Genomic DNA, 57,671 nt, shown 5'->3' with positions numbered 1-57,671 from the left:
CGGCCAGCGGGGTGCCGGTGCGCGCCCCGGCCAGCGCGGCCGGACGGCCGGCCACCGTGGAGACCGACGACGCGGCCGGCATGGAGGCGGGGACCGCGGCGGTAGCCGGAGGTGGGGCCGTGCCCAACACGGTGACGGTGGTCGCCGCGACACCGAGCAGCGCCCGCCCGGCGAACCGGTGCAGCGCCGTCGGGGAGCCCTGCCCAACCCTGGTCACATCGTCAGCCATTCATCACGGGACACCTGCTGCACGGAGATTACCGGTTCTCCCCGCCGACACGGCACGTTCCGGCACACCCGGATCACGGTGGCGGCAGATGGGCCAGTTGCACGAGGCGTACGCCCTCGCGTCGGGTGACCAGCCGGCCACGCCCCGCCGGCAACGGACCCGGCCGGACCGCGCCCACCAACTGCCCCTCGTCGGGGCTGCCGCTCATCACCAGCCCGGCGGTGGACAACTCGCGCAGGCGCTGCACGATCGGCTCGTACTGGGACCGGCCGGCGCCACCGCAGCGGCGGGCCAGCACCAGGTGCAGGCCGACGTCACGGGCCTGGGGCAGATGCTCCTCCAACGCCCGGAGCGGGTTCGCCGGACCGCTGGCCACCAGGTCGTAGTCGTCGACCAGGATGAACAGCTCCGGGCCGGACCACCAGGAACGGTCCCGCAACTGCGCCGGGGTGACCTCCGGGCCGGGCAGTCGACCCTGCATGTAACCGGCGACCGACTCGATCAACTCAGCGGTGTGCGCCGCCGCCGTCCCGTATCCGATCAGGTGGTCGGTCTCGACGGTGCCGAGCAGGCTGCGCCGGTAGTCGACCAGGATCACCCGGGCCTGCTCCGGGGTGAACCGGTCGATGATCGAGGTGGCCAGCGCCCGCAGGAACGACGACTTGCCGCACTCGGCGTCGCCGAAGACCACGAAGTGCGGCTCGGTGGCGAAGTCGAGCAGCACCGGGCGCAGATCCGCCTCGGCGATCCCGACCGGGAACGCCAGGCCGGTGCCGGCACCCGTGTCCAACTCGGCGTACGGCAGCACCGGGGGAAGCAACCGCACCCGGGGGGCGACCGGGCCCGACCAGGCACCGGCGACCGCCTTCACCAGATCCCCGGTGTCCCCGCCGGTGAGCTGCGGCAGGGCCGTGAGCAGGTGCAGGCTCTGCGCGGTGATCCCCCGGCCCGCCTGCTCCGGCACGCCGGCCGCCGCCGCCCGCTTCACCACCGAGTCCGACGGGTCGCCCAGACGCAGCTCCACCCGGGAACCGAACAGGTCCCGGATGCCGGGCCGGAAGTCCAGCCAACGCACGGCGCTCGCCACCACGTGCACCCCGTAGGACAGACCCCGGGTGGCCAGGTCGGTGATCAGGGGTTCCAGGTCGTCGTACTCGCCGCGCAGGGTGGCCCAGCCGTCCACGACGAGGAACACGTCACCGAACGGGTCGACGGTGGGCTGACCGGCGGCGGTGAGTGCCCGGCGGCGGGCACGCCACGCCGCCATCGACTCCACCCCGAGCTCGGCGAAGCGGCGTTCCCGCTCGGCGAGCAGGGTGGCGATCTCTCCGACGGTACGCCGGACCACCGTCGGGTCGGCCCGGCCGGCCACCCCGCCCACGTGCGGTAGCTCCCGCAGCGCGGTCAACCCGCCGCCACCGAAGTCCAGGCAGTAGACCTGCACCTCGGTCGGCGTGTGGGTGAGCGCCAGCGCGCAGATCAACGTCCGCACCGCGTGCGACTTGCCGCTCTGCGGTGCCCCGACCACGGCCACGTGCCCGGCCGGCCCGCCCAGTGCCAACCACAGCAGGTCACGTCGCTGCTCGTACGGCTTGTCGACGATCGCCACCGGCACCTGGAGGCCACCGTGCAGCTCCGGGTTGGCGAAGCCCAGGCCACGCTGCGGGTCGACGGTGGGCGGACCGAGCAACTCGTCCAGGGTGGGCGCGTGCTCCAGCGGCGGCAGCCACACCTGGTGGGCCGGCGGACCCTGCCCGGCCAACCGGCCGACCAGCGTGTCGAGCAGGGTCTCGGCGGCCTCCCCGACGGCCGGCAGGGCCACCGGGGCGACCGGTTCCGGCACCGGGACGAGGTGGGTGGAGAAGGCGAGCAGCCGGGCCGCCCCGCCCGCCCCGCCGCCGCCCGCCCCGCTGCGCCGCCGGACCGGCCCGGAGACGTAAGCGGCCCGGAACCGGACCAGCGGGTCGGTGCCGGCGCGCAGGTAGCCGTGCCCGGGGGAGCGGGGCAGCTCGTGGGCGTCCGGCACCCCGAGCACCGTGCGGGACTCCAACGCCGAGAAGGTCCGCAACCCGATCCGGTACGACAGGTGGGTGTCCAACCCGCGTAGCCGCCCCTCCTCCAGCCGCTGGCTGGCCAGCAGCAGGTGCACGCCGAGTGACCGGCCGAGCCGGCCGATCTGCACGAACAGGTCGATGAAGTCGGGCTTGGCCGACAGCAGCTCGGAGAACTCGTCGCAGACCAGCAGCAGTGACGGCAGCGGGGCGAGCGGCGCACCGGCCGCCCGCGCCCGCTCGTAGTCGCGCAGGCTGGCGAAGTTGCCGGCCCGGCGCAGCAGCTCCTGGCGGCGCATCAGCTCGCCGTTGATGGCGTCCACCATCCGGTCGACCAGCGGCAACGCGTCGACCAGGTTGGTGATCACGGCGGCGGTGTGCGGCAGCCGGTCGAAGGAGGCGAAGGTGGCTCCGCCCTTGAAGTCGACAAGCACGAAGTTGAGCTGCTCCGAGCTGTGCGTGGCGGCCAACGCCAACACCAGGGTACGCAGCAGCTCCGACTTGCCGGAGCCGGTCGCGCCGATCAGCAACCCGTGCGGGCCCATCCCGTCCTGCGCGGACTCCTTGAGGTCCAGCTCGACCGCGCCGCCGTCCACGCCGACGCCGATCGGCACCCGCAGCCGGTCGCGGGGTGAGCGGGGCAGCCAACCCTGGTCGGCGGTGAACCCCTCCGGATCGCCGAGCCCGAGCAGCTCGGGCAGGTCGAGTTCGGCACCGGGGGTGGCCTCGGTGCCCCGGCTGACGGCGGCGAGCCGCAGCGGGGCGAGCCGGCGGGCGACCGCCTCCGCGTCGGCGACGTCCAACCGGTCGGCGCGGCCCACCTCGGCGTGCCCCTCGGCCGACCAGGAGTGCAGCCGGCCGGCCCGGACCTCCAGCAGCAGGGCGAACCGGTCCAGCAGGCGCGGCGGCGGGGTGTCCAGGTCGAGCACGGTGACCGCGTCGATGCCGCCGTCGCCGGTCAGTTCGGTGGCGTCGGTCAGGTCGCCGCCGTCGAGGAGCACCACCACGTGCGGGCCGTCGGTGGCCGGCCCGGCCGGGCTGAACCGGGACCGGCTGGCCAGCACCTCGCCGAGGAGCCGTTCCAGCTCGACGGCGGAGCTGGCGACCAGCCGGACCGGGCCCAGCGCGTCGACCCTGCTCGGGTGGTGGGCGTGCGGCAGCCACTTGACCCACTCCCAGTGCCGCCGCCGTTCCGGGCCGGCGCAGACCGCGACGAGCAACTCGTCGGGGGCGTGGAAGACGGCGAGCTGGGTGAGCATCGCGCGGGCCAGCGCCTGCGCGTCGGGCGACCCCGTGCCGCCGCTCTCCGCCGCCCCGCCGGTGCCGTCGGACCGCCCACCCCGGACGAAGACCCGGGCGAAGCTGCGTAGCGACAGCGCCACCGGCAGGTCCGGCACCACCGAGTACGCGTCGAGGAAGCGCCGCAGCGCCCCGGCGGTCATCGGCTCCAACTCCTCCAGGGGGCGGGTGACCGGCGGGACCAGCGGGGTGGCCAGCGTCTGCGGCCCGACGGCGATCCGGACCACACCGAAGTCCGGGTCGGCGGGGCGGCGTTCCCAGACCCGGTGGCTGTCCACCGTCGACCAGAGCCGACCCGGGTCCGGGTGCCGGTAGTACAGCCCGGCCCGCTGCTGCCGGGCGGTCTGCCGGACCCGTCGCCGCAGCCCGGTCAGGTGCCGCAGGTACTCCCGGCGGGCGGCCATCATCTCCGACTTCCTCGGCGTGCCGGAGGCACTGCCCCAGGAGGTCATCAGCATCGCCACCGAGGAGAGCCCGAACATGCCGCCCACCACGTACGAGTAGGCGCCGCCACCGCGACCGAACATCATCGCCATCGCCACCGTGCCACCCAGCATCGGCAGCACCATCAGCGCCTGCTGCCAGCGTCCGCCGGTGACCACGGGGATCTCCGGCGGGCCCTCCACGGGCAGCTCGCCGACCGGGATCTCCGGCGCGGGCCGGCGCGGTGGCCGCTTGATGACGACAGTGGACAAAAGGCACCTCCCTGTGGCGCTCGGTAACCCGAACCTGGCTCATCGTAGGTAAAGTGCGCGTCGTCCGTCAGCCACCGCTCCCGATCGATATGGAGTCCAGTCGATGACAACCGGGCTGGCCAGGGTCACCATCAGCGCCCCCGGGCGCCGCGTCGACGTGGCCCTGCCGGAGCAGGTGCCCCTGGCCGAACTGCTCCCCGAGGTGCTGCGGCACGCCGGCGAGGGGTTGGCCGACGACGGCGAGCGGCACGGCGGCTGGGTGCTGCGACGCACCGACGGCGCGGTGCTGGTGACCGCGCAGCCGCTGCTGCCGCAGGGGGTGCGCGACGGCGAGGTGCTGCACCTGGTGCCCGCCCACGACCAGTGGCCCGAGCTGGAGTACGACGACGTGGTCGAGGCCATCGCCGACGGCGCCCGCCGCCGGGGGGCCGCCTGGTCGGCGGCGACCACCCGGGCCGCCGTACTGGCCGGGGCGGGGGTGCCGCTGGCCGTGGGGCTGCTCGCCGTCCTGGCCGCCGGGCCGGGGCAACCCGCCGGCTGGCCCGCCGCGGGCGCGGTGGCGCTGCTGCTCACCCTCGCCGCCACGATCGCCTCCCGGGCGTACGGCGACGGCCCGACCGGGGCCACCCTCGGCGGCTACGCCCTGCCGTACGCCGCGACGGCGGGTGCCCTCGCGGTCAGCTCCGGGGACCCGGTCGGGTCGGTGCAGCCGCTGCCCTGGCTCGGCGCACCCGAACTCCTCGCCGGTGCGGTGGCGCTGCTGCTGGCCGCCGTCCTGGGTCTGCTCGGCGTCGCCACCCGGCTGCGGGTCTTCGTGGCCGGCGCGACCGTCGGCGCGGTGGGTACGCTCGCCGGCCTGGGTGGGCTGCTGCTCACCTCGGCCGCCACCGCCGCCGTACTGCTCTGCGTGCTGGTCTTCGCCCTCGGGGTGCTGCCGTTGGCGGCGATCCGGCTGGGCAAGGTGCCGCTGCCGCCGATCACCCTGCCGGACGCCCCGACGGGCGGCCCGGACGGGGTGCGGGACCTGCCGGACCGGGGTCGGGTGTACGCGGCGGTGGCCCGCAGCGAGGAGATGCTGACCGGGATGCTGCTCGGGCACGCCACCCTGGTCGTCGCGACCGTGTCGGTGCTCGCCGTCACCGGCGGCGTCGCCGGGCGGGTGCTGGTGGCGGTCGGGGCGGCGGTGCTGCTGCTGCGGTCCCGGCTGTTCGTGGCGGTCCGGCACCGGGTGCCCCCGGTGGTCGCCGGGCTGGCCGGGTTCGTGGTGCTCGGCGCGGTGCTCGCCGGCCGTTCCGGTGCCCTCGGGCTGCTGGCGTTGAGCGGGGGAGGGCTGTTCGTCGCCCTGCTCGCCGTCGCCGCCGGTACGACGTACGCCCGGCGACCGGTCTCGCCGTACCTCGGTCGGGTGGCTGACCTGACGGACACCGCACTGGTGGTGTCGGTGGTGCCGGTGGCCTGCGCGGTGCTGGACCTCTACGACACCGCCCGGGGCCTGCTGGGCTGAGCCCGACCGCCCGCCCGGTCACGCCGCAGGCCCGGACCACCGGGGTCCGGGCCTGCGGTGGAGCTGGTGGGTCAGTGGGCGGTGCCGCCCTGCGCCTCGGCGTCGCGGGCCCGCTGGTAGGACGCCAGCACCTCGGCCTCGGCCTCGACCCGGCCGACCCAGGTGGCGCCCTCGACCGACTTGCCCGGTTCGAGGTCCTTGTAGACCTCGAAGAAGTGCTGGATCTCCAGCCGGTCGAACTCGCCCAGGTGGTGGATGTCGCGCAGGTGCTCCTGGCGGGGGTCCTCGTAGGGCACGCAGAGGACCTTGTCGTCGCCGCCCTTCTCGTCGGTCATCCGGAACATGCCGATGGTGCGGCAGCGGATCAGGCAGCCCGGGAAGGTCGGCTCGGGGACCAGCACCAGCGCGTCCAGCGGGTCGCCGTCCTCGCCGAGGGTGCCCTCGATGAAGCCGTAGTCGGCCGGGTACTGGGTCGACGTGAACAGGGTGCGGTCCAGCCGGATCCGGCCGGTCGCGTGGTCCACCTCGTACTTGTTTCGGTGACCCTTCGGGATCTCAACCGTGACGTCGAAATCCATCTCCCACGCTCCCTCGTCTGCCCACGCTGGCTGAACGGAACCACTGACGCCCCCGGTACGGATGAATGGCCACCCGTCGGCTCCGGACGCCGCATAGTCTTCGGACCGAAGTAGTGTCACCCAGGCGAGTTCGGCGGCGGGAGGAGGGGGTCGTGGGGAGGGAAGATTCACACTACCGCCCGGAGGGGGTTGACGGCCGGGGTTCGGGGCGACCCGTGACCGGCGGGGCCACCGGCCGGGTGTCGGTGCCCGACGCGAACGTCCCACGCCGCCCGGAGTCGACCCCCGAGTCACCGTCGGCCGCTGGTCGGGTCGCCGACCAGCCGCCCCCGCCGGCCTGGCGTCCACCGGCCACGGCCGCCGCCGGTCGCGCGTCCGTCGGCTCCGCCCCGGCAGCCCCGCCCTCCGGCTCCGCGCAGGTCCCGCCGCCGTCCGGCTCCGCCCCGGCAGCCCCGCACTCCGGCACCGCGCAGGTCGCGCCGCACGCGGGTAGCGCCCCGGTCGCGCCGCACGCCGGCAGTGCACCGGCCGCGCCGCACTCCGGGTCCGCGCAGGTCGCGCCGCATCGTGGTGCGGCGTCGGTCTCCCCCGGGGGCGGGATGCCGTCGCCGCCCGTCCATTCGTCGTCACCTGCCCAGCCGGGGTCGACTGGTCATCCCTCGCCTGCCCACCCGTCGTCGGCCGCCCAGCCGGGGCCGGCGTCGCGTCCCGTACCCCCCGGTTCCACGCCGGTCACCGGCCCACCGGGGGCGGCCGGTGGGCCGCCGCGTCGCCGTCGGCGGTGGGTGCCGGTGCTGCTGGTCCTCGTGCTGCTGGTCGGCCTCGCCGGGGCGGCGGCGGTGCTCCGGCCCGGTCCGGTCGCCGACTGGCTGGGCGCGGACCCCACCCCGTCGCCCTCCGCGCGTCCCCCCGAGCCCGACCCGTCCCCCGTGCTCGCCGGCCCCGACGCCGCCGCCCCGGTGCCGACCCCCGCCGGGGTACGCGCCGCGGTCGAGCCGCTGACCGGTGCCGCCGCCCTGGGTAGCCGGGTGAACGTGTCGGTGGCCGACGTGGTCAGCGGCGAATCGCTGTACGCCAGGGGCGGCGACGACGGCACCGTCCCCGCCTCGGTCACCAAGCTCGCGACCGGGGTGACCGTGTTGAAGGCGCGGGGCCCCGGCTACCGGATCGCGACCCGTGCGCTCGCCGGGGCGAACCCGGGCGAGGTGGTGCTGGTCGGTGGGGGCGACCCGACCCTGGCCGTCGACAAATCCGGCTTCTATCCCGGTGCCGCCCGGCTCGACACCCTCGCCGCCCAGGTCAAGCAGGCCCTCGGCGGCACCGCCCCGACCCGGGTGGTGGTCGACTCGACCCTCTTCCCCGGCCCGGTCCACGGTCCCGGCTGGGACGCGGACATCCCGACCGGCGGCTTCGGCGCGTCGATCACCGCGCTGATGACCGACGGCGCGCGCCAGGACCCGGCGGGGGCGCGGAAGAACTTCGCCGACAGCCACGGTGCGGCCACCCGGTACGCCGAGCCCGACCTGGCCGCCGGCCGCTCCTTCGCCCGGCTGCTCGGCCTGCCGGAGACCGGGGTGGTCCGGGGCACCGCCCCGGCGGCCGGCGGCGCGACTGAGGGTGGTGCAACCGCGCCCGGCACCGAACTGGGCAAGGTCGAGTCGCTGCCCATGATCCGGCTGGTCGACATCATGATCACCGACAGCGACAACGTGATCGCCGAGGCGCTGGCCCGCCAGGTCGCCCTGGTCCGCAACCAGCAGGCGTCCTTCGCCGGCGGCGCGGCGGCGATGGACGAGGTGATCGGCGAACTGGGCCTGCCGGCCGACGAGATCAGCCTCGCCGACGCCAGCGGACTGTCCCGGAACAACCGGATCAGCCCCTCGCTGCTCACCGACCTGATCGCGTTGGCCGGCAACGGCACCCATCCGGAGCTGACCGCCATCTTCGGCGGCCTCCCGGTGGCCGCCTGGTCAGGCACCCTCGGCACCCGGTACGAGTCGACGTCCACCGCCGCCGGGGCCGGCGTGGTCCGGGCCAAGACCGGCACCCTGACCGGGGTGCACGCCATCGCCGGCCTGGTGACCACCCGCGACGGCCGGCTGCTCACCTTCGCCGTGCTCACCGACCAGGCGCCGGGCGGCGACCCGGAGGTGACCCGGGCGGCACTGGACCGGATCGCCGGTGCACTGGCCGGCTGCGGCTGCCGCTGAGCAGCCCTGCCGTCCGTCGCCGGGTGGGCGGGGTCGCCCGCTGCCGTCCGGCGGGTCGCGCCCTGGTCGTGCCCGGTCGGCCGTGGGGCAGCCCGTCGTGCGGAACCGGCCGGGGTGTCGCGGCGCGGGTACGGTGGGTGGCATGGCGCAGTTCGTGGACTGGGATCTGGCCGCCGCCACCGCGGGGGCGCTGAGCAAGTCGGGCCCCCGCGTGTCGTACGCGGAGGCCACCGAGGTGGTCGGCGATCTACGCCGGCTCACCGACGAGGCGGCCGGGCACGTCGCCGACTACACGGGGCTGCGCCCGCAGGTGGGTCATCCGCCGGTGCGGGTGGTGGACCGGCGGGACTGGGCGGCGACCAACATCGCCGGCCTGCGGGAGGTGATCACCCCACTGGTCAGCCGGCTCTCCGGCGACAAGCCGCCAGGCGCACTCACCGAGGCAGTCGGCTCCCGGCTCACCGGGGTGCAGGCGGGCACCGTGCTGGCGTACCTCTCCGGCCGGGTGCTCGGCCAGTACGAGGTCTTCTCCGCCGACCCGGGGCAGCTGCTGCTGGTCGCGCCGAACATCGTCGAGGTGGAGCGCAAGCTCGGTGCCGACCCGCGCGACTTCCGGCTCTGGGTGTGCCTGCACGAGGTCACCCACCGCACCCAGTTCACCGCCGTGCCGTGGATGCGGGCGTACTTCCTCGGTGAGGTGCAGGCGTTCGTGGACGCCTCGCAGGGCACCGAACACCTGGTCGAGCGCCTGCGCCGGGGGGTGTCCACCCTTTCCGACGCGGTACGCGACCCGGACAGCCGCACCAGCGTGCTGGACATCGTGCAGACCCCGGCGCAGCGGGCGGTGCTGGACCGGCTGACCGCGCTGATGACCCTGCTGGAGGGGCACGCCGAGTTCGTGATGGACGGCGTCGGCCCGCAGGTCATCCCCAGCGTGGAGCGGATCCGGGCGGGGTTCAACCGCCGCCGGGAGGCGGGCAACCCGCTGGAGAAGGCGATCCGCCGGCTGCTCGGGGTGGACGTCAAGATGCGCCAGTACGCCGAGGGGCGCAAGTTCGTGCACGGCGTGGTCGAGCAGGTGGGCATGGCCGGCTTCAACAAGATCTTCGGTTCGCCGCTGACCCTGCCCCGGCTGGACGAGCTGGGTGACCCGGCCGCCTGGGTGGCCCGGGTACACGGCCCGGCCGGCGCCACCCCGACCGCCGGCTGACCCGGTGGCCGGTCGGCCCAGCTCCGTCGACCCGGTGGTCGGGGACAGCTCTGTCGGCCCGGTGGTCGGGCCCGGCTCTGTCGGCCCGGCCGTTGGTCCGGTGGTCGGGGGCAGCGCTGTCGGCTCGACCGTCGGACCGGTGGTCGGGCAGAGCGGTGCCGAGCCGGTGGGCGGAACCAGTTGCGTCGACCCGACCGTGGCCGGACGGCACGTTCGCGGTGCCCCACCCGGGGTGGCCCTCGCGCCGTCGGTGGCCACCCTGCGGGTCGCGGTGCGCCGTGCCCTGGCCGGGTTGCCCGCCGACGGGCCGGTGCTGGTGGCCTGCTCGGGCGGGCCGGACTCGCTCGCCCTCGCCGTCGCCACCGCCTTCGTGACGTCCCGGCTCGGGCGGCGGGCCGCTCTGGTGACCGTCGACCACGGGTTGCAGGCCGGGTCGGCCGAACGTGCCGCCGCCGTCGCCGACTGGGCTGCGAGCGTCGGGTTCGATCCGGTCGAGGCGGTGCCGGTGACGGTGGCCGGCCGGCCGGGGGGCCCCGAGGCGGCCGCCAGGCAGGCCCGCTACCAGGCGCTCTCGGACGCCGCCCGCCGGTACCGGGCCAGTGCCGTCCTGCTCGGACACACCCGCGACGACCAGGCCGAGACGGTGCTGCTGGCGCTCGCCCGGGGTGCCGGCCCGCGTGGGCTGGCCGGGATGCCCGCCCGGCGGGACCTGGCCGGGGTGCCGCTGCTGCGCCCACTGCTCGACGTCACCCGGGCACAGACCCGCGACGCGTGCGCGGCGTCGGGCCTGACCCCGTGGCAGGACCCGCACAACACCGATCCGTCGTACGCGCGGGCCCGGGTCCGCGCCGACGTGCTGCCGGCCCTGGTCACCGCCCTCGGCGAGGGGGTCCTGGACAACCTGGCCCGGACAGCACGACTGCTCGCCGCCGACACCGCCGCCCTGGACGACCTGGCCGCCGCCGCCCTCGCCACCCCGCCACCCCCATCCGACGGGGCGGCAGTCGACCGGCCTCCCCTGCGGGACGGTGGGGGCTTGTCCGTCGTGGCGCTGGCCGGGTTGCCGGGGGCGGTCCGCAGCCGGGTGCTGCACGCCTGGGCGCGGGAGTTGGGGGCCCCACCCGGTGCGCTCTCCCACCGGCACGTGGACGCGCTGGACGCGCTGGTCACCGCCTGGCGGGGGCAGGGTGCGACGGCGCTGCCCGGCGGGGTACGCGTCGGCCGTCGCGGCGGCCGGCTGCTGCCCGTCGGCTGAGCACATCCGATCGGGGTCCGTTGGCTGAGCACATCCGATCGGGGTCCGTCGGCTGAGCGTGCCCGAGTGGACGACCCGTCGGCTGGACGCCTCCCGAGTGGGACCCGTCGGCTGGGCGCGTCCCGAGTGGGGACCCGTTGGCTGGCTGAGTGCGCCTCAGGCAGGGTGGCCGGGGGCAGAGGAGTGATCAGATTGCGTTTTTGAGCATTCGGGCCGGCGTGTCGTCTCCATTTTCGCAATCTGATCATGATGTGCCGAGCGCCGAGTGCCGAGTGCCGAGCGCCGAGTGCCGAGTGCCGAGTGCCGAGGCGCCCGTGCAGCGGCGTGGCCGCGTACCCGTGGGGTGGGTTGGGGTGGTGCGGTAGACAGGGCTGATGGCGTACCCCCGCAGTGCCCTGTTCGCCCCGCACGGTGCCGTCTCGACCAGCCACCCGCTCGCGGCGGCGGCGGGTCTGGCCGTGCTGCGGCGCGGCGGCAACGCCGTCGACGCGGCGCTGGCCACCGCGATCACGTTGACCGTGGTGCAGCCGCCGTCCAACGACATCGGTGGTGACCTGTTCGCCATCGTCTGGGACGGCGACCGGCTGCACGGTCTCGCAGCCGTCGGGCGGTCACCGGCCGCGCTGACCCGGGAGGTGGTGCTGGCCGCCACCGGCGGGGCGGCGGCGGAACCGGTGGCGGCGCTCGGTGGCGCGCAGGCGGCCGGGCCGGCGATGCCCGCCCGGGGCTGGCTGCCGGTGACGGTGCCGGGTGCGCCGGCCGGCTGGCGGGACCTGCACGACCGGTTCGGTGTGCTGCCCTTCGCCGACCTGTTCACCGATGCGGTCGGGTACGCCGAGCATGGCCATCCGGTCTCCACCGGCACCGCCGCCACCTGGGCCCGGGCGCTGGCGCAGCCGGTGCCGACGGGTGCCGAGTTCACCGAGTTCGACCGGGTCTTCACGGTAGCGGGTCGGGCACCCCGGCCGGGTGAACGCTGGCGCAATCCGGCGGCGGCCCGGACGCTGCGGCTGATCGCCGCCACCGGCGCGGAGGACTTCTACCGGGGTGCGATCGCGGCGGCGCTGGACCGGCACGCCGCCCGTACCGGTGGCTTCCTCACCGCCGCCGACCTGGCCGCGCACACCTCGACCTGGGTCGACCCGGTCAGCGTCAGCTACCGGGGGCACGAGGTGTGGGAGCTGCCGCCGCCGGGGCAGGGGCTGGCGGCGCTGCTGGCGCTGGGCGTCCTGGACGGCCTCGACCCGGGCGTCGACCCGGTGGACCGGGTGCACCGGCAGGTGGAGGCGGTGAAGCTCGGCTTCGCCGACGCGCACGCGCACGTGGCCGACCCGGACCGGGCCGACGTGCCGACCGCCGGCCTGCTCGACCCGGGCTACCTGGCGGCGCGGCGGGCGCTGCTCACCGACCGGGCCGGCGACCCGGTGGCCGGCACGCCCGAGCGGGGCGGCACCGTCTACCTCTGCACGGCCGACGCCGACGGGCTGATGGTCAGCCTGATCCAGTCCACCTACCTGGGGTTCGGTTCCCGGGTGGTGTTGCCCGGCCACGGTTTCGTCCTGCAGAACCGGGGCACCGGTTTCCGGCTCGACCCGGGTCATCCCAACGTGGTGGGGCCGGCCAAGCGGCCCTTCCACACGATCATCCCGGGCTTCCTGACCCGCGACGGGGCACCGGTCGGGCCGTTCGGGGTGATGGGCGGGCACATGCAGCCGCAGGGGCACGTCCAACTGGTCGCCGCGACCGTCGACGCCGGCCTCGATCCGCAGGCCGCCCTGGACGCCCCCCGCTGGTACTGGCACGCCGGCCGGACCCTGCTCGTCGAGCCGGCCCTGGCGGCGGAACCCGGCCTGGTCGCGGGGTTGCGCGCCCGGGGCCACGAGGTCACCGTCGCCGACGAGCCGTCGGTCTTCGGGTACGGCCAGGCGCTGTGGCGTGACCCGGCCGGCGGCTGGGTGGTCGGCGCGGAGCCCCGGGTCGACGGCGCGGCGCTGGGCTACTGACCCCGGCGCTGCCCCCGGGGGCGGCGGCTCAGGCGGTGGGGACGCGGTCGCGGAAGGTGGTGCGGTAGCCCTGCGGGGTGGTGCCGACCCGGCGGGCGAAGTGGTGGCGCAGGGCGGCGGCGTCGGGGAACCCCGAGCGGGCGGCGACGCTCTCCACGCTGAGCCGGGTCTCCTCCAGCAGCTGGCGGGCCAGCAGCACCCGCTGGTTGGTGAGCCAGTCGTGCGGGGTGGTGCCGGTCTCGGCCCGGAACCGGCGGGCGAAGGTCCGCGGTGACATGCCGGCGCGGGCGGCCAGCTCGTCCACGGTGGTCGGCCGGTCCAGGTGCCCCACCAGCCAGCTCAGCACCGGTTCGAGGGTGGGGGCGTCGGGGGTGGCCGGGATCGGCGCCTCGACGTACTGGGACTGGCCGCCGTCGCGGTGCGGCGGGACCACCATCCGCCGGGCGAGCCGGGTGGCGGTGCCCGAACCGTGTTCCTGGCGTACCAGGTGCAGGCAGGCGTCGATGCCGGCGGCGGTGCCGGCGCTGGTCAGCACCGGCCCGTCGGCCACGTAGAGGCTGTCGCACCGGACCCGGGCCGAGGGGTGGCGGCGTTGCAGCTCGTCGACGTACTTCCAGTGGGTGGTGCACTCCCGGCCGTCGAGCAGGCCGGCCGCACCGAGCACGAACGCGGCGGAGCAGACGCTGAACACGTACGCCCCCCGGTCGGCGGCGCGGCGCAGCGCGGCCAGCACCGCCTCGGGCAGCTCACCGTCGCCGTGGGTGTACGCGGGCACCGCGACCAGGTCGGCGTCGTCGACCGGGGCGAGGTCGGCGTGCGGGGTGAGGCCGAAGCCGGAGGCGGTGCGCACCGGGTCGCCGTCGGCGGTGCAGACGGTGAACCGGTAGCCGGGGAAACCGTCGTCGGTGCGGTCGGTGCCGAAGACCTCGGTGAGCACGCCCAGCTCGAAGACGGCCACCTGGTCCAGTGCGATGACGGCCACCGATCGGATCATGTGACGAGGGTAACCGCAGGAGTGGCAGAAAATCGAGGGGGTATGGCATTGCTGCCACTGTCCGGGGCCGGGGTGGGGGCGGAAACTGGTAGTAGTCCGGTGCGCGCCGGCGGCGAAAACCACTCAAATCCCCGGAAAGTGAGCGCCGCCATGCAGTTCCTGTTGTTCCTGCTCTTCATCGTCGCGCTGGCCGTCGCCTCGGCGGTCGGCCTGACCGCCGACACCCGTGACTCCGCCGACTGGAAGCCCACCGAGGACGGTCGCCGCTGGCGGTCCCGCGCCTGCTGAGGTGGTTGCTCCCGGTGTGCCGGAAAAAACCGTGGCGGGGTCGCGCCGAAAGGTGCGGCCCCGCCGACGCGGGTCGGCCGGCGTACGGCAGGCTAGGAGCATGGCTGACGGCTCCTGGTACGACGCCGACATCGATCACGTGATCATCTCCGAGGCACAGATCCGCGAGAAAACGGCGGAGCTGGCCAAGCAGGTCTCGGCGGACTATGCCGGGGTCACCGACGGGCTCCTGCTCGTCTGCGTACTCAAGGGCGCGGTCATGTTCATGGCCGACTTCGCCAGGGCGTTGGGCCGCCAGGGTCCACCCGTGGAGCTGGACTTCATGGCCATCTCCTCGTACGGCCAGGGCACCACCTCCTCCGGCGTGGTGCGCATCCTCAAGGACCTGGACCGGGACATCGCCGGTCGGCACGTGGTGGTGGTCGAGGACATCGTCGACTCCGGCCTGACCCTGTCCTGGCTGCTGCGCTACCTGGAGTCCCGGTCGGCGGCCAGCGTCGAGGTGGTGGCCCTGTTCCGTAAACCGGAGGCGGTGAAGGTCACGGTCCCGGTGAAGTACGTCGGCTTCGACATCCCCACCGAGTTCGTGGTCGGCTACGGCCTGGACTTCGGTGAGCGCTACCGCGAGCTGCCGTACGTCGGTGTGCTCAAGCCCGAGGTCTACGCCCGGGCCTGAACTTCCGCTCGTATCGGTCGTCATCGAGCGGACGTTCAGCGGGCTCCCAGCCAATCCGACTACGGTAGGGACGGGTGGCGTGGGGGCAGCTCCGCGCCCGGCACCCCGACCCGCGTGACCGGGCGGTCGACGGAGCCGGTGCGCAGTTCCCCGCCACGTCGGCTGAGACCCCGGTTCGCCGTCCACGCGGGCGCCGGGCTCGCAGGCTCGCAACTCGGGGTCACGAATGTGCCCGACTGCGGGGCTCGCAAGCTCGCACCTGGCGCGCACGGTGTACCGTCGAATGACCGCGGTGCGGCAGTTCGCGCGCCCCGGGGTCGAGGCCGGCCCGCACGGCGGCTCGACGCCGCCTCCGGCGGCGACACCATTCAGACGGTCAGGACGTCGATCAGGAGGATGCGGGCGCCTCGGCGCTCGACAACAGCATGGAACGTACGCGTTTCTTCCGCCGACCGGTGGTCTGGATCATCCTGGTCATCCTCGGCGCCGTTGTGCTCAGTCAGCTGTTCACCGCTGGTCCCAGCTACCACCGGGTGGACACTTCCGTTGCGCTCGACCAACTGCACACCGCCAAGATCAATAAGGTCGTCTTCCAGGACAAGGAGCAGACGCTCCAGCTCAACCTGGCCGAGAAGACCAAGTTCGGCGACACCACGACCGACCGGATCGAGGCCCAGTTCCCCTACCAGGCCGGCGAGCAGGTCTGGAACGAGGTCCTCGAGGCCAAGGCGGCCAACCGGGTCACCGGCCCGGCGGACGCCAAGGTGTCGTCCGACAGCATCTGGGTGAGCCTGCTGGTCAACCTGCTGCCCATCGCGCTGCTCGTGCTCCTGCTGCTGTTCTTCATGTCGCAGATGCAGGGCGGCGGCTCCCGGGTGCTCAACTTCGGCAAGTCCAAGGCGAAGATGATCACCAAGGACACCCCGAAGACGACCTTCGCGGACGTGGCCGGGGCCGAGGAGGCGGTGGAGGAACTCCACGAGATCAAGGACTTCCTCCAGAACCCCGCGAAATACCAGGCCCTGGGCGCCAAGATCCCGAAGGGCGTGCTGCTCTTCGGCCCGCCCGGTACCGGTAAGACGCTGCTGGCCCGCGCCGTCGCCGGCGAGGCCGGGGTGCCGTTCTACTCGATCTCCGGCTCGGACTTCGTGGAGATGTTCGTCGGTGTCGGCGCCAGCCGGGTCCGCGACCTCTTCGAGCAGGCCAAGGCGAACGCCCCGGCGATCGTCTTCGTCGACGAGATCGACGCCGTGGGCCGGCACCGTGGCGCCGGCATGGGCGGCGGCCACGACGAGCGGGAACAGACCCTCAACCAGCTGCTCGTCGAGATGGACGGCTTCGACACCAAGGGCGGGGTCATCCTGATCGCCGCCACCAACCGACCGGACATCCTCGACCCGGCGCTGCTGCGTCCGGGCCGGTTCGACCGGCAGATCCCCGTCGACGCCCCCGACATGGAGGGCCGCAAGGCGATCCTGCGGGTGCACGCCAAGGGCAAGCCGTTCACCCCCGACGTCGACCTCGACGCGGTCGCCCGGCGTACCCCCGGCTTCTCCGGGGCCGACCTGGCCAACGTGATCAACGAGTCCGCGCTGCTCACCGCCCGCAAGGAACAGCGGGCGATCAGCAACGACTCGCTGGAGGAGTCGATCGACCGGGTGATCGCCGGGCCGCAGCGCCGGACCCGGGTGATGAGCGACCAGGAAAAGAAGATCACCGCGTACCACGAGGGTGGGCACGCGCTGGTCGCCTGGGCGCTGCCGCACGCCGCGCCGGTGCACAAGGTGACCATCCTGTCCCGGGGTCGTTCGCTGGGGCACACCCTGGTCCTGCCGACCGAGGACAAGTACACCCAGACCCGGGCCGAGATGATCGACACCCTGGCGTACGCGCTGGGCGGTCGGGCCGCCGAGGAACTCGTCTTCCACGAGCCCACCACCGGCGCCGGCAACGACATCGAGAAGGCCACCCAGTTGGCCCGCGCGATGATCACGCAGTACGGCATGAGCTCGAAGCTCGGCGCGATCAAGTACGGCACCAGCGGGGACGAGCCGTTCCTCGGCCGCAACATGGGCCACGAACGGGACTACTCCGACTCGGTCGCCGCCGAGATCGACGGCGAGATGCGGGCCCTGATCGAGCTGGCCCACGACGAGGCCTGGGAGATCCTGGTGGAATACCGGGACGTCCTGGACAACATGGTCCTGGAGCTGATGGAGAAGGAAACCCTCTCCACCGCCGACATGGCCCGGATCTGCTCCCGGGTGGTCAAGCGCCCGCCGATGGCCCCGTACAACGGCTTCGGCAAGCGCCTGCCCTCCACCGAGCCGCCGGTGCTCACCCCGGCCGAGAAGGAGAAGCTCAAGGCGCAAGCCACCGCGGACGGCATCTCCGTCGGCGGCTCCTCGAACAACTCGGACGGTCTGCACTGAACACCGACGCCGCGGCCAGCCCCGACAACGCGGGGCTGGCCGCCTCGTCCACCGAGCCCGGTGACGAGGCACTCGACCACGTCGCCGCCCGACTGATCAGCGGCAAGCTCAACGGTCGCCCGATCGAGGACACCATGGACCTCGGCCGGATCGAGAAGGCGGTCCGCGAGATCCTCATCGCCGTCGGCGAGGACCCGGACCGCGACGGCCTCCAGCAGACCCCGGCCCGGGTCGCCCGGGCGTACGCCGAACTCTTCGCCGGCCTGCGGGTCGACCCGGCCCAGGTGCTCAGCACCACCTTCGAGGCCAACCACGAGGAGTTGGTACTCGTCCGGGACATCGACGTGATGAGCCTCTGTGAGCACCACCTGCTGCCGTTCCGGGGCAGCGCGCACATCGGCTACATCCCCGGCCCCGACGGCCGGATCACCGGCCTGTCCAAGCTGGCCCGACTGGTCGAGGTCTTCGCCCGCCGCCCGCAGGTGCAGGAGCGGCTCACCTCGCAGATCGCCGACCTGCTGATGAGCCGACTGCAACCGCGCGGCGTCATCGTGATACTCGAATGCGAGCACATGTGCATGGCCATGCGCGGCATCCAGAAGAGCGGCGCCAAGACCATCACCTCGGCCGTGCGCGGCGTGCTCCAGCACGACGCGAAGTCCCGCGCCGAGGCGATGTCACTGATCATCCCCCGCTGAGCCCTGAGCCCTGAGCCCTGAGCCCTGAGCCCTGAGCCCTGAGCCCTGAGCCGGGGTGCGGGCCGGGGCCGGGGGTCAGCCGGCCAGCAGGGCCAGCATGATCCCGGCGGTGGTCACCACCGCCGGCACCAGGCAGGTCAGCAGCCCCAGCCGGGGGGTACGCTCCCACCTCCCGTCCGGTCCCGGAGGGAACAGCCGGCTGATCCCGACCCAGCCGGCCGCGAACGCCGCCGCCGGCATCGGCAGACCCACCAGCAGCGCCGCCACGCTCACCGGGCCGGAGTCGACCGTCAGGAACAGCACCAACTGCACCACCGGCACGATCAGCGCCAGCGGACCGTACACCAGCAGGTTGCGCCACCGGGGTGGCCAGGCCGCCGGACGCGGCGCACCGCGCGCGGCCAACGCCGCGTCCGCGCCCTCCACCCAGCCCTGGGCCGTACGCAGTCCGGCCAGCACCGCCGCCGGACCGCCCAGCATCACCCTGGTGGCCTCGGTCAGCTCCGGCGGCGTCGGGGCCAACGAGATCGCCGGTACGCCCAACTCGCGCAGTCTCGCCTGCTGCGGCACCAACCGGGCGCGTACCTCGGCCAACTCCGCACGGGCCGCCTCCACGGCGCGGGACTGCGCCGCGGCAGCCGTCGCCGCACCCCGGCGTACCCCGTCGAGCTGGCGGGCGGCGGCCAGATACTCGGTCCAGGCTGCGGTCATCGACGGGGCCGGCTCACCGGCGGGCCGCTGCCGGACCGGCGCCACCGTCACCGCGTCATCGATGCTCACGCCCGACGCTCCGCACGACAGGTCACGGCCAGGTCCCCCTCGCGGTCGGTCACCTCAGGTCCCCCTCGCGGTCGCACAGCTGCGGCCCCCGTGGCGGTCGGTTCCTCGCGGTCAGGCCGTATCCGTTCCCCGCGCGGTCGGTCACGAGGTTTCCTCCTCGTCGGCGAACGGCACCAGGACGGTGCCCCGGTCGTCGGCACCGTCCCAGAGGACCACCCGGGCCGGTCGGGGACGCCACTGCACCGGATGGCCGAAAAGCGGAGCGAGCTGCGCACCAGGCACGTCGACGGTGGCGACCGCAGCCAGCTTGCCCACCTCGTCGTCCGGCTCCACCAACCCGGCGAACGGCGGAACCGTCCGCCACCAGCCCAACAGGTGCCGACCCGCCGGTGGGCCCTCCCGCAGCAGTGTGCGCAGCCGCTCCGGCGGCAGCTCCTCCGCGGTGGGTACGTCCACCCCGAACACCACGAAATAGGTCGGGCCGGTGCCGGTGGAAGCGGTCAGCAGGCCCGGCCCGTCCACCGTCGACACGCGGTGACACCCACCCAACTCGGCGGCGAGCGCGGCGGCCAGCGGGGCGGACCCCTCGGCCAGCGCGGCGACCACGAACTCCGCGCCGCCCGGCGGGTGGTGCGCGGCGACGCTCCGGGCGGCCGTCGCCAGCAGCGCCGCCGCCGCCAGGCCCGGCCCGAGCACCGCCAGGTTGCGCCCGGCCACCGGACCCAGCGGCACCGCCACGGTCGTCCGTGCCACGTCGACCGCCCGACCCAGCAGCGCCGCCGGGGCACCGGACCGCCCGGCGACGGCGGCCCGCATCCGTGGGTCGTTACCGAGCAACGGCCGGGCCCACCCGGCGAACACCACCGGCGGTACGGCACCCTCCGGCCGCGCCGCGAACAGGCGACGCCGCAGCCCTTCGACCACCTCCGGGGCGTCGTGCGGATCGGGGAACCGGACCAACCGCTCGTGCCCCCGGGTCGCGCCGCGTGGACCACCCAGCCCACCGGCGGTGTTCACCACCGCGCTGCCCACCGCCAGACCGGCGGCGGCATCGTTGGTCGGCATCAGCACCGCACTGCCCCCGGCGAGCGCCACCCGCACCGGGAACTGCCCCAGCACCGAGTCCCGGGGGGCCGACCCCGCACCGACACCCAGGTCACCCGCCCCGGCCAGGACAAGGTGGACGCCGTACCCCCGCCCCGAGCGGGCCAGCCCGTCCAACCGGGCCAGCACCTCGGCAGCCACCGGATCCCGATCCGACAACAACAGCGGAAAATTGTCGAGGACACAGACGATGCGGGGCAGCACCTGATGGTCACGCAGCTCCGCGAACCGTTGACCACCGGCCCGCGCCGCCGCCTCCTCCCGTCGGTGGATCTCCGCCGCCAACTGGTCGAACAGGTCCCGGACGTACTCCGGGTCGGCAGCCATCCCCGCCGCGCGGACCTGCGGCAACCACGACCGGTCCCGTTCGGTCTGGAGGAACTCCACGAACGACTCGCCGTCGCCCAGGTCCACCAGGTACAGCGCCAGTTCGTCCGGGCCGTACCGGGCGGTCAGGCCGAGCAGGGCGGTGGTCAGGAACGCCGACCGACCCGCGTCCGACCGGCCACTGACCAACCAGTGCGGGGTCAACTCGGTGAAGCCCACGGTGACCGGCCGGCCGCCGGCATCCCCGACCGTGGTGGACAGTCCGTCGACCGACGTGGTCGTCCACAGCTGGGCGTCCCCGGGTGGCAACAACTCGGCCAGACCCAACCGGGAACCCGCCTCCACCTGGTCGGCCAGCCGACGACACACCGCCCCGATCAGCTCCGGACCGGGATCGTCATCGACGAGGACGGGACAGTTCAGCCCACCCGGTGACTCGGTGCCCGGTCCGCTGAACGGACTGCCCGGCGGATCACCCACCAGCGCGTACGAGGTGCGCAGCCGCACCGGAGTGGCCTGTGGCAACGGCGGCCGACCCAGTACCGGCCAACCAGCCACCACCAGGTGCAGACCGGCACCCCGGCCGCGCTCGGCCAGCGCCACGATCCGGTCCAGGTCGCTCGACCCGGTCGACTCGGGCAACCCGGCGATCACCAGCAACAGGGTCCGGTCGTGCCGACGGGGACGACCGGCACCCGGAGACACCCACTGCTCTGCCTCGGTCAGCACCGACCGGAGCCCGGCCACGTCCGCCGCCGGAGGCGGCAGCAGACCCGCGTCGACCAGCGCCGCGAACGGGGCGAAGACGCCGTCGCCCCCCGACCCGACACCGTCGCCCCGGCTACCGCCCGGGGCGACGCCCGCGCCGGGCCGGCTGGTGGTGCCGTCGACGCCGCGCACCAGCAGGCAACCTGCGGGGATGGCCGCCAGCACCCGCAGCAGTACGGCCCGCAGCAGGCCGCGCACCCGCAGGTCCCGGGCGTCCGCGTCGAGCGTCAGGTGCCCCGACCCGAACAACGGCACCAGGGCCGGGAAACGGGCATCCTCCAACGGTGCCGCCACCCCGATCCGCACGAAGGGCGGATTGTCCTCACCACACGGGGCGTCCGCCGACACGGTCTCCAGCGGGACACCGGCCCACCCCGGTGCGAGCAGGGCGGCGGCGCTGCGCAGCCGGTCCGCCAGTTCGTACTGGCGACGCTGGTCGGCGGGGGCGGGACGGATCTCGTCGAGGACGACGGTGGCCGCGGCGACGGTGGCGGCGGCCCGACGGTGCAGGGCTGCGGCGCGGTTCGTACGAGCCTTCGGACCGGCCACCGCGTCCACCCCTCTTTCCGAGGCGTGTCCACCCCTCCTTCGAGGTTGGATACCCCCGACTGCAGACCGTATCCCAGCCCGGGCCGCTCCCCCGGGATGCACGACGGCGATGCGCCGGGCTTGTCGCGAATGGTGGAGAACTCTCACCTGTCGGGGTCGTCCTGTCACGATCTGCAGCTTCCGGGGCATTGGGTACGAGGCGGCCAGCCGATAGCCTCAGGGGGTGGAATCAGTGCAGCCCCCCGCCGGTTCCCAGGTGTCCCGCGTACCGGCGCAGCGGACCCCACCGGACCAGTCGGCACCCCCTGCGCCGCTGCCGGTGCCGCCGCGTCGGCCCCGCCGGCTCCGGACCGTCCTCACCGTCGTCGGCGGGGTGTTGGCGTTGCTCTGTGTGGGGGCCGGAGTGACCGGCTACGTGCTGTACGAGCGGGCCGCCACCCCCGACCGCAGCGCCCCGGACGTAGTGGTGGACAACTACCTTCGCGAGTTTCTGGTCAATGAGAACGACACCCGCGCAGAACTCCTTGCTTGCGAGGGGAACCCAGACGGCCTTGCCGAACTTCGAGCCCTACGTGACGACCTACGCGACAGGGAGCGCCGTTTCGCGACCACCCTCACGGTCAGTTGGGGTGCCCTCTTGATCAAACGAGAGGGCGAAAGTGCGCAAGTGGAGACCGACCTTATTCTCTCAGCCGCCGTCGACGGCATCTCCCAGACCGACCGGCAACGTTGGCGCTTTCAAACCCGACTCAAAGACCATTGGAGAGTCTGCGAAGCCACGAAGAGGTTTTAGTTCATTCGATCCACAGCAGGTGGACCGGAACCTCGAGGGTGGTGGGCGGCTGTCCGCGCCAGGCCCAGCGATACCACTCCAGTTCCGGAGTGACCCGCACGCAGATGTCGCCGTCGGCACCCGAGTACGACTCGGTCACCGCGCGAAGATCACGGCGTTCCGTAGCGTCCTCGACGTGCACCACCCGTCGTCCGTTGACCGCATCCGTCTCGAAGACCGGGGTGGGGGCGGGGTGTGTCGGTCCGTCCAGGGAGACCAGACGAATTCCCTGGCCACGAGCAGCATCAGTGGCCGATGGGCGGGCCCCGAGAGTCTCCACCCAGACCCGTTCCAGGGGGACGAGCGGGGCGAAAACTTCGACCTGGTCGGACTCTGCCCGGTACCACTCGTGTTCGGGAATGATCGGCACATAGGTGCGGCTACCCTGCACCACCCGTTCGTCGGCGCGTAGGTCTCCCCGCCACCCGAGGCCCGGAAGCCCGACGAGGACGCGGCGGCCACGAAGCTCGACCCGGCTGGTGGCGGGAACGATCTCTATCGGTCTCGGCGGTAGCGGCGCCCAGTCGGGCTGGCCGGCGAAGGGGTCCGGCAGCGGTCCGCTCATCGTCGCGTCGGTCTCATGCCGAGCCGTTCAGCGGTGCACCACGTTGCCGCATGAACGGCACCGGGTTGATCCCACCGGCGAAGCTGCGGTCACTGTCGACGTGCACCTCGAAGTGCAGGTGTGGGCCGGAGGAGTTGCCACTGCTACCCACCAGGCCGATCACCTCACCGGCCTTGACGAGCTGCCCTGGGGTCACCCGCGGCTTTTCGATCATGTGGCAGTAGCGGCTGACGAAGCCACCGGCGTGCAGGATGTCGACGAACCAGCCACACCCCCCCTTTCCGGGGAAGCCGTCGACATTACAGCTGAGATTGCCATCGTGGTCCGGATCGCAGCGGGCAACGAGCACCCGGCCGGTGGCAGCGGCATGGATCTCGGTTCGCTTGCGTGCGCCGATGTCTACGCCGTTGTGTCGCGGTCGACTCGCGGTACGGAAGCCGGAGCCGACCCCGCCCTCGATCGGTGCGGTCCATCCGGAAGCGGCGATGGTCCGCGCGGAGGCCCGGTCACACACCGGCCGGTCGGCGATCTGGACCGTCCGGGCGGCACCACCTGCCAGCGCGTTGACGATCTGACTGGCGACGTCCTCGTGCTTTGCGTACGCGTCGGGGTAGGCGCTGATCTGCACCTTCTGCGCGGCCCGGGTCAGGGGCATCCGCTCCCAACCGTCGAGCTTCAGCAGCTTCTCGTAGAACTTGCGGGCCGCGTAGTCGGGACTCATGCGTTGCGTGACGCTGCCCCAGCCGGCCCGCTGCTGGAACAGGCCGAGGGAGTCGTGGTCAGACCCGACACCCTCGTTCGGAATGCCGCGGGAACCGGCGACAGTGCTGTTGGACAGGTTGCGCAACGCCGATTCCTGCATCGCCGTGGCCACCGCGATCACCCAGCCCCGGGGCGGAACCTTCATCTCCTGACCGACCTTGATGATGACTGCGGCATTACGCATCTGAGTGGCCCCGTACACCGACATCCGGGGCATCTTGCCGGTGACACTGACCCGGTGCTCGTCATCGCACTGCTGCTCGTTCGACACCAGGGTCTCCTGGTCGCCACCGAGATTGGTCAGGAAGAACGCGGCGCTGCCGCCACCACAGCAGAGCAGCGCGAAAACGCCGGTCAGTGCGGCGGCGACGGCACCTACCCGGACCCGGCGGCGTGGGGCTCCGGTCGGTGACAGCTCGGCAGTCATTCCCGCTCCCAGTCCACGGCATCCACCAACCAACGGCCGTCGGGTGCAACCAGTTCCAGCCGCAGCCGTCCGCCCTCCAAGGGAACCAGAACCTCCGCGAAGACCGCTGTCCGGGGACGCAGCGTCGGAGCGCCGGCGATCTTGACAGCAGGCACCCCGGCCGGGTCGGCACCGGTCAACTTCTCGGTGAGTTCCGGCGTCGACATCGGCCGTAGAGCCGCCTGCCACTGCTCGGCAGTGGTGGTGGACCCGCCCAGCCAGGCAGTGGTGAACCGGGTGGCCGTCTGCTCGGGGGTCAACTCACCGGGTCGGGTACGCGGTGACTCCGGGGACGGCGTGGCGATGACCCCGTCGTCACCCTCTTCCGGATCGACGGTGGTGATGGGTTCCCGTGGGCGGCTGCTGAGTCCCGCTCTGAGGTCATCGGGACCGGCTACCAGGCGGGCCGTGCCGATCACCCCGAGCACCAGCACGGCGATCACGAGTGCGATGCCGAGCCGCGACCGGATGAGTCGCGTGAAGAGGAATTCGACTGCTCGCCGCATCGCGTCACCTGGCCTCGGAGCGTATACGGGGGCTGGGCTTCGCGGGTGTCGTTGCGGGTGCGGCCGAGTCGGGTCGGTAGACCACGAAGGACGGGGCCTCCTCCGGTACGTCCGGCTCGGTCCAGCTCGCCGGGGTGCGGCGCCGGGGGCGGGGTGCGGCCGTCGGCCGGCTGGTCTCCCGCGACGGTGGCTTCGCCTCGGTCTCGTCGGCGCGCTCGCGTCCATCCGGGCGTTCCCGCTGCGCCGGCGTGCTGACCGTGGAGTGGCTGGGGTCCTCGCGTCTGGCCTCAGGACGCAGGGTGACCGGTTCCAGCGCGGCCCCGCGCCGCCGGGTGAGCTTCGGCTCGGCCGTACCTCCCGGCTCGGCCACGTCGAGGCGGGCGGCGACGCTCATGTCCCGGAAGAACCGGCGGTGCCACGACCCGGCCGAGCCGACCGCCTCACTACTGTCCTTGCCGCCGAGCTGGGTGATCCTCCGGTAGGGCCGGAGCAACAACCAACCGACCACACCACAGAGCCAGACCAGCACCACCTGAAGCCAGCCCGGCAGGGTGGGGGTGCTCATGATCAGGTCGACGGCGAACAGGTAGATCGCCGCCCCGGTGCCGAAGATGGCGATGTTGAAGACGGCGGCGACGACGGCATTTGCGAGTCGCCGCAACCCGGCGCTGGCCGGACGGAGTAGGCCGATCGTGCCCAGGATCGGCGCGGCGATGACCGCCCACCGGAAGATCATGAATCCGAGCAGTACCAGCAAGGAGGCGGTGAGGTCGAACATGGCGAAGAGCAGAGAGGCGAGCACCGCGATGAACCCGGAACCGATCCGGTCCATGTCCCGGCTACCCTGGAGATACTCGTACGCCTCGGGATCCTCGGCCTTGATCTGCTCGGCGACCGTCATCCACTGCTGCTGCTTGGCCTTGATGGTGGCCTCACGGGTGGCGGGGTTCTGCCGGAGCTTTTCCGCCTCCTCCCAGGAGAGCGACTTGGCGTCGTAGAGGGCCGCCCCGTACTTCTGCGCGGTCTCACTGTCCGCCGAACCGAGGACCCCACGTAGCCAGTTGCGGTACAACATCGATTCGGTGGCGGTGTCGCTGGCACGGACGGCAGGAGGCCGTTTGTCCACGCATGCATCCGGGTTCGGTAGGACGCATCGGTCCGGTGGAATGTCACGGGTCGCAGGTCCGACGGCGTCGTGTACGACGCCGAGGGAGGTGATGAGGGTGCCGTCAGCTATGTTGGCGGACTTCACCGGCCAGGCCGCCAGCGCGGTCACCGCGACCATCACCAGCAGGGCCCAGCCAGCGGTGGTCATCGCGTTGCTCATGTCTGACTGACGGGAACGCCAGAGCAGGTAGAGGCCCACCACGCAGAGCGTCACGATACCGAAGACGCTGAACACCTTCTGGTAGACGGCCTTGGTCGCTTTCTCCACCAGTGGGTCCGCCCAGTTCCACATCGACCGTGGATCCCAGGCGCGCTCCCGGAGCGCGTTCGAGGCACCAACCACCGCAGTGGCCATCATCAGTTCGCCGTTGGCGACGGTCGTGGTGAACTTGTAGTCCGGATGCAGGACGGTGGAGGCGCAGCCACCATCGACGTCGTACGTGTTGAAGCTGTAGCCGCCGTAGCCGTAGTCGCTGTAGAGGCCCTTCGGCCCGGGGAGCTTCGACGCGTCGGGCCGGGAGGCGAACCAGCCGGCCAGCCCGGAGTCGGGGGCTGAGGGAACCGGTGGCTTGCGGCAGTCCACCTCGGTTTCGCTGACCTGCTTCAGTTTCTTCACGCAGGCGCGGAAGTCGGCCTGCCACTCTTTGGTGGTGCAGAGATCCGCTGCAGCCTGTGCCGTCACGGATGTCGCGGCGTACGCCGGTGTGGCCCCGATCACCGGCCAGGCGATCGTGGCACCGGCGAGTACGCCGAGTGCGAGGAGGAGCGCCGTGATCCGTGCCCGGGTCCTCGCCATTGTCACGCCTCCAGATCAGCCAGGACGGTCGGTAGTATCCCGGCGGCCTGAGCGGCTGCGGCGGGGGTGGTGTCGAGGTGGTCCAGCAGCCCCTCGACGTACGACACGTCCACCCGGACCTTCTGCACCCGGCCGTCGACGTCCCGCATGACGAACTCGCGGAAGCCGAGCCGGGTCGCGGAGGTGGTGTCGACGGCGGACAGGGAGGCCAGGGTGGCTTCGTAGCCGTCGTCGACCGGGACCCGGAGCAGCCGGAGCGCCTCGGAGGCGATCTCGGTGTCCTCGGCGATCCGGCCGACGAAGACGGTGGAGACGAGGTTCTGGACGTCGAGGCCGAGGATGTCCTTGGGGTTCTGTGAGGCGACCAGGGCGGCGAGGTTCCACTTGCGGGAGTCGCGGGCGAGGCGGACCAGGAAGGACCGGCCGGAGCGCCAGCCCTCCATGAAGTGCGCCTCGTCCAGGCCGACGAGCTTGCGGGAGGACATCGACCCGCCGTAGCAGCGGCGTACGGCGAGACGGTGCGCGGTGTGCAGCATCGGCAGCGCCAGCGCCTCCTCGGCCGACCAGTACTCGCGTTCGATCTTGAGGTCGGGCAGTCGGAGACCGGCCATGGTGATCACGGTGAGCGCCGCGTCGGCACCGAGCAGCCCCTCCGGCGGGCGGCCGAAGAAGAGCATGGCCAGCGGCATCTCGGCGGTGTCGAGCAGCAGGTGGGCCAGTTCCCGGCCGGCGTCGTCGTCGAGCCCCTGCAGGCAGGTGACCACGTCGTCCAGGGTGGAGGTCTCCTCGGCGGGCACCTGGCGTACCGCGTGCCGGAACAGGGTGGCGGTGGACGCCTCCCGGGCCACCTGCGGCGGCACCAGCATCATGCAGATGTCCTGCACCAGCATGCGCCGTTCGGCCCGGGCGTTGGAGATGGCGATCTCGAACTCCCGGTCGCCCGCCGCACCGGAGGTGAACTCGGTGCGCAGCGGGGTGGGGATGAGCGCGTACGGCGCCAGCGTCCCCGGCTCCGAACCGGTCAGGTTGAGCACCCGGGCGTACGGCTTGAGTTCGGGCATGGCGCAGAGCCGGGCCAACGGGCCGGACGGGTCGAGCAGGGTGACCTGGACCCCCCGCCGGGCTGCCAGGTAGCCGAGCGCGCCGAGCAGCGTCGACTTGCCACCACCGGGTTCGGCGACGAAGACGGCGAGGCCGGAGCGCTCGCGTACCTCCATCGGGAAGTGCAGGTCGAGGAAGACCGGCCGGCGGCAGGTCCCGGCGGTACGACCGATCAGGTCGCCCCGCCGGTCACCGACGGTGGACGCCGCCTGGGGGAGCGCGGCGGCCAGCAGCGGCACCGGCATCCGACGGACGTAGCCGGTGTTGGCGATCGGCTCGCCGGGGATGAACTCCCGGGCCAGCCAGTCCTGGTTCTTGGGGTGCTGCAGGGAGATACGCAGCTCGCGGGAGTAGAGCTGGATGAGCCGGCGGGCCCGTTCCATGCACTCCTCGCGGGTGCGGCCGCCGACGGCGATCCGGTGCCAGCCGTGGGCCCGGGCGGAGTCGACGGGCAGGCCGGTGGTCATCTCGTCGCCGATCACCAGCGCCCGCTTGGCGAGCCGTTCCAGCTCGGGTGGGGCGTCGATGCCGTGTTCGGCGTAGTCGAGCTGCTGCGAGCGGATCATCCGCAGCCGGTGTTCGAGGTTACGGAAGGAGTCGCCGGAGCCGAGGATGTCGACCCGGGTGGAGATCTCCATCGGCCAGGGCAGCCGTTCGTGGAAGTGCAGCCACGGCTCGTGCCGTTCGGGGATCTCCAACGGCTCCATCCGGCCGACCGCGAGCACGGCGACGTGCCGTTCCTCGCCGGTCATCCGGTTGACCAACTTGACCGTGGTGCCGTACGGGGTGCGGTACCGCTCGACCTGTTCGGTGAGGGCGAGCAGGTCACCGCGTTCCCACCGGCCGTTGGTCACCGGGGAGAGCGTGCCGGGCGGGGCCATGCACAGCGCTACGGAGCGGTAGAGCAACCATTCCAGCTCCTGTGCGGTGACCCGCCGGCCCCGCATGCCGAAGCTGCCCAGCACCTCGTCGAACTGCTCGACGGTGCGGCCCAGCTTGCGACGTTCACCGTCGGCGGTGCCCTTGCCGAAGGCCCGCAGCAGCCGTTCGGTGAGGGAGTCGCCGAGCGAGCGACGGGCGAAGGTGACCCCCAGGTAGGTCTGCCCCTCGGCGTGGTTGACCGACATCAGGTGCTGCTGGGCGGCGACCAGGTGGTCGGCCCAGCCGGGCGTGCCGGGGACGTCGGGCAGCGGTGACGCGGTGTGCGCGTCGATGGTGCGGGCCCACTCGTCGGCGGGGAACGGCCGGGTGGTGCGGCGCAGGTGCAGCCGGAAACCGGCCAGGCCGGCGTACTGCTCGGAGATCGCGGAGAGCAGCGCCTCGCGTTCGGCGTCCGGGCGGAACGCCCATCGGACCTCGGGGAGCCAGTACCAGGCGGTGACCGTGTTGGGGGTGAAGGTCAGGTGCCCGGCGATCTCGGTGATCGCCAGGTCGATCGAGGGGTCCCGGTCACCGAACTTGATCTTCGGGGGGCGTACCCGGACGGGCTTGGTCGCCTCGGTCCGGCGGCTCGCCGCACGTTGCCTCGGCGGGGCCAGTTCGCGGGGGCCGGGTTCGGTGGGGTCGGACTCGACGAGTGCACGCCGGGTCGGTTCGGCGGTCAGCGCGCCGGCCGGCGCGGTCACGGACTCGACGCGGACCGGTTCGGCCGGCTCCGGCCAGGCCGGGTCGGTGGTCTCCGGCCAGGCCGGCTCGACGTGGTCGGGCCAGGCCGTCGGCGGGGACTCCACCGGGGTGGGGCGGGGCCGAGCCGTCAGCGCTGCGGTCCTTCGGGCCTGTTCGTCGGCGTCCCGCCGGGCCGACTCGGCGGCCTCGCGCCGGCTGCGCTCGGCGGCCTCGATCCGGGCCGCGTCGGCCGCCGCTCGGCGGGCCGACTCGGCGGCTTCCCGCTGCGCCGTCTCGGCGGCCTCGTGTCGGGCCTGTTCGGCGGCTTCGCGCTGGGTCTGCGCGATCGCCTCCCGTCGGACTGCTTCGGCGCTCTCCCGGCGGGCCTGTTCGGCGGCTTCCCGCCGGGCCTGCTCGGCGGCTTCGCGGCGGGCGGTCTCGGCGGCTTCGCGGCGGCTGCGGTCGGCGGCTTCCCGGGCCCGTTCGGTGGCTTCCCGGCGGGCCCGTTCGGCCGCTTCGCGGGCGGTGAGCGGCTCGCCGGTGTCCCGGGGGAACAACTCGGCCGGGACGCGGCGCGGTGCCCGCTGCGGTGGTTCGGTCGGCCGGTCACCGGCGACCGCCGACCGGTCGCCCTGCTGGTGTGGAACCCGGGTACGGGCCGGTCGCTCGGTCGGCGGGGCCGCCTCGATGGCCGCCGGAGGTGCCTGCGCCTCGATCGCCGCCGGTGGCGTCGACGCGGCGGCCGTTCGGTGCGGGGCGGGCTGGGGCTGCCGGCCGGGGCCGCGTCGCGCGGCGGTGCCGGGGGGCGGCCCACCGGGTGCCGGGGGGGTGCCGGGGCGTGGACCGCCGCCGAAGAGGTCGAGGAAGGGGGAGTCGATGTCGGTGCCGTCACCCACCAGCATCGGCGCGGCGGAGACCGGCTCGACCGGGGGGGTGCCCCCGCCGGGGGTTGGGCGGGGTGCCTGGAAGACGCCGACCTTGCCCGGGCCGGTGAGCAGGGCCGGGTCGTACGGCTCGTCGTCCCGCAACTCCTCCTGGGGGTAGTCGAACGAGCGCGCACGGTTACCGTGTGGGGCGCTGTGTCGTCCGGCCGGGAAACCCGGCGTGGAAGAGCGACTCATTCGACCGCCTCACCCATGTGGTCCGACTGCCCGATGCGGGTACACCCGGTCATGCCAGTTCCTCCCGGATCCTGATCCGGCTGCCGACAAGGCGGGGGTCCCGCAGCTCGGCGGCCGGTTCCCGGGTGCGTCGCCAGTCGGTGAGCGCGGTGCGGATGACCATCCGCGCCGGTCGGTCCGGGTCGACGTACCGGAAGATGAACGAGGTGCTCACGATGGCGAGCGCGATCTCCCAGGCGGGAAACAGCTCGACCTGCAACGTGAACAGCCAGTGGATGAACATGTAGAGGGGTACGAGCAGCATGAACAGGCCGTACTGGGCGTAGGGCAGGTGGACCGGAAGGGTGTAGCCGGGCGGCCCGAGGTAGACCAGGCGGGCCCGGTAGATGTCGTCGTCGGTGCGCAGCCGCATGTCTCGCCCGCGCCTATTCGAAGATCAGATCGATCAGATAGTCACCGATGAAGAAGAGTGTGGCCGCGCCGGCGATGAAGGCCAGCCCGACGATCGCGATGGCCGAGCTGGTGAGCACCTTGGAGATCTCACCCCGGCTGGCCCGCCCGATGAAGATGACCCCGAGCACCGCGAGCAGGATGGGAGCGATCTTGCTGGCGAAGAAGGTGACGACACCGTTGGTGTCGATGCCCTTGGGGGCTGGTTCGGCGAGTGGCGCCGTCGCCAGGGTGTGCAGCACCTGCGCGACGCCGGACGACGTCGTCTCCATCAGCTCGAAGGCGATCACTGGAACCTCCCCATAACGCGGCCGACGGCGCCGCGGTGGTGCAGTAGGCAAGCCTGGCGGGAATGTGCTCACTGTGCACGGCGTCGTTGACGCGGTGCGGGTCTCCCACCACGGAGAGTGGCGAGATTTGGGGGGATTTTCCCGCTTCGGCCCTCCCTCCAGGCTTCGCCATCTCTTGATGCTGGGCAATTCCACAGCGTACGGGCCGCCCCCCTTTGCGACAAGCCGCGAAGAGTCGACCCGATTCGGCCCGGAAGACCGATAGTACACCTGTTCTAATCGGCACGTCAGCCCGGCCGTGGAGAGGGCCGGTGGGGGTTCCCGGGACGCCCCGGCGCGACCGGTACCGTCTAGTCGTGACCGATCTGGTACGGGCGCAGGCCCCGGTGGTGATGGGCGTCCTCAACGTCACGCCCGACTCCTTCTCCGACGGCGGCCGGTACGCGGATCTCGACGCCGCCGTCGCACACGGGGTGCGACTGCGCGACGAGGGTGCGCACCTGGTCGACGTCGGTGGCGAATCCACCCGACCGGGCGCCGACCGGGTCGACCCACGGACCGAGGCGGCCCGGGTGCTGCCGGTGATCCGGGAACTCGCCGCCGCCGGCGTGCCGGTCAGCATCGACACCACCCGGGCGCCGGTGGCCGAGGCGGCCGTCGCCGCCGGTGCCGCCGTGGTCAACGACGTCTCCGGCGGACTGGCCGACCCCGACATGGCCCGGGTGGTCCGCGACGCCGGCTGCCCCTGGGTGCTGATGCACTGGCGGGGACACTCGCGCGGAATGGCCGGACTGGCCGCGTACACCGACGTGGTCGCCGACGTCCGGGTCGAGCTGGCCCAGCGGGTCGACGACGCGCTGGCCGCCGGGGTGGCCGCCGACCGGCTCGTGATCGATCCCGGGCTCGGCTTCGCCAAGACCGCCGCGCACAACTGGGAACTCAGCGCCCGCCTGCCGGAACTGCTCGAACTCGGCCTCCCCCTGCTCTTCGGGGCCAGCCGCAAGTCCTACCTGGGGCGGCTGCTCGCCGCACCCGACGGCACCCCCCGCGACACCGACGGCCGGGCCGCCGCCACCGTCGCCACCAGCGTGCTCGCCGTGGCCGCCGGCGCCTGGGGGGTCCGCGTGCACGACGTCCTGGGCACCGTCGACGCGCTCGCCGTCTGGTCGGCCACCGGCCACCCCCGGCTCGCCACCACCCCCATCGCGAAGGACCCGGCCCACGCCGGCCGGGCAGAGGGAGGACGACGATGACCGACCGGATCGCCCTGACCGGCCTGCGGGCCCGGGGCCGACACGGCGTGTACGACTTCGAACGCGCCCAGGGGCAGGAGTTCGTGGTCGACGCCGTCCTCGAACTCGACCTCGCCCCGGCCGCCCGCTCCGACGAGGTGACCGACACCGTCCACTACGGCGAGCTGGCGCAGCGGCTGGTCGCGGTGCTCACCGGCGAGCCGGTCAACCTGATCGAGACGCTCGCCGACCGGCTGCTCGCGGTCTGCCTCGCCGAACCGTTGGTCACCGCCGCCACCGTCACCGTCCACAAACCCGAGGCCCCGATCCCGCACCCCTTCGCCGACGTGTCGGTCACCCTGCGGCGTACCCGGTGACCCGGGCGGTGCTGTCGATCGGCAGCAACCTGGGCGACCGGCTCGGCCACCTGCGGACCGCGGTGCACCGCCTCGGTGACACGGTGCTGGTGCTCTCCGGCGTCTACGAGACGCCCCCCTGGGGGGACGCCGACCAGCCGGCGTACCTCAACGCGGCGGTGATGGTCGCCGACCCGGCGGCGGCCCCGGGCGACTGGTTGGCCCGCGCGCAGGCCGCCGAACGGGCCGCCGGTCGGGTCCGCGACCCGGCCCGCCGGTTCGGCCCGCGCACCCTCGACGTGGACGTCGTCGCCGTCTGGGACGACAGCGGCCAGCCGGTGCTCAGCGACGACCCGGAGCTGACCCTGCCGCACCCCCGCGCCCACCAGCGTGCCTTCGTGCTCCGACCGTGGATCGACATCGACCCGCACGGGCGACTGGCCGGCCACGGCTGGCTCACCGACCTGCTCAACGCCGAACCGGTCGCCGGTGACGCCCTGGAACTGAACCCGCGCCCCGATCTGACGTTAGAGTCGGACTTATGAACCAGTGGAGCCGGCCGGCATGACAGCGCCCCGACCGCCCCGTGACCAGGAACCCGACGGGTCGAGGATGGGCCCCACCCGGTTCTCGACCCTGGTGGTCGCCGCGCTCGCCGCCGCGGCCCTGGCCTGGCTGCTGATCAGCAGCTTCTACTACAGCGGGATCCCCCGGTTGCCCTGGCTGCCGGTGGTCACCCTGGCCGCGCTGGCGGTGCTGGAGGCGTACGCGGCGGTCAACACCCGGGGCCGCATCGAGCGCAAGCCCGGCCGGGAACCGGTCAACCCGCTGCTGGTGGCCCGGTTCGTGGTGCTGGCCAAGGCGTCCGCGCTGGCCGGGGCGATCTTCCTCGGCTTCTACGTCGGGCTGACCGGTTGGCTCTTCGTCGAGCCGACCAACGCGGCGATCGAGGACCGGCCGGCCGCCGGGGCCGGCGCGCTCGCCTCCCTGGCACTGGTCGCCGCCGCGCTCTGGCTCGAACGCTCCTGCCGGGTCCCCGAGTCCGACGACGACGCCGACGACCGGCAGGACCGATCCGGCCGCTGACCGAGGGGTTACGCCCGGCCCTGCGCGCGGGTACGGTGCCTGGCGACCGGAGAACAGTCAGCCGTCACCGGGGACGGCCGGTCACCTGGGAGGCGCACCGCATGGTGTACGACGAACCGGGCCGGGCGGCGTCGGCAGAGGTGCCCGTGACCGCACTGGACACCGTCTTCGACGACCCGACGCACGGGGAGCCCGGCCGCGACCGGCTGGGCGTGCACGTGGTCTGGGAACTGGTGCTGCTGCTCGCCCTCGTCGCGTTGGCCTACCTGCTCTGGCGGGAGAACCCCGACGCGTTGCGCGGGGCGGGCCTGCGCCGGTTGCTGGTCGACGCGGTCGCGTTGGGTCTGCTCGTCGTCGCCGCCGGGCTGAGCCTGCGTACCGCAGCGGTGAACCTGGCGATCGGCCCGGTCGCGCTGGCCGCCGCGCTGCACTTCGCCGAGCAGGGCGACCGGGGGGTGTCCACGGCGGTCGTGCCGGCCCTGGTCGCCGCCGCGCTGGGTGGGCTGGCCCTGGCCTGGGCGGTGGTGGTGCTGCACGTGCCCGGCTGGGCGGCGAGCCTCGCGGCCGCCGCCGGGATGATCGTGTGGATCGAGCGGTGGACCCTGCCGGTGGCGGTGCAGGCCGACTACGACCCCCGGCGCAACGCCTACTACCTGTTCGCCGGCTTCGCCGCGGTGGCCGTCCTGCTCGGAGCGTTCGGCGCGATCCGGGCGGTACGTCGGCTGGTCGGCCGGTTCCGGCCGGTGGCCGATCCGGCCCTGCGTCGCGGGATGGCGGCCGCCCTGGTGACCGCCGCCGCGCTGACCGCCTCCACCGTGCTCGCCACGCTCGCCGGGGTGCTCGTCGCCGCCAACGCGACCGGCCCGGTGACGCCGGGGTCGGGGCTGGACTGGACGGTGCTCGCGGTGGGCGTGTCCATGCTCGGCGGTGCCAGCGCGTACGGCCGGCGGGGCGGGATCTTCGGTGCCCTCCTCGCGGTCGCCCTGGTGGTGACCTATCTGGCCTGGGCGACCGGGACCGGCGCTCCGACCGACCGGTGGGCCGTCGGTGGGGTGGCGCTCGCCGGTGGACTGGTGGTCACCCGGATGGTCGAGACGTGGGGCCGACCCCGGACGGCCCGGGGTGAGCCGGTGGAACTGCCGCCGGTGCGGGACGGGGCGATCAGCTCGGGGTGGTCGATGCCCCCGGCCGGCGAGGCGCGCAACTGGACCCCGGCGCTGCCGGAGCGGACGACCGACGCCGACACCCCGCCCGACCCCTGGGAGGCCCCCCGGTGGCAGAGCGGCCCGCCGCGCTGGGACGCCGACGAACGGTGACCCCGATCGGGCGGTGACCATCCCAGCGGGGCCCGGACCGGTGGCGACGGTACGGGCGGGCGTGGACGACGGGCCGGGAAGGATCTCGCCGGTTAGGCTCGCGGGCATGACCGAGACTCCTTCCGCCGGCACCGGCCACACCTTCGACCAGCTCGACGCCCTCTCCACGGAGGAGTTGCGGGAGCGGGCCTTCGCGCGGGCCCGGGAGCGGCGGGACGTCGGCTTCTTCTGGTCGGTGCTGCGGCACCTGCCGAACGCCGACGAGGCCGCCGCGCTCGACGGGGCGCCCAACTCGGTCGGGCCGACCATCGACGAGGCGGCGGCGCTGTGGCGGGAGCTGACCGGGCACGGCTACGAGGAGTCCGCGCCGCTGCTGCGGGCCGCGTTCATCGACTACCTGATGAAGCACTGAGCGGTCGCGTCGCCGGCTGGCGGGAGAGGTTTGCCGGTCGGGGCGGGTCGGGCACTTCCCGCCGCATGGCCCTCACCCAACGTCCCCGCACCGTGCGCGGGTACGGCACCGCCGCCGGCACCGGCACCCTCGCCGCGCTGATCCTCGTCGGCGTCTGCGGCAGCCCGTGGTATGTGAGCTGGGCCGAGGCGCACACCGACCCGAACTCCGCCGGTGGCTGGTATCTGCGGCTGCTCGCCTGGCCGGCCTGGCGGGTCGAGTCGGCGGACCCGGCGCACGGGGTGCTCGCCACCGACCTGCGGGCCATCCTGCTGCTGGTGTTCGCCGCCGCGCTGCTCTACCTGCTGCCGACCGGCCAGGTGGCCCGGGTGCCGGGTTCGGCCAGCCAGTTCTTCTCCGGCTGGGCCGCGTACACCCTGGCCGGGGCGGCGGCGACCCTGGTGGCGGCGCTACTCACCACGGACGGACCGCTGCAGGCCGCGTTCGAGACCACCGGCACCGGTGCCGGCTACGGCTTCTTCGCCGGCTGGATCATCGGACTGGCCAGCCTGGGCGGCCGGGCCTGACCCGCAGGCGGCCGGCCCGCCCCGCAACGACCCGCTGGACCGGTCCGGGTGGCACTTCCACGCCGGCTAGCTGCCGGGCTGCCCCAGATCGAGGACCCGGGCGCGGCTGAGCGTGCCGGCCGGCCGGCCGTCGGCGGTGACCAGGACCGCGTCGGTGCCGGCGGTGAGCATCGCGGCCAGGGCGTCGTACGCCGAGCGGCCAAGCGGCAGCTCCGGCAGGGCGGTGTCGGTGGCCTCCCCGTCGAGCACCTCCCGGGTGACCGGGGTGACCGCGAGCCGGCGGATGCCCCGGTCCGCGCCGACGAAGTCCCGGACGAACGGCGAGGCGGGCGTGCCGAGCAGGGCCGCCGGGGTGTCGTACTGCTCCAGCCGGCCGCCCTCGGACAGCACCGCGATCCGGTCGCCCAGCCGGACTGCCTCGTCGAGGTCGTGGGTGACCAGCACGATGGTCTTGCGGACCTCGGCCTGGAGCCGGAGGAACTCCTCCTGCAACCGGGTCCGCACGATCGGGTCGACGGCGGAGAACGGCTCGTCCATCAGCAGCACCACCGGGTCGGCGGCCAACGCGCGGGCCACCCCGACCCGTTGCCGCTGCCCGCCGGACAGCTCGTGCGGGTAGCGGCGTCCGAACTGGGCCGGGTCCAACCCGACCAGCTCCAGCAGCTCGCCACTGCGCTGCCGGATCCGCTCCTTCGACCAGCCGAGCAGCCGGGGTACGGTGCCGACGTTGGTGGTCACCGTCTGGTGCGGGAACAACCCCACGTTCTGGATGACGTAGCCGATCCGCCGCCGTAGCTTCACCGGGTCGACGCGGGTGATGTCCTCGTCGCCGAGCATGATCCGGCCGCCGGTCGGCTCGATCAGCCGGTTGATCATCCGCAGCACCGTCGACTTGCCGCAGCCGGACGGGCCGATCAGCACCACCAGTTCGCCGGCCGGCACCTCCAGGCTCAGCTCGCGGACGGCGTCGGTGCCGTCGGGGTACCGCTTGCGGATGCCGTCGAGCGTGATCGAGGCGGCAATGTGTCCTGCGTCGCCGGTGCCCCCGGGGGTAACGTCCACGTGTGTCCTTCCACCTGAGTTACCGGGCCGAGCCGGGTAATCCGTGGTTCTCCTGGCAGTACGTGCGGGACAACTCTGACACCATTCTCGCCGCGCTGCGCGAGCACGCCTCGCTGACCGGCCGGGCCGTGCTGCTCGCCGCGCTGGTGGCCCTGCCGCTGGCGGTGGTGGCCTACTGGTACCGCCGTCTCGCCGGGCCGATTCTCGCATTGACCGGCGTGCTGTACACGATCCCCTCCCTGGCCCTGTTCGCGTTCATCGCCCCCTATCTGGGCATCGGCGCGGTGACCGTGCTGACGGTGGTGGTGCTGTACGCGCTGCTGGTGATCGTCCGCAACGCGGTGGCCGGGCTGAACCAGGTGCCCCCGGAGGTGCGCGACGCCGCCGAGGGCATGGGGTACGGCCGGTGGGCCCGGCTGTTCCGCATCGACCTGCCGTTGGCCCTGCCCGGCATCCTCACCGGGGTACGCCTCGCCACCGTCTCCACCGTCGCGTTGGTCACCGTCGGGGTGGTGATCGGCCGGGGTGGCCTGGGGCAGTTGATCTTCGCCGGCTTCCAGAACAACTTCTACAAGGCGCAGATCATGACCGGCACGCTGCTCTGCGTCCTGCTGGCCCTGGTGCTGGACCTGATCCTGGCCGGCGTGGGCCGTCTGCTCACCCCCTGGCTGCGGAGCCGTTCCCGGTGAGCGCGAGGAGTGCAGCGCAGCGGAGCCCGGCAGTCACGAACGAAAGGTCTATCCGGTGAATCCGGTGCAGCAGGCGGTGGTCTGGCTCAACGACCCGCTCAACTGGACCAACCCCGGTGGGGTGCTGGACCGGGTCGGGGAGCACCTGAGCATGTCCGTCGCGGCGGTGCTGCTGGGCTGCCTGGTGGCCTGGCCGGTCGGTCTCTGGCTGGGGCACTCGGGGCGCGGCGGCGGAGCGGTCGTGTTGATCTCCAACCTGACCCTGTCCATCCCGACGCTGGCGCTGCTCACCATCCTCCCGCTGACCTTCCTCGGGTTCGGGCGGCCGGCGGTGGTGGTGGCGCTGGCCGTGTTCGCGGTGCCGCCGCTGCTGGCCAACGCGTACACCGGGGTGCGGCAGGCCGACCCGGAGGCCCGGGACGCGGCGCGCGGGATGGGGCTGTCCGGGTGGCAGGTGCTGCGGCGGGTGGAGTTGCCGCTGGCGGTGCCGTATCTGGCCGCCGGGTTCCGGACGGCCGCCGTGCAGGTGGTGGCGACGGCGGCCCTGGCCTCGTTCGTCAACGGTGGTGGGCTGGGCCAGATCATCCGGGCCGGCTTCGGGCTGGACATCGCGGCCGGTGGCGGGCAGATCATCGCCGGTGGGGTGCTGGTGGCCGGGCTGGCGTTGGCGGCGGAGGGGCTGCTGGCACTGGTCGAGCGGGTGGTGACGCCGCGACCGCTGCGGCGTACCCGGCGGGTGGCGAACCGGCGGGCGGCGGACGCCACGGCGGGGAACTGATCCCTTTCCGTGACGATCACGTTACGAAAGCGGTTCAGAGTTTGTCGGTCGGTCCGGAAGGATATTGGCTGAACCCGCGGGCGGCGGCCGTCGCCCGTCGGACACGCGGCCGGCCCTGCCCGGGCCGTGCCGGGACACGGAAGGCGGGCACGATGCGCGTACGGACACGGCTGGCGGTGGGTGCGGTGGGCGCCCTGACCATGGCGGGTCTGTTGACCGGGTGCGGAGACGCCGGCTCGTCCGGCACCGATGCTCCGGAGCAGGGCGCGAGCGGTGCGGGTTGCGCCCCGGTCGCCGGTGAGCAGCTGGTCGTCCTCGACGACGACAAGAAGCTCCAGAACACCGACAACATCATTCCGGCGGTCAACGCCAAGGTGGCGAACCCGCAGCTGCTCGCCGCACTGGACAAGGTCTCCGCCGCGCTGGACACCCCGAAGCTGATCGCCCTCAACAAGGCCGTCGACGTGGACCGCAAGACGCCGAAGGCGGCGGCCGAGGAGTTCGCCGTCGCCACGGGTCTGACCACCGGCATCGCCAAGGGGCCCGGTGGGCAGATCGTCGTCGGGGCGGGCAACTTCTCCGAGAGCCAGACCCTGGCCGAGCTGTACAACATCGCCCTCACGGCGGCCGGCTACCAGGTCAAGGTGCAGCAGATCGGCAACCGCGAGCTGTACGGGCCGAGCCTGGAGAAGGGCGAGATCCAGGTCGTCCCCGAGTACGCGGCGACCATGGCGGAGTTCCTCAACACCAAGGCCAACGGCAAGGACGCCACCCCGGTCTCCTCGCCGGAGCTGGACAAGACGGTCAGCGCGTTGAAGTCCGAGGGGGACAAGGCGGGCATCACGTTCGGCACCCCGTCCTCGGCGCAGGACCAGAACGCCTTCGCGGTGACCAAGGCGTTCGCCGACAAGTACTCCCTCAAGACCCTCTCCGACCTGGCGGCCAAGTGCTCCGGCAAGGACACCGTGCTGGCCGGCCCGCCGGAGTGCCCGCAGCGGCCGAAGTGCCAGGCCGGTCTGGTCGAGGTCTACGACTTCAAGGCCGGTTCGTTCAGCTCGCTGGACGCCGGTGGCCCGCAGACCAAGAACGCGCTGAAGACCGGCACCGCCAGCGTGGGCCTGGTCTTCTCGTCCGACGGCGCGCTCGCCACCAGCTGAGCGTTCCCGGTCGCGGTCGGCTCCCCCCGACCGCGACCGCGCCCGTCCTGAGTCGTTTCTCACCTTCCCCGTCGACGGGTGCGGCGACGACCTCGGTGCACGGGGCAGGTCAGCCGGGTCCGCTGCGCCGTACCGGCCGAGATCGGGGCATTTCTGCCCTGGGACCGTTCCCAGCCCGCGTACATCTCGGTAGGCTGCACAGCCATGCCCTCCCCGGTCGTCTCCGAGAAGCGCAGCCCGCAGCTTCTGACCGTCCTGTTCTGGATCGGGGTGGCGTTCGCGCCGATCGCCGCGCTGATCCTGTTGTTCGCCGACGGCAACGGTCCGCTGCGGTTCGCCGCGGTGCTGGCCATCACCGCCGTGGTGCTGATCGGCCTCTCCATCGCACTGCGGGCCGACGGCGGCACCCGGTCGTCGGATGCGGAGGTGCTCGACGAGCTGGCGCAGCTTCGGCGCGAGCTGCGTAGCGAGATCGTCGCCGCCGCCCAGCGAGGCAACCAGGCGTTGGACCAGTCCCAGCGGGCCGAGGAGCAGGTCACCGCGTTGCGTCGCCGGCTGGATGCGGTGACGGCCGATCTGGCGACGGCCGCAGGCGACCCGCCGGCCGTCGAGGATCGGGTCGTCGGTGCGGGCCGGGCCCGGGTCCCGGTCGTCGAACCGGCGCCGGAGGTCCCGGTCGGCCGTCGGCGGGCCGTCGCCGAGGAGAACCCGCCGGACTGGGGCGCGGCGGACGACGCCGAGCCGGTCGCGACGGGCCGGGGCCGGGTCGCCGCCGACCGGGAGACCCCCGCAGCGTCCGGCCGCCGGTACGCCCCGGACCGCCCGACCACCGGCCAGCCCGGCGGGTACGGGACGTCCGCTCGCGAACCACGTGGCCCGGTGCCCGGTGCCGAGTCGACGTCGCGTCCGCTCGGCGTGGTGCGGCACACCGAGACGGTGCACGTGACCACCCGGCACACCGTCGTCGACGGTCCCGATCCGGCCGGCGGCTACGGCGGTGGGTACGCCGGTCGTTGGACGCCCGGCGCGGAGCAGCCGTCCTGGGCCGGTGGGGAGCCGCAGCACCCCTGGTCGGGTCAGGCGGAGCCGCCCGGCCGGGACTGGTCCGCCCCGTCCGACGACCGGTCCCGGGCGTCCCGCCCGCCGTCCCGCGACGAGCGGGCCTGGCCGGCCGCGTCCGGCCCCTCGTGGGGTGCCCCGGCCGACGACCGTCCCGAGCAGCCCCGCCCCGAACCGGCCCGCGCGGAGTGGTCCCGTCCCGAGCAGCCCCGCCCCGAGTGGTCCCCGGTCGGTGGGGAGGGCGGCGTCAGGTCGTCCGGCGGCCGGTCCGGCTGGGCCGAGACCCGTGGCGAATCGTCCGCGCCCGAGGTGCCTTCCGGTGACCGGTGGGCCGAGAACCGGGCCGACCCGCCGGCCCGCGAGGTACGCGCCGGTGACCGCTGGGCCGAGGTGCGCGACGACGGGCGTGCCCGGGAGCTGCGGGTCGGGGAGCGCCGGGCGGAGGTGCACGCCGACGGGGCCGGTTACCACTACTCCGACCGGTGGGCCTCGGTCCGGCAGGAGGACCCGTACCGGCAGGAGGACGCCTACCGGGAGGAGCCGGCGCGGACCGGTGAGCGGTGGGGTGGCGGCCGGTCGACGCCGGAGGGCCGCCCGGCGTTGCCGGCGGGTGGTGTCCCGGTGCCGCAGCAGTGGCGGGAGCCAGCGCGCAGTCACCGGCCGGCCGAGCAGTGGTCGGCCGGGGCAGCCCAGCCGGTACAGGCGGCCCCGGACCGGCCGGCCCGGACCGCCCAGCCCGCGCCGTCCGCACCGGACTGGTCGGCGTCTGTTGCCCAGCCGGCCCAGGAGCGGCCGGGGCGGGCCGTCCCGCCGGGCGAGGAGTGGCCGGGCGGCGTACGACAGCCGTCGCCGGACTGGTCCACGCGCACCGGGCAGCCCGCTGCGGACCGGTCCGTTCCCGTGGACGACCAGCGGTGGGGCGGGCAACCGGCCGAGCAGTGGCGGGACCGGGAGCCGGTGGTGTCGTGGCGTACCCCCGACCCCGAACCACGCGGGCACCAGCAGTGGGACGGCGAGGAGCGGTACGGCTACCCCCCGCAGGACGACGTCCCGCGTGCCGGCGGCCACTGGCGCTGACCGTCCGGGTGCCGGGTCGGGCCCTCGTGCGGGGCAGGGCCGGATCAGGCCCCGCTGCCGGGCAGTGCCGGGTCAGGCCCCCGGTGCCGGGCCGGGTCGGGCCCGGGTGTGGTGTCGGCCCCGGTCTACTTGTCGATGTCGCCGACCACGAAGAACATCGAGCCGAGGATCGCGATCAGGTCGGGCACCAGGCAGCCGGGTAGCAGGGTGGCCAGCGCCTGCACGTTGGCGTACGACGCGGTGCGCAGCTTGAGTCGCCACGGCGTCTTCTCGCCCCGCGAGACCAGGTAGTAGCCGTTGATCCCGAGCGGGTTCTCCGTCCAGGCGTAGGTGTGCCCCTCGGGGGCCTTGACGACCTTGGGCAGCCGGGTGTTCACCGGCCCGGTGAGCCGGTCGACCCGGTCGAGGCACTGTTCGGCGAGGTCGAGTGAGGCGTACACCTGGTCGAGCAGCACCTCGAAGCGGGCGTGGCAGTCCCCGGCGGTGCGGGTGACCACCGGCACGTCGAGCTGGTCGTACGCCAGGTAGGGGTCGTCGCGGCGCAGGTCCAGGTCGAGCCCGGAGGCGCGGGCGACCGGCCCGGACGCCCCGAACGCGGCGGCGTCGGCGGCCGACAGCACCCCCACCCCGACGGTACGGGCCAGGAAGATCTCGTTGCGTCGGATCAGCCGGTCCAGGTCGGGCATCCGGCGGCGGACCTCGCCGATGGCGGCGCGGGCCCGTCCGGTCCAGCCGGCGGGAACCTCCTCCTTGAGCCCGCCGACCCGGTTGAACATGTAGTGGATCCGGCCGCCGGAGACCTCCTCCATGACCGCCTGGATGGTCTCCCGTTCCCGGAACGCGTAGAAGACCGGGGTGATCGCGCCGATCTCCAGCGGGTAGGAGCCGAGGAACATCAGGTGGTTGAGCACCCGGTTCAGCTCGGCCAGCGCCATCCGCAGCCAGGTGGCCCGCTCGGGCACCTCCATGCCCATGAGCCGTTCGACGGCGAGCACCACACCCAGCTCGTTGGAGAACGCCGACAGCCAGTCGTGCCGGTTGGCCAGCACGATGATCTGCCGGTAGTCGCGGACCTCGAACAGCTTCTCCGCGCCCCGGTGCATGTACCCGACGATCGGTTCGGCGGCGACCACCCGTTCCCCGTCGAGCACCAGCTTCAGCCGCAGCACGCCGTGCGTCGAGGGGTGCTGCGGGCCGATGTTGAGCACCATGTCGGTGCCGAGCTGTTCCCCGCCGGCCCCGGTGCCGACGGTCAGCTCGCGCAGTTCACCGGTGTCCGTGGTCATGCCGGTCATCGTGCCATGAGCGCATCGACGGCGACGCCGACCGGCTGGAGCAGCCAGTGGTGCCCGCCGAGTCCGGCCGGGTCGGTCAGCTCGGCCACCGCCGAGGCGGCGGCGAGGGCCCGCACGTACCCGGCGGGGTCGCTGCCGGCCAGGCTCAGCGCCGGTCGCCCACCGTCGGCCCCGAGCGCGAGCAGCGCCTCCCGCTGCGACACCAGCGTGTACGCACACCCGGCGACCTGTGCACCGGCGGCGGCGACGGAGTCCATGGCGACGTGTGCGGTGATGTCGCACGACCCGTCCGGCACCGGCGGCACCTGCCGTCCGTTCCGGTACCCGGTCAACGTCCCGTCCACCGGCCGCCGCTCGCGCAGGTGCCCGTAGTCCACGGCCAACGCCACCCCCCGCCGCAGCCGCCCGACGGCCCGCCCCCACGCCTCGTCCCGACTCCGCCCCACCTCAACCCGCCCCCCTCGCCCCTCTCGCTCCCCCCGCCCGGTGATCAAGAGGTTTGCGTCAGGTTCGGGCCCCTCCGTTGACGCAAACCTCTTGATCACCGGGGCGGTGGTGGGGGGTGCGGCCGGGGTTGGGGTGGGGTGCCAGGTGGTCAGCCAGGTGAGGTCTTCCGGGGTCAGCGGGGGGCCGGGGGTTTCCTCGCCGGTGCTCGGGTCCACCAGGTGGTAGCGCCAGCCGGTGCCGGTGGGGACGGCCACGTCCAGGGGGACGTTGTCCAGCCATTCGGTCGCGGTCAGCAGGCCGGTGATTCCCGCCGGGGGTTCGGTCGTCCAGGCGATGTCGGGCGGCAGGTCCGCCGGGCGGGGGGCCGGTTCCACGGCCGTGAGCCGCAGCCGGTGGGCCAGCGGCGTCGCAGCCGCGCCGGGCGTCGCCGACCCGTGGGCCAGGGCGGCCAGGGCGCGCAGCAGCTCACCCCGGCCCGCACCCACGTCCACCACGTCGAACGGGGTGGGGAAACCGAGGGCGGCGTCGAGGCGGGACACGAGCCGGAACACCGCCGCCGTGAACGCCGGAGAGGCGTGCACGCTGGTCCGGAAGTGGTCGGCCGGGCCGGACCCGGAGACGAAGAAGCCGCGCGGCCCGTAGAGGGCGGCGTCCATGGCGTACTGCCAGCGAATCGCGTTCATCCCGTGTTCAGCGTCCGTCACCGTGCCGACCCTACGGTCTGCGGGCATGAGACGAATCGTGATCTCCGCGCTGGCGGTCGTACCGCTGCTGGTGACGACCACCGGTGCCGCCGCCGCGCCCGCCCGCGACGACGTGCCGCGTGCGGTCCGGGCGGTGGCCGAGACACCCGCCCTGTTCGACGACGCCGCCGGTGGAGACGCCGACGCCGACGATCCGGCGATCTGGGTGCACCCGACCGACCGGGCCGGCAGCCTGGTGGTCGTCACCGCCAAGAACGGCGGCCTGCGGGTGTACGACCTGCGGGCCCGGGAGCGGCAGGCGATCGCCACCCCGCCGGCACCCGGCCCGGACGACGAGGCGGGCCGGTTCAACAACGTCGACCTGGTCAGCGGCTTCCGGCTGGCGGGCCGGCCGGTCGACCTGGCGGTGGTCACCGACCGGGGACGCGACCAGCTCCGGTTCTACCGGATCGATCCGGTGTCGCGGCGGCTGGTCGACGTGACCGCGCCGCAGCCGCCGTTCGCGTTCAGCCGGGACCAGGCAGAGGTGAACACCCAACGCACCGCGTACGGGTTGGGCACGTTCACCGACCGGGACGGGGCCGCGTACGCGGTGGTGAGCCGGCGCAGCACCCCGGAGGTGGGGGTGTTCCGGCTGGTGGAGCGGGCCGGGAAGGTCAGCTACCGGCCGGTGGGGCGGCTGGTGCTGCCGTCGACGTTCACCCTGCCGGACGGCTCCGCCTGGTCGCCGTGCACCGACCCGGGGGACGGCCCGCAGGTGGAGGGGACGGTGGTGGACCCGGCCACCGGCGTGGTGTACCTGGCGCAGGAGAAGGTCGGCCTGTGGCGGACCCGGCTGGTCGGTGGCCGGTTCGTGGGCGTACCCCGGTCGGTGGAGCGGGTCCGCGAGTACGGCGTCCCGGCGGTCTTTGACCCGGCGGCCGACGACTGCGTGGCCGACGACACCGCCGACCCGGGCTTCGGCGGGCGGATCGCCCAGGACGTGGAGGGCCTGACGATCCTGCCCACCGGCCGGTACGCGGGCACCCTCGTCGTGTCCAGCCAGGGCGACGACACGTTCTTCACCTACGACCGGGTCACCAACCGGCCGACCGGGCGGTTCGCGGTGGTCGACGGCGGGGTCGACGGCGTGCAGGAGTGCGACGGGGCGGCGGTGACGGCGACGCCGCTGCCGGGCTTCCCCGGCGGGCTGCTGGTGGTGCAGGACGGCCGCAACACCCCGACGACGCCCGACGGGGACGACGGGGTACGCCCGGACAGCAACGTCAAGTTCGTCGACGCCGGGTTCCTGGCCGGCCACCGGTGAGCCGCCACACCGGGTGAGCTGCCGCACCGGGTGGGTCGCCGCCATCGGGGCACCCGGTGCCCGGGGTCGGTGAAGGTTTTCACACATCCTTGTTCGGGTTCCCTGCCCCCGGCGCATACTTGCGATCGACCGGTACCCCCTTCGAGGACTGGATCGTTGCCATGAGCGCACCGCTGCGCCCGCGTCCGGCTGCCCCCGGCGTCGCCGTACCGCAGGGCCCTGCCGCACCCGGTGTCCCGTTCGTCCTTCCCGCCCAGCTCACCGTGGGTGTAATCGGTGCCGGCCGGGTGGGTGCGGTGCTCGGGGCGGCGCTGGTCGCCGCCGGGCACCGGGTGGTCGCCGCCTCCGGCGTCTCCGGGGCGACCCGGGCCCGGATCGCGTTGCTCCTACCGGACGCGGTGACCCGGTCGGCGACCTCGGTCGCCCGGGAGGCCACCGACCTGCTGCTGCTCGCCGTCCCCGACGACGCGCTGGCCGGTGTGGTCGCCGGTTTGGCCGACACCGGGGCGCTGCACCCCGGCCAGGTGGTCGCGCACACCTCCGGCGCGCACGGCCTGACCGTGCTGGCCCCGGCCGCCGCCGTCGGTGCCCGGCCGTTGGCCCTGCACCCCGCGATGACCTTCACCGGTACGCCGGACGACCTGTCCCGGCTGGCCGGCATCTCCTACGGGGTGACCGCACCGGTGGAGTTGCGGGCGGCGGCGGCCCGGCTCGTCGCCGACCTGGGCGGGGTGCCGGAGTGGGTGGGGGAGACCGACCGGGTCCTCTACCACGCGGCCCTGGCGCACGGCGCGAACCACCTGGTGACCCTGGTCAACGAGGCGGCCGACCGGCTGCGGGACGCCGGGGTGACCCAGCCGGAGAAGGTGCTGGCCCCGCTGCTGCGGGCGGCGTTGGAGAACGCCCTGCGGCTTGGCGACGACGCGCTCACTGGCCCGGTGTCGCGTGGCGACGCGGGCACCGTACGGCGGCACCTGGCCCGGCTGGCGCAGACCGCGCCGGAATCCGTGGCCCCCTACCTGGCGTTGGCCCGACGGAGCGCGGACCGGGCGATCGCGGCGGGCCGGTTGCGCCCGGTCGACGCCGAGTCTCTGCTCGACGTGCTCGCCGGCATCCACCGCGAGGTGGCGGCGTGAGCCGAACGGAAGGCGGGCTGGTGAGCGGGAGGAGTGAGCCGGTTTTGCGAGCCCCGCAGTCGCGAACGGAAGGCGGGCTGGTGAGCGGGAGGAGTGAGCCGGTTTTGCGAGCCCCGCAGTCGCGAACGGAAGGCGGTTCAGTGACGGAACTGGTGCACACCCGGGTGGAGCTGGCGAAGGCCCGGGCGGGGCTGGCCGGCACGGTCGGTGTGGTGATGACGATGGGTGCGCTGCACTCGGGGCACGAGGCGCTGATCCGGGCGGCCCGGGAGCGGGCCGACCACGTGCTGGTGACGATCTTCGTGAACCCGTTGCAGTTCGGCCCGAACGAGGACTTCGACAGGTATCCGCGCACCCTCGACACCGACCTGGAGGTGTGCCGGCGGGCCGGTGCGGACCTGGTGTTCGCCCCGGCCGTGACCGACATGTACCCGGACGGGCAGCCCACGGTCCGGATCGACCCGGGTCGGCCCGGTGAGGAGTTGGAGGGGCAGAGCCGGCCCGGTTTCTTCCACGGGGTGCTGACCGTGGTGTTGAAGCTGCTCCAGCTCACCCGGCCCGACGTGACCTTCTTCGGGGAGAAGGACTACCAGCAGCTCACCCTGGTCCGTCGGATGGCCCGGGACCTGGACGTGCCGGTCGAGGTGGTCGGCGTGCCGACCGTACGGGAGCCGGACGGGCTGGCCCGGTCCAGTCGTAACCGCTACCTGTCGGCGGACGAGCGGCAGGTCGCGTTGAGCCTCTCGGCCGCGCTGCGGGCCGGGGCGGACGCCGCCGGGCGGGGCGCGGACGCCGGTGACGTGCTGACCGCCGCGCACCGGGTGCTCGGCGTTGTGCCGGGTGTGCGACTGGACTATCTGGTGCTCACCGATCCGGATCTGGAGCCGGGGCCGGTCGCCGGCCCGGCCCGGCTGTTGATCGCGGCCTGGGTGGGCACCACCCGGTTGATCGACAACCTGGCGATCGACCTCGCCCCCCGCTCCTGACCACGCACACCACCTGTCGAGAGGCAAGCCGATGTTCCGGACCATGCTCAAGTCGAAGATCCACCGGGCGACGGTGACCCAGGCCGACCTGCACTACGTCGGCTCGGTGACGGTGGACCAGGATCTGCTCGACGCCGCCGACCTGCTCCCGGGCGAGCAGGTGGCGATCGTGGACGTGACCAACGGGGCCCGGCTGGAGACGTACGTGATCCCGGGGGAGCGGGGCAGCGGGGTGATCGGTATCAACGGCGCGGCGGCGCACCTGGTGCACCCGAACGACCTGGTGATCCTGATCTCGTACGGTCAGATGGACGACGCGGAGGCCCGGACGTACCGCCCCCGGGTGGTCCACGTGGACGCCGGCAACAGGGTGGTTGAGCTGGGCGGCGATCCGGCGGCTGCGGCCCCGGGGACGGCCGGGGACCCGGTGCCGAGTCCGCTCGCCGTCGTGGGCTGACCGGAATTCCGGTCTGTTACCGGAAGGTCATTTTTGGTTACCCTGGACTGACCGTCGGATTGACGGTCGTCGGCTGGGGGAGGCCGCGTTGCGTCGTCCGATGAGGGTCTTGATCGCCGCGTTGGCGGTGGGTGTGGTCCTGGCGGGCTGCGGTGCGCCGGGCGGCCTCGACGGCGATCTCACCGACGACTGGGCGGCCCTGCCGCCGGCCGGGCCGTTCACCCCCGAGGCGGGGGTTTGCCAGGTCGCCGACTTCACCGACACGGTCGCCCTGGCGGCGTACGCGCCGGTGGACTGCGCGGTGCCGCACCGGGTGGAGACGGTGCACGTGGGCGCGTTGCCGGGCGAGCGGGTCGTCGCGCCGGTCACCGGTTCGGCGGAGTTGCGGGGTGCGTTCGCCGAGTGCGACACCCGGGCCGCCGGTTACCTGGGCGACGACTGGCGGGCCGGCCGACTGCGGCTGGCGGTGGCGCTGCCGACCGCGCTCGGCTGGACGGCCGGGGCCCGTTGGTTCCGGTGCGACCTGAGCGAGGTGACCACCGTCGAGGCGGCGGCCACCGTGGTCACCCGTACGGGCAGCCTGCGGGATGCGTTGAAGGGCCCGTCGCCGCTGCGGTTGGGCTGTCAGCGGGCCAGGAGCGGCCGGGGTGCCGGGGTGCAGGTGCTGGTGCCGGTGGAGTGCTCGACCGTGCACGAGGCGGAGTTCGTGGGCGCCTGGAAGGCCCCCGACCGGCCCTATCCGGTCAAGGACGTCGACTGGCTGCCGCTGTACGCCGGCTGCCGCAGCCTGCTGGGTCGCTACGTGGGTGTGCCGGACGACGCCGACCTGCGTTTCCGCAGCGGCGTGGTGGTGCGTCCGCCGGGGCCGGGCCGGTGGCGGGTCGGCGACCGGGGGGTCCGTTGCTACCTGTGGTTGAGCGACCGGACGGTGACCGCCTCGCTGAAGGGCGGCGGACCGGCCGCCCTGCCGGTGCGGACGAAGTAGCGGACGGGGTAGTCGAAACCACTCGTCCCGCCCCCGCCGCCCGTCGCGAGGATCGTTCGGGTTGACTGTGGGTATGGAACTCCCGCCGACCGTCGACCTGCCGGCCCTGCCCAGACTGTTGGCTGCTCCCGCGCCCGGTTGGGTGGAGACCACCGATGTGATCGTGGTCGGCTCCGGGGTGGCGGGGTTGACCGCCGCGCTGCACCTGCGCGAGGCGGGCCTGCACGTCACCGTGGTCACCAAGGTCAACATCGACGACGGGTCGACCCGCTGGGCGCAGGGCGGCATCGCCGCCGTACTCGATCCGGCCGACTCGCCCGCGGCGCACGCCCGCGACACCGAGATCGCCGGGGTCGGACTCTGCGACCCGGCGGCCGTGCGGCTGCTGGTCGAGGAGGGGCCGCTGCGGCTGCGGGAGCTGATGCGCATCGGCGCGGAGTTCGACCGCAACCCGGACGGTTCGTTGATGCTCACCCGGGAGGGCGGGCACCGGGCCGACCGGATCGTGCATGCCGGTGGGGACGCCACCGGGGCGGAGGTGCAGCGGGCCCTGCACGCGGCGGTGCGCCGGGACCCGTGGATCCGCCTGGTCGAGCACGCCCTGGTGCTGGACCTGCTGCGCGCCCCCGGCGACGGCCCGGACTCTCCCGGCCCGGCCTGCGGCATCACCCTGCACGTGCTGGGTGAGGGCAGCGAGGACGGCGTCGGCGCGCTGCTGGCCCGTGCGGTGGTGCTGGCCACCGGCGGGATGGGGCAGGTCTTCTCGGCCACCACCAACCCGGCGGTCTCCACCGGTGACGGGGTGGCGTTGGCGATGCGGGCCGGAGCGGCGGTCACCGACGTCGAGTTCGTGCAGTTCCACCCGACCGCCCTGATCGTGCCGGAGCAGGCCCGGGTGCCGGGCGCGGGCCTGGCCCAGCAGCCGCTGGTGTCGGAGGCACTGCGCGGTGAGGGCGCCCACCTGGTCGACGCCGACGGCAAGCGGTTCATGCTCGGCCAGCACGAGCTGGCCGAGCTGGCCCCCCGGGACGTGGTGGCCAAGGGCATCCACCGGGTGCTGCTGGCCACCGGCGCGGACCACGTCTTTCTCGACGCCCGGCACCTCGGCGCGAACTTCCTCGCCGGGCGGTTCCCGACCATCGTCGCGTCCTGCATGGCCATCGGGGTCGACCCGGCGACGGATCTGATCCCGGTCGCCCCGGCCGCCCACTACGCGTCCGGTGGCGTCCGCACCGACCTGCGCGGCCGGACCTCCATCCCCGGCCTGTACGCCTGCGGTGAGGTCGCCTGCACGGGCGTGCACGGCGCGAACCGGCTGGCCAGCAACTCGCTGCTGGAGGGGTTGGTCTTCTCCCGCCGGATCGCCGAGGACATCGCCGCCGGGCTGCCCGAGCAGGCGCAACCGGCGCAGACCGGTGCCTGGGTGGGCGGCGGGGGCGGGGTGCTGCTCGCCGAGGGGGTGCCCGCGTTGCAACGGGCGATGACCCGGGGCGCGGGGGTGCTGCGGTCGGCGTCGACCCTGGCCGCGACCGCCGCCACCCTGACCGGGCTGGGGCAGGGCCAGGGTCGGCCGGGCACCGCCGGCTGGGAGGCGACGAACCTGGTCACCGTGGCGTCCGCCCTGGTCGCCGCCGCGTACGCCCGCCAGGAGACCCGGGGCTGCCACTGGCGGGAGGACTTTCCGACGGCCGACGAGCGGTGGCGCGGTCATCTCGTCGCGGCCGTCGGTGCCCGGGGTGACCTCACCGAACGCTGGGAGGGCCTGCCCTGACCCGGAGCGGGCCGGGTTTGCGAGCCCCGCAGTGGCGAACGGAGGGGGGCCGGTGAGTCCGAGGAGTGAGCCGGGTTTGCGAGCCCCGCGGTGGCGAACGAAAGGAAATGCAGTGCGGGAACCGACGCGACAGGCGTTGACGGCGGGCGGGCTGGACCCGGAGCGGGTCCGGCGGGTGATCGTCGACGCGCTCACCGAGGATCTGGGGGCGGACTTCGTCGACGTCACCAGCGTCGCCACCATTGCGGCCGGGCAGACCGACACCGCCGACCTGGTGGCCCGGGAGGACGGGGTGGTGGCCGGGCTGGCGGTGGCGGCGGCGGTGTTCGAGCTGGTCGGCGAGGTGAGCGCTGCGGAGCGTACCGTCGAGGTGGTGGTGGTGGCCCACGACGGCGCGCGGGTGGCCCGGGGTGAGGTGCTGGCGACGGTGACCGGCCCGACCCGGCTGCTGCTCACCGCCGAGCGCACCGCGCTGAACCTGCTCTCCCGGATGTCCGGGGTGGCCACCCACACCCGGGCCTGGGCGGACGCTCTGGCCGGCACCAAGGCGACGGTGCTGGACACCCGCAAGACCACCCCGGGCCTGCGGATGCTGGAGAAGTACGCGGTCCGGGCCGGCGGCGGCACCAACAAGCGGATGGGCCTGTACGACGTCGCCATGATCAAGGACAACCACAAGCTGGCCGCCGGTGGTGTCGGGGCGGCCTTCCGTCGGGTCCGGCAGACCTTCCCGCAGGTGCCGGTGCAGGTCGAGGTGGACACCCCGGCCGAGGCGGTGGAGGCGGTGGAGGCCGGCGCGGACTTCCTGCTGTTGGACAACATGTCCCCGGCGACCCTGCGCGAGGTGGTCGCGGCGGTCGGCGACCGGGCCGAGCTGGAGGCGACCGGTGGGCTGACCCTGGAGGTGGCCGCCGAGTACGGGGCGACCGGGGTGGACTACCTGTCGGTGGGTGCCCTGACGCACTCCTCGCCGATCCTGGACATCGCCCTGGACCTGCGCGAGCGGTGAGCCGGCCGGGCCGCCGGCTACCCGTCGGTGCGGGGCAGCGGGTCCGGCCCACTGCTCGCCTGCGGTGGGCCGGTCGGCGTCTAGGCTGCGTGCGTGCTGCTCTGCATCGACATCGGAAACACCAACACCGTGCTGGCGACCTTCGACGGCGACAAGCTGGTGCACTCGTGGCGGATCAAGACCGACGCCCGTTCGACAGCGGACGAGCTGGGTCTGATGTTCCGGGGGCTGCTCGCCGGTGACGCCGTGGAGATCACCGGGGTGGCCGCCTGCTCGACGGTGCCGGCGGCGCTGCGCTCGCTGCGGACCATGCTGGCCCGTTACTACGCCGACCTGCCGAGCGTGGTCGTCGAGCCGGGGGTCCGCACCGGTGTGCAGCTGGCCATCGACAACCCGAAGGAGGTGGGCGCGGACCGGGTGGTCAACACGCTGGCCGCGTACACCCTCTACGGGGGTCCGTCGATCGTGGTGGACTTCGGCACCACCACCAACTTCGACGTGATCAGCGGTCGGGGGGAGTTCCTCGGTGGGGCGTTCGCCCCGGGCATCGAGATCTCCTTCGACGCGTTGGCGGCCCGCGCCGCCCAGCTGCGTAAGGTGGAGGCCAACAAGCCCCGCTCGGTGATCGGCAAGAACACCGTGGAGTGTCTCCAGTCCGGCCTCTACTTCGGCTTCGCCGGGCAGGTCGACCGGATCGTCGAGCGGATGACCGAGGAGTTGGGCCAGGTCCGCGCGGTGATCGCCACGGGTGGGCTGGCCTCGGTGGTGATCGGCGAGTGCCGGACCATCACCCACCACGAGCCGATGATCACCCTGATCGGGCTGCGCATGGTCTACGAGCGCAACACCTGATCACGACGGCCGGTCGCGGCGGTTCACCGCCGCCGGGCCCGGAAGACCAGCGTCTGGTACGGCAGCTCGACGGTCTCCCGGCCGGCCAGGTCGGGGTGGGTGGCGAACAGCTCGCGCAGCTCCCGCTCCAGCCGTTGCCGCTGCTGCGGGGCGGCGACCAACCAGTGTGATCGGGTACGCAACAGCCCGAGGACCTCGTCGGAGGTGACGGTCGTCCGGTGGGTGAACCGGCCCAGCTCGACCGGGCCGAAGGCCGCACCGAAGGTGGTCACCTTCACGGTCAGGTCGCTGACGTTCTCCCCCATCTGGGCGATCCGCCCCAGTTCGGCCACCCAGCCGACCGTTTCGTCGCGGATGTTCCAGATCGGGGCGAAGATGCCGTCCGGCCGGAGGACCCGGGCGATCTCGACGTGCGCGCGTTCCCGGTCGAACCAGTGGTAGGCCTGGCCGACCAGCACCGCGTCGGCGCTCGCGTCGGGCAGCGGGACCGCCTCGGCGCAGCCGGCGAGGGCGGTGGTCCCGGGAACGGCCGTGTCGAGCCGGGCCCGCATCGCCGGGTCGGGTTCGACCGGAGTGACCCGGTGGCCGAGGGCCCGCAGGTCACGGGTGAGCAGGCCGGTGCCGGCGCCCAGGTCGACCACGCTGGCGCCCGCAGCCGCACCCGCACCCGCGCCGGCCAGCGCCCAGCGCAGCGCCTCGGCCGGATAACCGGGTCGAAACCGGTCGTAGTCGGCGGCGACCGTACCGAAGGACCGTGCCCGGGTGTGCTCGACCATGCCGGGCAGGTTATCCCGTAACGGCCGCTCGGGGGCATGAGTACGCTCATGGGCTGACCCAGTCGAAACTCCCTTAGCCGAGGAAGCGTGCCGTGACCGAGCAGAACGCCGTGCCAGTGGACCCCGCCGACGACCTTCCCGAGCAGATGAAGGTCCGCCGGGAGAAGCGGGACCGGATGCTCGCCGAGGGCATCGACCCGTACCCCGTCGGCTACCCCCGGACCAGCACCCTGGCCGAGGTGCGCGAGCGGTACGCCGAGCTGCCCACCGACACCGCGACCGGGGACCGGATCTCGGTCACCGGCCGGGTGATCTTCGTACGGAACACCGGCAAGCTCTGCTTCGCCACCCTGCGCGACGGCGACGGCACCGAGTTGCAGGCGATGCTCTCCCTGGACCGGGTCGGCGCGGAGCGGCTGGACGCCTGGAAGCGCCTGGTCGACCTGGGTGACCACGTGGGTGTCACCGGCGAGGTGATCACCAGCCGGCGCGGTGAGCTGTCGGTGCTGGCCGACGAGTGGGCGGTCACCGCCAAGGCGCTGCGCCCGTTGCCGGTGGCGCACAAGCCGCTGAGCGAGGAGGCCCGGGTCCGGCAGCGTTACGTGGACCTGGTGGTCCGTCCGCAGGCCCGGCAGATGGTCCGGACCCGGGCTGCGGCGGTACGCAGCCTGCGTGACTCGTTGCACGGTCAGGGATTCATCGAGGTCGAGACGCCGATGCTCCAGTTGCTGCACGGCGGCGCGGCGGCCCGCCCATTCGTGACCCACAGCAATGCGCTCGGTACTGATCTGTATCTGCGAATCGCGCCGGAACTGTTTCTCAAGCGCGCCGTGGTCGGCGGGGTCGACCGGGTGTTCGAGATCAACCGCAACTTCCGCAATGAGGGAGTCGACTCGTCGCACTCGCCGGAGTTCGCGATGCTGGAGACCTACCAGGCGTACGGCGACTACGACACGATGGCGGCGTTGACCCGTAATCTCGTGCAGCAGGCGGCGGTGGCGGTCAGCGGCTCGACGACGGTGACCCACGCCGACGGTCGGGAGTTCGACCTGGGTGGCGAGTGGCGGTCGGTGACCCTGTTCGGGGCGCTTTCCGAGGCGCTCGGCGAGGAGGTCACGGTCCGCACCGACCGGACCCGCCTGGTGGAGTACGCCGACAAGGTGGGGCTCGCGGTCGACCCGAAGTGGGGGCCGGGCAAGCTGGCCGAGGAGTTGTTCGAGGAACTGGTGGTGCCGAGCCTCCAGGCGCCGACCTTCGTACGGGACTACCCGGAGGAGACCAGCCCGTTGACCCGGGGTCACCGCACCGAGCCCGGCCTGGCCGAGAAGTGGGACCTCTACGTGCTCGGTTTCGAGCTGGGCACCGCGTACACGGAGCTGGTGGACCCGGTGGTGCAGCGGGAGCGGCTGGTGACGCAGGCGCAGCTCGGTGCCCGGGGCGACGACGAGGCCATGCGGCTGGACGAGGACTTTCTCCGGGCGATCGAGTACGGAATGCCGCCGGCCGGGGGTATGGGAATGGGAATCGACCGGCTGTTGATGGCGCTGACGGGGCTGGGAATTCGGGAAACCATCCTCTTCCCCTTGGTCCGCCCCGAGTAGCCTCCGGTGAGACCTTTGCCGGGTCGTTACGGCGTCCTATTGACGCGGCAAGCGTCGGGGGGGTTATCGTGCTCCTATTGCAGGAGCACCCTGCTCGAAAGGAATGTGGGACGTGGCCAAGCAGATCATTCACAAGCTGGTCGATGACCTGGACGGCGGGGACGCGGACGAGACCGTCAAGTTCGCCCTCGACGGCGTTCAGTACGAGATCGACCTGTCGAACTCCAACGCCGACAAATTGCGGGACGTTTTCGCGCCGTACGTAGCTGCCGGCACCCGGGTCGGCCGGGGCGGCGTGGTCGTGGGTGGCCGGGCCGCCCGGGGCCGGGGCGGCGCGACCGCCGACCGCGAGCAGAACAAGGCGATCCGGTCGTGGGCCAAGAAGAACGGCAAGGACATCTCCGACCGGGGTCGTATCCCGCAGGAGATCGTCGACGAGTACCACGCGACCCGCTGAGCTGTCAGTGGCGAACCGACGCCGGGCCGGAGCACCCCTCCGGGCCGGCGTCGCCGTCTCGGGGCACCCCTCGGCCGGCGTCGCCGTCTGGGGGGCAGCAGCCCGGTGGCCGTCGGGCCGGCCGACGTCACCCGCCGGCGGGGGCCGGTGGGTGGGGCTGCGGGCGGTGCGGGGCGGGAAGTTCTCCGGGTCCGCAGGCGTTGTCCACAGGCGGTGGAGACTTCGTCCACAGCCTGTGGATGACCCACGGAACCCCCCGGAGGGCGTTGCGCACCCCGGGTGAATTTCGCTCTGCGCGTACAGGCTGGGGTGCCGGAACACCTCCTGAGCGCGGATGGTTGGTCAAAACGACGTCGGAACGGCTCGGTACGAGGAGACACGACCTCAGCGGAGTCGGTCAGCGGCGATAGAGTAAGGAGGTGCGGACGCCCGTCCCGGACGTCTGCGCACCGGCCCCGCCAAGATCTCGCAGTCGAGGCGCACGGCACGTGAGGAGCACGAGGGCATGTTCGAGCGGTTCACCGACCGAGCGCGACGGGTTGTCGTCCTGGCCCAAGAAGAGGCCCGGATGCTCAACCACAACTACATCGGTACGGAGCACATCCTGCTGGGCCTGATCCACGAGGGTGAGGGCGTCGCCGCCAAGGCCCTGGAGAGCCTCGGCATCTCCCTGGAGGGCGTCCGTCAGCAGGTCGAGGAGATCATCGGCCAGGGCCAGCAGGCGCCGAGCGGGCACATCCCGTTCACGCCCCGGGCCAAAAAGGTGCTGGAGCTGTCCCTGCGCGAGGCGCTGCAGCTCGGCCACAACTACATCGGCACGGAGCACATCCTGCTCGGGCTGATCCGCGAGGGTGAGGGCGTCGCCGCCCAGGTGCTGGTGAAGCTGGGCGCCGACCTCAACCGGGTCCGCCAGCAGGTGATCCAGCTCCTCTCCGGCTACCAGGGCAAGGAGCCGGCCGCCGCCGGCACCGCGCCGGGCGAGGCCGCCCCGTCGACCAGCCTCGTGCTGGACCAGTTCGGTCGTAACCTGACTCAGGCTGCCCGTGAGGGCAAGCTCGACCCGGTGATCGGGCGCGAGAAGGAGATCGAGCGGGTCATGCAGGTGCTGTCCCGCCGCACCAAGAACAACCCGGTCCTGATCGGTGAGCCCGGCGTCGGCAAGACCGCCGTGGTGGAGGGCCTGTCCCAGAAGATCATCAAGGGCGAGGTGCCCGAGACGCTCAAGGACAAGCAGCTCTACACCCTCGACCTCGGTGCCCTGGTCGCCGGCTCCCGCTACCGGGGTGACTTCGAGGAGCGCCTCAAGAAGGTGCTCAAGGAGATCCGCACCCGGGGCGACATCATCCTGTTCATCGACGAGATTCACACCTTGGTCGGTGCGGGTGCCGCCGAGGGCGCGATCGACGCGGCGAGCATCCTCAAGCCGATGCTGGCCCGTGGTGAGCTCCAGACCATCGGCGCGACCACCCTCGACGAATACCGCAAGCACCTGGAGAAGGACGCCGCGCTGGAGCGTCGTTTCCAACCGATCCAGGTGGGTGAGCCGTCGCTGGCCCACACCATCGAGATCCTCAAGGGCCTGCGGGACCGCTACGAGGCGCACCACCGCGTCTCGATCACGGACGCCGCCCTGGTGGCTGCCGCGACGCTGGCCGACAGGTACATCTCCGACCGGTTCCTGCCGGACAAGGCGATCGACCTGATCGACGAGGCCGGGGCCCGGATGCGCATCCGCCGGATGACCGCGCCGCCAGACCTGCGTGACTTCGACGAGCGGATCGCCCAGGT

General features: G+C 73.2%; 49 protein-coding genes (2 of these 49 only partly in view). 32 read left to right on the top strand and 17 right to left on the bottom strand.

The features are described from left to right. Together mycP and eccCa are read right to left on the bottom strand one after the other, a co-directional pair. Positions 1 to 229: the start of a type VII secretion-associated serine protease mycosin gene (gene mycP / locus AB0B63_RS21565; protein ID WP_357021405.1), read on the bottom strand. Its footprint begins 1,169 nt before the window's first position; 229 of the gene's 1,398 nt are visible here — the first part of the coding sequence; the start codon lies at positions 227 to 229; its stop codon lies beyond the left edge, outside the window. Positions 230 to 302: 73 nt separating this feature from the next. Beyond that, the gene (eccCa, locus tag AB0B63_RS21560; RefSeq protein WP_357021402.1) at positions 303 to 4,274 is read right to left on the bottom strand and encodes a type VII secretion protein EccCa; all 3,972 of its coding nucleotides are present in this window, start codon (positions 4,272 to 4,274) and stop codon (positions 303 to 305) included. 103 nt (positions 4,275 to 4,377) lie between these two features. Between eccCa and eccD the strand changes: the two genes are divergently transcribed. Continuing rightward, a complete protein-coding gene (eccD, locus tag AB0B63_RS21555) occupies positions 4,378 to 5,778 on the top strand; it encodes a type VII secretion integral membrane protein EccD (protein WP_357021399.1) in 1,401 nt (466 codons plus the stop codon). A gap of 71 nt (positions 5,779 to 5,849) precedes the next feature. Here the strand turns inward: eccD and AB0B63_RS21550 are convergent, their stop codons facing one another. Then, on the bottom strand, positions 5,850 to 6,356 hold the full coding sequence (locus AB0B63_RS21550; protein ID WP_204927072.1) for an inorganic diphosphatase: 507 nt from the start codon (positions 6,354 to 6,356) through the stop codon (positions 5,850 to 5,852). Between the two features lie 599 nt (positions 6,357 to 6,955). On the opposite strand from AB0B63_RS21550, the gene dacB reads away from it, so the two are divergent. From dacB to AB0B63_RS21530, 4 genes are all read left to right on the top strand, one after another. Continuing rightward, positions 6,956 to 8,566 carry a D-alanyl-D-alanine carboxypeptidase/D-alanyl-D-alanine-endopeptidase gene (gene dacB, locus AB0B63_RS21545; RefSeq protein ID WP_357021489.1) on the top strand — a complete coding sequence of 537 codons (1,611 nt, stop codon included), beginning with the start codon at positions 6,956 to 6,958 and terminating at the stop codon, positions 8,564 to 8,566. A 142-nt stretch (positions 8,567 to 8,708) separates the two neighbouring features. Beyond that, entirely contained in the window at positions 8,709 to 9,776 is a 1,068-nt protein-coding gene (locus tag AB0B63_RS21540; protein WP_357021395.1) for a zinc-dependent metalloprotease, read from the top strand. Positions 9,777 to 10,008: 232 nt separating this feature from the next. Further along, the gene (tilS, locus tag AB0B63_RS21535; protein WP_307799333.1) at positions 10,009 to 11,031 is read left to right on the top strand and encodes a tRNA lysidine(34) synthetase TilS; all 1,023 of its coding nucleotides are present in this window, start codon (positions 10,009 to 10,011) and stop codon (positions 11,029 to 11,031) included. A 374-nt stretch (positions 11,032 to 11,405) separates the two neighbouring features. After that, positions 11,406 to 13,034 (top strand): gamma-glutamyltransferase family protein, encoded by a 1,629-nt coding sequence (locus tag AB0B63_RS21530; RefSeq protein WP_357021392.1) that lies wholly within the window; start codon positions 11,406 to 11,408, stop codon positions 13,032 to 13,034. A gap of 28 nt (positions 13,035 to 13,062) precedes the next feature. On the opposite strand, the gene AB0B63_RS21525 is transcribed toward AB0B63_RS21530, so the two are convergent. Further along, the gene (locus AB0B63_RS21525) at positions 13,063 to 14,028 is read right to left on the bottom strand and encodes a helix-turn-helix domain-containing protein (RefSeq protein WP_357021389.1); all 966 of its coding nucleotides are present in this window, start codon (positions 14,026 to 14,028) and stop codon (positions 13,063 to 13,065) included. Between the two features lie 150 nt (positions 14,029 to 14,178). On the opposite strand from AB0B63_RS21525, the gene AB0B63_RS21520 reads away from it, so the two are divergent. From AB0B63_RS21520 to folE, 4 genes are all read left to right on the top strand, one after another. Continuing rightward, entirely contained in the window at positions 14,179 to 14,316 is a 138-nt protein-coding gene (locus tag AB0B63_RS21520; RefSeq protein ID WP_208567736.1) for a hypothetical protein, read from the top strand. Positions 14,317 to 14,416: 100 nt separating this feature from the next. Further along, complete coding sequence (hpt, locus tag AB0B63_RS21515) at positions 14,417 to 14,992, top strand: hypoxanthine phosphoribosyltransferase (RefSeq protein WP_208567737.1); 576 nt, start codon at positions 14,417 to 14,419, stop codon at positions 14,990 to 14,992. Positions 14,993 to 15,417: 425 nt separating this feature from the next. After that, entirely contained in the window at positions 15,418 to 17,424 is a 2,007-nt protein-coding gene (ftsH, locus tag AB0B63_RS21510) for an ATP-dependent zinc metalloprotease FtsH (RefSeq protein WP_357021385.1), read from the top strand. Positions 17,425 to 17,459: 35 nt separating this feature from the next. Further along, positions 17,460 to 18,122, top strand: a complete 663-nt coding sequence (folE, locus tag AB0B63_RS21505) for a GTP cyclohydrolase I FolE (protein WP_208567923.1) — start codon at positions 17,460 to 17,462, stop codon at positions 18,120 to 18,122. Between the two features lie 75 nt (positions 18,123 to 18,197). Here folE and AB0B63_RS21500 read toward each other — a convergent pair whose 3' ends face one another. Both AB0B63_RS21500 and AB0B63_RS21495 read right to left on the bottom strand, forming a co-directional pair. Next, the gene (locus tag AB0B63_RS21500; RefSeq protein WP_357021485.1) at positions 18,198 to 18,884 is read right to left on the bottom strand and encodes a hypothetical protein; all 687 of its coding nucleotides are present in this window, start codon (positions 18,882 to 18,884) and stop codon (positions 18,198 to 18,200) included. Between the two features lie 159 nt (positions 18,885 to 19,043). Further along, complete coding sequence (locus AB0B63_RS21495) at positions 19,044 to 21,659, bottom strand: FtsK/SpoIIIE domain-containing protein (RefSeq protein WP_357021382.1); 2,616 nt, start codon at positions 21,657 to 21,659, stop codon at positions 19,044 to 19,046. A 223-nt stretch (positions 21,660 to 21,882) separates the two neighbouring features. Here AB0B63_RS21495 and AB0B63_RS21490 point away from each other — a divergent pair, with 223 nt between their 5' ends. Beyond that, entirely contained in the window at positions 21,883 to 22,443 is a 561-nt protein-coding gene (locus tag AB0B63_RS21490; RefSeq protein ID WP_357021482.1) for a hypothetical protein, read from the top strand. Position 22,444: 1 nt separating this feature from the next. Here the strand turns inward: AB0B63_RS21490 and AB0B63_RS21485 are convergent, their stop codons facing one another. From AB0B63_RS21485 to AB0B63_RS21455, 7 genes are read right to left on the bottom strand one after another with little or no spacing between them, the layout of a single operon-like run. Continuing rightward, a complete protein-coding gene (locus tag AB0B63_RS21485; RefSeq protein ID WP_357021379.1) occupies positions 22,445 to 23,047 on the bottom strand; it encodes a hypothetical protein in 603 nt (200 codons plus the stop codon). A 13-nt stretch (positions 23,048 to 23,060) separates the two neighbouring features. Then, positions 23,061 to 24,236 (bottom strand): M23 family metallopeptidase, encoded by a 1,176-nt coding sequence (locus AB0B63_RS21480; protein WP_357021376.1) that lies wholly within the window; start codon positions 24,234 to 24,236, stop codon positions 23,061 to 23,063. Continuing rightward, complete coding sequence (locus AB0B63_RS21475) at positions 24,233 to 24,781, bottom strand: hypothetical protein (protein WP_357021374.1); 549 nt, start codon at positions 24,779 to 24,781, stop codon at positions 24,233 to 24,235. Before AB0B63_RS21475 ends, AB0B63_RS21480 begins: the two co-directional genes overlap by 4 nt. 4 nt (positions 24,782 to 24,785) lie before the next feature. After that, a complete protein-coding gene (locus tag AB0B63_RS21470; RefSeq protein WP_357021371.1) occupies positions 24,786 to 26,744 on the bottom strand; it encodes an MFS transporter in 1,959 nt (652 codons plus the stop codon). A 2-nt stretch (positions 26,745 to 26,746) separates the two neighbouring features. Beyond that, positions 26,747 to 30,571 (bottom strand): ATP-binding protein, encoded by a 3,825-nt coding sequence (locus tag AB0B63_RS21465; RefSeq protein WP_357021369.1) that lies wholly within the window; start codon positions 30,569 to 30,571, stop codon positions 26,747 to 26,749. A gap of 49 nt (positions 30,572 to 30,620) precedes the next feature. After that, a complete protein-coding gene (locus AB0B63_RS21460) occupies positions 30,621 to 30,983 on the bottom strand; it encodes a hypothetical protein (protein ID WP_067302246.1) in 363 nt (120 codons plus the stop codon). A gap of 13 nt (positions 30,984 to 30,996) precedes the next feature. After that, positions 30,997 to 31,311, bottom strand: a complete 315-nt coding sequence (locus tag AB0B63_RS21455; protein ID WP_091247662.1) for a hypothetical protein — start codon at positions 31,309 to 31,311, stop codon at positions 30,997 to 30,999. 356 nt (positions 31,312 to 31,667) lie between these two features. Here AB0B63_RS21455 and folP point away from each other — a divergent pair, with 356 nt between their 5' ends. The 7 genes from folP (at position 31,668) to AB0B63_RS21420 (ending at position 36,279) form a co-directional block, all read left to right on the top strand. Continuing rightward, complete coding sequence (folP, locus tag AB0B63_RS21450) at positions 31,668 to 32,564, top strand: dihydropteroate synthase (RefSeq protein WP_208567745.1); 897 nt, start codon at positions 31,668 to 31,670, stop codon at positions 32,562 to 32,564. After that, positions 32,561 to 32,920 carry a dihydroneopterin aldolase gene (gene folB, locus AB0B63_RS21445; RefSeq protein ID WP_208567746.1) on the top strand — a complete coding sequence of 120 codons (360 nt, stop codon included), beginning with the start codon at positions 32,561 to 32,563 and terminating at the stop codon, positions 32,918 to 32,920. The genes folP and folB overlap by 4 nt, the downstream gene beginning before the upstream one ends. Further along, on the top strand, positions 32,917 to 33,444 hold the full coding sequence (gene folK / locus AB0B63_RS21440; RefSeq protein ID WP_208567747.1) for a 2-amino-4-hydroxy-6-hydroxymethyldihydropteridine diphosphokinase: 528 nt from the start codon (positions 32,917 to 32,919) through the stop codon (positions 33,442 to 33,444). Before folB ends, folK begins: the two co-directional genes overlap by 4 nt. 67 nt (positions 33,445 to 33,511) lie before the next feature. Further along, positions 33,512 to 33,985 (top strand): DUF3180 domain-containing protein, encoded by a 474-nt coding sequence (locus AB0B63_RS21435; RefSeq protein ID WP_208567925.1) that lies wholly within the window; start codon positions 33,512 to 33,514, stop codon positions 33,983 to 33,985. A 101-nt stretch (positions 33,986 to 34,086) separates the two neighbouring features. Continuing rightward, complete coding sequence (locus tag AB0B63_RS21430; RefSeq protein ID WP_208567748.1) at positions 34,087 to 35,301, top strand: ABC transporter permease; 1,215 nt, start codon at positions 34,087 to 34,089, stop codon at positions 35,299 to 35,301. 106 nt (positions 35,302 to 35,407) lie between these two features. Further along, positions 35,408 to 35,713 carry a hypothetical protein gene (locus AB0B63_RS21425; RefSeq protein WP_088643875.1) on the top strand — a complete coding sequence of 102 codons (306 nt, stop codon included), beginning with the start codon at positions 35,408 to 35,410 and terminating at the stop codon, positions 35,711 to 35,713. Positions 35,714 to 35,778: 65 nt separating this feature from the next. Then, on the top strand, positions 35,779 to 36,279 hold the full coding sequence (locus AB0B63_RS21420; RefSeq protein ID WP_357021363.1) for a hypothetical protein: 501 nt from the start codon (positions 35,779 to 35,781) through the stop codon (positions 36,277 to 36,279). Between the two features lie 66 nt (positions 36,280 to 36,345). Here the strand turns inward: AB0B63_RS21420 and AB0B63_RS21415 are convergent, their stop codons facing one another. After that, positions 36,346 to 37,341 (bottom strand): ATP-binding cassette domain-containing protein, encoded by a 996-nt coding sequence (locus AB0B63_RS21415; RefSeq protein WP_357021360.1) that lies wholly within the window; start codon positions 37,339 to 37,341, stop codon positions 36,346 to 36,348. Positions 37,342 to 37,343: 2 nt separating this feature from the next. Here AB0B63_RS21415 and AB0B63_RS21410 point away from each other — a divergent pair, with 2 nt between their 5' ends. From AB0B63_RS21410 to AB0B63_RS21395, 4 genes are all read left to right on the top strand, one after another. Further along, positions 37,344 to 38,030, top strand: a complete 687-nt coding sequence (locus AB0B63_RS21410; protein WP_357021357.1) for an ABC transporter permease — start codon at positions 37,344 to 37,346, stop codon at positions 38,028 to 38,030. Between the two features lie 55 nt (positions 38,031 to 38,085). Beyond that, entirely contained in the window at positions 38,086 to 38,808 is a 723-nt protein-coding gene (locus tag AB0B63_RS21405; RefSeq protein ID WP_208567752.1) for an ABC transporter permease subunit, read from the top strand. Between the two features lie 152 nt (positions 38,809 to 38,960). Then, positions 38,961 to 39,965, top strand: coding sequence for a glycine betaine ABC transporter substrate-binding protein (locus tag AB0B63_RS21400; protein ID WP_208567753.1), 1,005 nt, complete (start codon positions 38,961 to 38,963; stop codon positions 39,963 to 39,965). Positions 39,966 to 40,169: 204 nt separating this feature from the next. Further along, positions 40,170 to 42,101: a hypothetical protein gene (locus AB0B63_RS21395; RefSeq protein WP_357021353.1), complete on the top strand. Its 1,932-nt coding sequence runs from the start codon at positions 40,170 to 40,172 to the stop codon at positions 42,099 to 42,101. Between the two features lie 125 nt (positions 42,102 to 42,226). On the opposite strand, the gene AB0B63_RS21390 is transcribed toward AB0B63_RS21395, so the two are convergent. Continuing rightward, positions 42,227 to 43,396 carry an NADH-quinone oxidoreductase subunit D gene (locus tag AB0B63_RS21390; protein ID WP_219465076.1) on the bottom strand — a complete coding sequence of 390 codons (1,170 nt, stop codon included), beginning with the start codon at positions 43,394 to 43,396 and terminating at the stop codon, positions 42,227 to 42,229. Further along, the gene (locus tag AB0B63_RS21385; RefSeq protein WP_357021479.1) at positions 43,393 to 44,526 is read right to left on the bottom strand and encodes an SAM-dependent methyltransferase; all 1,134 of its coding nucleotides are present in this window, start codon (positions 44,524 to 44,526) and stop codon (positions 43,393 to 43,395) included. The genes AB0B63_RS21390 and AB0B63_RS21385 overlap by 4 nt, the downstream gene beginning before the upstream one ends. A gap of 46 nt (positions 44,527 to 44,572) precedes the next feature. Between AB0B63_RS21385 and AB0B63_RS21380 the strand changes: the two genes are divergently transcribed. The 8 genes from AB0B63_RS21380 (at position 44,573) to AB0B63_RS21345 (ending at position 53,049) form a co-directional block, all read left to right on the top strand. After that, a complete protein-coding gene (locus tag AB0B63_RS21380; protein WP_357021350.1) occupies positions 44,573 to 45,853 on the top strand; it encodes a phytase in 1,281 nt (426 codons plus the stop codon). 161 nt (positions 45,854 to 46,014) lie between these two features. Beyond that, the gene (locus AB0B63_RS21375; RefSeq protein ID WP_357021347.1) at positions 46,015 to 46,989 is read left to right on the top strand and encodes a DUF2520 domain-containing protein; all 975 of its coding nucleotides are present in this window, start codon (positions 46,015 to 46,017) and stop codon (positions 46,987 to 46,989) included. A gap of 140 nt (positions 46,990 to 47,129) precedes the next feature. Then, complete coding sequence (gene panC, locus AB0B63_RS21370) at positions 47,130 to 47,975, top strand: pantoate--beta-alanine ligase (protein WP_357021344.1); 846 nt, start codon at positions 47,130 to 47,132, stop codon at positions 47,973 to 47,975. Between the two features lie 31 nt (positions 47,976 to 48,006). Continuing rightward, on the top strand, positions 48,007 to 48,432 hold the full coding sequence (gene panD, locus AB0B63_RS21365; protein ID WP_357021341.1) for an aspartate 1-decarboxylase: 426 nt from the start codon (positions 48,007 to 48,009) through the stop codon (positions 48,430 to 48,432). A gap of 100 nt (positions 48,433 to 48,532) precedes the next feature. Beyond that, positions 48,533 to 49,417 carry a septum formation family protein gene (locus AB0B63_RS21360; protein WP_357021338.1) on the top strand — a complete coding sequence of 295 codons (885 nt, stop codon included), beginning with the start codon at positions 48,533 to 48,535 and terminating at the stop codon, positions 49,415 to 49,417. 73 nt (positions 49,418 to 49,490) lie between these two features. Then, positions 49,491 to 51,188 carry an L-aspartate oxidase gene (locus AB0B63_RS21355; protein ID WP_357021335.1) on the top strand — a complete coding sequence of 566 codons (1,698 nt, stop codon included), beginning with the start codon at positions 49,491 to 49,493 and terminating at the stop codon, positions 51,186 to 51,188. 112 nt (positions 51,189 to 51,300) lie between these two features. After that, positions 51,301 to 52,197: a carboxylating nicotinate-nucleotide diphosphorylase gene (gene nadC, locus AB0B63_RS21350; RefSeq protein ID WP_357021332.1), complete on the top strand. Its 897-nt coding sequence runs from the start codon at positions 51,301 to 51,303 to the stop codon at positions 52,195 to 52,197. Positions 52,198 to 52,290: 93 nt separating this feature from the next. Then, positions 52,291 to 53,049, top strand: a complete 759-nt coding sequence (locus tag AB0B63_RS21345) for a type III pantothenate kinase (RefSeq protein ID WP_208567763.1) — start codon at positions 52,291 to 52,293, stop codon at positions 53,047 to 53,049. Between the two features lie 23 nt (positions 53,050 to 53,072). On the opposite strand, the gene AB0B63_RS21340 is transcribed toward AB0B63_RS21345, so the two are convergent. Beyond that, positions 53,073 to 53,825, bottom strand: coding sequence for a class I SAM-dependent methyltransferase (locus AB0B63_RS21340; RefSeq protein WP_357021328.1), 753 nt, complete (start codon positions 53,823 to 53,825; stop codon positions 53,073 to 53,075). 92 nt (positions 53,826 to 53,917) lie between these two features. On the opposite strand from AB0B63_RS21340, the gene lysS reads away from it, so the two are divergent. From lysS to AB0B63_RS21325, 3 genes are all read left to right on the top strand, one after another. Continuing rightward, the gene (gene lysS / locus AB0B63_RS21335) at positions 53,918 to 55,426 is read left to right on the top strand and encodes a lysine--tRNA ligase (protein ID WP_208567765.1); all 1,509 of its coding nucleotides are present in this window, start codon (positions 53,918 to 53,920) and stop codon (positions 55,424 to 55,426) included. A gap of 112 nt (positions 55,427 to 55,538) precedes the next feature. Beyond that, positions 55,539 to 55,883, top strand: a complete 345-nt coding sequence (locus AB0B63_RS21330; RefSeq protein ID WP_168222573.1) for an Lsr2 family protein — start codon at positions 55,539 to 55,541, stop codon at positions 55,881 to 55,883. Positions 55,884 to 56,388: 505 nt separating this feature from the next. Then, on the top strand, positions 56,389 to 57,671 hold the 5' portion of the coding sequence (locus tag AB0B63_RS21325; protein ID WP_208567766.1) for an ATP-dependent Clp protease ATP-binding subunit. It continues 1,243 nt past the right edge of the window; only the first 1,283 of its 2,526 coding nucleotides appear in the window; it begins with the start codon at positions 56,389 to 56,391; the stop codon falls past the right edge of the window.

Origin of the sequence: Micromonospora sp. NPDC049081 (assembly GCF_040648835.1) — a bacterium.
GTDB lineage: Bacteria > Actinomycetota > Actinomycetes > Mycobacteriales > Micromonosporaceae > Micromonospora > Micromonospora antibiotica.
This window is presented reverse-complemented; position numbering and strand designations above follow the sequence as displayed.

Bases quoted from the DNA above. Each gene is read 5' to 3' on its own strand.
- eccD (WP_357021399.1), top strand. From the start codon at position 4,378: ATGACAACCGGGCTGGCCAGGGTCACCATCAGCGCCCCCGGGCGCCGC.
- AB0B63_RS21550 (WP_204927072.1), bottom strand. From the start codon at position 6,356: ATGGATTTCGACGTCACGGTTGAGATCCCGAAGGGTCACCGAAACAAG.
- dacB (WP_357021489.1), top strand. From the start codon at position 6,956: ATGCCGTCGCCGCCCGTCCATTCGTCGTCACCTGCCCAGCCGGGGTCG.
- AB0B63_RS21540 (WP_357021395.1), top strand. From the start codon at position 8,709: ATGGCGCAGTTCGTGGACTGGGATCTGGCCGCCGCCACCGCGGGGGCG.
- AB0B63_RS21530 (WP_357021392.1), top strand. From the start codon at position 11,406: ATGGCGTACCCCCGCAGTGCCCTGTTCGCCCCGCACGGTGCCGTCTCG.
- AB0B63_RS21525 (WP_357021389.1), bottom strand. From the start codon at position 14,028: ATGATCCGATCGGTGGCCGTCATCGCACTGGACCAGGTGGCCGTCTTC.
- AB0B63_RS21520 (WP_208567736.1), top strand. From the start codon at position 14,179: ATGCAGTTCCTGTTGTTCCTGCTCTTCATCGTCGCGCTGGCCGTCGCC.
- hpt (WP_208567737.1), top strand. From the start codon at position 14,417: ATGGCTGACGGCTCCTGGTACGACGCCGACATCGATCACGTGATCATC.
- ftsH (WP_357021385.1), top strand. From the start codon at position 15,418: ATGGAACGTACGCGTTTCTTCCGCCGACCGGTGGTCTGGATCATCCTG.
- AB0B63_RS21485 (WP_357021379.1), bottom strand. From the start codon at position 23,047: ATGAGCGGACCGCTGCCGGACCCCTTCGCCGGCCAGCCCGACTGGGCG.
- AB0B63_RS21480 (WP_357021376.1), bottom strand. From the start codon at position 24,236: ATGACTGCCGAGCTGTCACCGACCGGAGCCCCACGCCGCCGGGTCCGG.
- AB0B63_RS21475 (WP_357021374.1), bottom strand. From the start codon at position 24,781: ATGCGGCGAGCAGTCGAATTCCTCTTCACGCGACTCATCCGGTCGCGG.
- AB0B63_RS21470 (WP_357021371.1), bottom strand. From the start codon at position 26,744: ATGGCGAGGACCCGGGCACGGATCACGGCGCTCCTCCTCGCACTCGGC.
- AB0B63_RS21465 (WP_357021369.1), bottom strand. From the start codon at position 30,571: ATGAGTCGCTCTTCCACGCCGGGTTTCCCGGCCGGACGACACAGCGCC.
- AB0B63_RS21460 (WP_067302246.1), bottom strand. From the start codon at position 30,983: ATGCGGCTGCGCACCGACGACGACATCTACCGGGCCCGCCTGGTCTAC.
- folB (WP_208567746.1), top strand. From the start codon at position 32,561: ATGACCGACCGGATCGCCCTGACCGGCCTGCGGGCCCGGGGCCGACAC.
- AB0B63_RS21435 (WP_208567925.1), top strand. From the start codon at position 33,512: ATGGGCCCCACCCGGTTCTCGACCCTGGTGGTCGCCGCGCTCGCCGCC.
- AB0B63_RS21430 (WP_208567748.1), top strand. From the start codon at position 34,087: ATGGTGTACGACGAACCGGGCCGGGCGGCGTCGGCAGAGGTGCCCGTG.
- AB0B63_RS21425 (WP_088643875.1), top strand. From the start codon at position 35,408: ATGACCGAGACTCCTTCCGCCGGCACCGGCCACACCTTCGACCAGCTC.
- AB0B63_RS21420 (WP_357021363.1), top strand. From the start codon at position 35,779: ATGGCCCTCACCCAACGTCCCCGCACCGTGCGCGGGTACGGCACCGCC.
- AB0B63_RS21400 (WP_208567753.1), top strand. From the start codon at position 38,961: ATGCGCGTACGGACACGGCTGGCGGTGGGTGCGGTGGGCGCCCTGACC.
- AB0B63_RS21395 (WP_357021353.1), top strand. From the start codon at position 40,170: ATGCCCTCCCCGGTCGTCTCCGAGAAGCGCAGCCCGCAGCTTCTGACC.
- AB0B63_RS21390 (WP_219465076.1), bottom strand. From the start codon at position 43,396: ATGACCGGCATGACCACGGACACCGGTGAACTGCGCGAGCTGACCGTC.
- AB0B63_RS21385 (WP_357021479.1), bottom strand. From the start codon at position 44,526: ATGAACGCGATTCGCTGGCAGTACGCCATGGACGCCGCCCTCTACGGG.
- AB0B63_RS21380 (WP_357021350.1), top strand. From the start codon at position 44,573: ATGAGACGAATCGTGATCTCCGCGCTGGCGGTCGTACCGCTGCTGGTG.
- AB0B63_RS21375 (WP_357021347.1), top strand. From the start codon at position 46,015: ATGAGCGCACCGCTGCGCCCGCGTCCGGCTGCCCCCGGCGTCGCCGTA.
- panD (WP_357021341.1), top strand. From the start codon at position 48,007: ATGTTCCGGACCATGCTCAAGTCGAAGATCCACCGGGCGACGGTGACC.
- AB0B63_RS21360 (WP_357021338.1), top strand. From the start codon at position 48,533: ATGAGGGTCTTGATCGCCGCGTTGGCGGTGGGTGTGGTCCTGGCGGGC.
- AB0B63_RS21355 (WP_357021335.1), top strand. From the start codon at position 49,491: ATGGAACTCCCGCCGACCGTCGACCTGCCGGCCCTGCCCAGACTGTTG.
- AB0B63_RS21340 (WP_357021328.1), bottom strand. From the start codon at position 53,825: ATGGTCGAGCACACCCGGGCACGGTCCTTCGGTACGGTCGCCGCCGAC.